39 protein-coding genes are annotated in these 41250 nt (G+C 68.6%); 24 read left to right on the top strand and 15 right to left on the bottom strand.

What is annotated here, in order from left to right; all coding sequences use genetic code 11:
* The 3 genes from FE811_RS13380 to FE811_RS13390 form a co-directional block, all read right to left on the bottom strand.
* The coding region (locus FE811_RS13380; RefSeq protein WP_140847853.1) for an acetyl-CoA C-acyltransferase at positions 1-899 on the bottom strand (899 nt) is incomplete at its 3' end.
* 148 nt (positions 900-1047) lie between these two features.
* The gene (locus FE811_RS13385) at positions 1048-1902 is read right to left on the bottom strand and encodes a PaaX family transcriptional regulator C-terminal domain-containing protein (protein ID WP_036754400.1); all 855 of its coding nucleotides are present in this window, start codon (positions 1900-1902) and stop codon (positions 1048-1050) included.
* Between the two features lie 115 nt (positions 1903-2017).
* A complete protein-coding gene (locus FE811_RS13390) occupies positions 2018-4390 on the bottom strand; it encodes a penicillin G acylase (RefSeq protein ID WP_140847856.1) in 2373 nt (790 codons plus the stop codon).
* A gap of 240 nt (positions 4391-4630) precedes the next feature.
* Between FE811_RS13390 and FE811_RS13395 the strand changes: the two genes are divergently transcribed.
* The 4 genes from FE811_RS13395 (at position 4631) to FE811_RS13410 (ending at position 6960) form a co-directional block, all read left to right on the top strand.
* Complete coding sequence (locus tag FE811_RS13395) at positions 4631-5017, top strand: DUF6152 family protein (RefSeq protein ID WP_072461243.1); 387 nt, start codon at positions 4631-4633, stop codon at positions 5015-5017.
* 3 nt (positions 5018-5020) lie between these two features.
* Positions 5021-5494, top strand: coding sequence for a DUF6644 family protein (locus FE811_RS13400; protein WP_140847858.1), 474 nt, complete (start codon positions 5021-5023; stop codon positions 5492-5494).
* 114 nt (positions 5495-5608) lie between these two features.
* A complete protein-coding gene (locus FE811_RS13405) occupies positions 5609-6376 on the top strand; it encodes an adenylyltransferase/cytidyltransferase family protein (protein WP_140847861.1) in 768 nt (255 codons plus the stop codon).
* Positions 6377-6405: 29 nt separating this feature from the next.
* The gene (locus tag FE811_RS13410; protein ID WP_140847863.1) at positions 6406-6960 is read left to right on the top strand and encodes a HutD family protein; all 555 of its coding nucleotides are present in this window, start codon (positions 6406-6408) and stop codon (positions 6958-6960) included.
* A gap of 13 nt (positions 6961-6973) precedes the next feature.
* On the opposite strand, the gene FE811_RS13415 is transcribed toward FE811_RS13410, so the two are convergent.
* The 7 genes from FE811_RS13415 to FE811_RS13445 form a co-directional block, all read right to left on the bottom strand.
* On the bottom strand, positions 6974-8143 hold the full coding sequence (locus FE811_RS13415; protein ID WP_084197026.1) for a LysR substrate-binding domain-containing protein: 1170 nt from the start codon (positions 8141-8143) through the stop codon (positions 6974-6976).
* Between the two features lie 96 nt (positions 8144-8239).
* On the bottom strand, positions 8240-9208 hold the full coding sequence (locus FE811_RS13420; RefSeq protein WP_114534756.1) for a LysR family transcriptional regulator: 969 nt from the start codon (positions 9206-9208) through the stop codon (positions 8240-8242).
* Between the two features lie 80 nt (positions 9209-9288).
* A complete protein-coding gene (argE, locus tag FE811_RS13425) occupies positions 9289-10461 on the bottom strand; it encodes an acetylornithine deacetylase (RefSeq protein WP_140847867.1) in 1173 nt (390 codons plus the stop codon).
* A gap of 56 nt (positions 10462-10517) precedes the next feature.
* A complete protein-coding gene (locus tag FE811_RS13430; RefSeq protein ID WP_072461236.1) occupies positions 10518-11195 on the bottom strand; it encodes a DUF1028 domain-containing protein in 678 nt (225 codons plus the stop codon).
* 7 nt (positions 11196-11202) lie between these two features.
* Complete coding sequence (locus tag FE811_RS13435) at positions 11203-11622, bottom strand: RidA family protein (protein ID WP_036754417.1); 420 nt, start codon at positions 11620-11622, stop codon at positions 11203-11205.
* An 18-nt stretch (positions 11623-11640) separates the two neighbouring features.
* Positions 11641-13095, bottom strand: coding sequence for a 4-hydroxyphenylacetate 3-hydroxylase family protein (locus FE811_RS13440; protein ID WP_140847870.1), 1455 nt, complete (start codon positions 13093-13095; stop codon positions 11641-11643).
* Positions 13096-13238: 143 nt separating this feature from the next.
* Positions 13239-14375: a branched-chain amino acid ABC transporter substrate-binding protein gene (locus FE811_RS13445; RefSeq protein ID WP_181180868.1), complete on the bottom strand. Its 1137-nt coding sequence runs from the start codon at positions 14373-14375 to the stop codon at positions 13239-13241.
* Positions 14376-14659: 284 nt separating this feature from the next.
* Here FE811_RS13445 and FE811_RS13450 point away from each other — a divergent pair, with 284 nt between their 5' ends.
* The 11 genes from FE811_RS13450 to FE811_RS13500 all read left to right on the top strand — a co-directional run bounded on the left by FE811_RS13450 (position 14660) and on the right by FE811_RS13500 (position 24379).
* Complete coding sequence (locus tag FE811_RS13450; protein WP_036754426.1) at positions 14660-15577, top strand: branched-chain amino acid ABC transporter permease; 918 nt, start codon at positions 14660-14662, stop codon at positions 15575-15577.
* 4 nt (positions 15578-15581) lie between these two features.
* Positions 15582-16760 (top strand): branched-chain amino acid ABC transporter permease, encoded by a 1179-nt coding sequence (locus FE811_RS13455; RefSeq protein ID WP_114534761.1) that lies wholly within the window; start codon positions 15582-15584, stop codon positions 16758-16760.
* Positions 16757-17548: an ABC transporter ATP-binding protein gene (locus tag FE811_RS13460; protein ID WP_114534762.1), complete on the top strand. Its 792-nt coding sequence runs from the start codon at positions 16757-16759 to the stop codon at positions 17546-17548. The genes FE811_RS13455 and FE811_RS13460 overlap by 4 nt, the downstream gene beginning before the upstream one ends.
* Positions 17541-18239, top strand: a complete 699-nt coding sequence (locus tag FE811_RS13465) for an ABC transporter ATP-binding protein (RefSeq protein WP_140847875.1) — start codon at positions 17541-17543, stop codon at positions 18237-18239. Before FE811_RS13460 ends, FE811_RS13465 begins: the two co-directional genes overlap by 8 nt.
* Before the next feature lie 337 nt (positions 18240-18576).
* A complete protein-coding gene (locus FE811_RS13470) occupies positions 18577-19842 on the top strand; it encodes an ABC transporter substrate-binding protein (protein WP_140847878.1) in 1266 nt (421 codons plus the stop codon).
* Positions 19842-20561 (top strand): ABC transporter ATP-binding protein, encoded by a 720-nt coding sequence (locus FE811_RS13475; protein ID WP_140847920.1) that lies wholly within the window; start codon positions 19842-19844, stop codon positions 20559-20561. Before FE811_RS13470 ends, FE811_RS13475 begins: the two co-directional genes overlap by 1 nt.
* Positions 20558-21271: an ABC transporter ATP-binding protein gene (locus FE811_RS13480; RefSeq protein ID WP_072461230.1), complete on the top strand. Its 714-nt coding sequence runs from the start codon at positions 20558-20560 to the stop codon at positions 21269-21271. The genes FE811_RS13475 and FE811_RS13480 overlap by 4 nt, the downstream gene beginning before the upstream one ends.
* Positions 21271-22134, top strand: coding sequence for a branched-chain amino acid ABC transporter permease (locus FE811_RS13485; RefSeq protein WP_140847881.1), 864 nt, complete (start codon positions 21271-21273; stop codon positions 22132-22134). Before FE811_RS13480 ends, FE811_RS13485 begins: the two co-directional genes overlap by 1 nt.
* 9 nt (positions 22135-22143) lie before the next feature.
* Positions 22144-23184, top strand: a complete 1041-nt coding sequence (locus FE811_RS13490) for a branched-chain amino acid ABC transporter permease (RefSeq protein ID WP_140847883.1) — start codon at positions 22144-22146, stop codon at positions 23182-23184.
* A gap of 21 nt (positions 23185-23205) precedes the next feature.
* Positions 23206-24039 (top strand): intradiol ring-cleavage dioxygenase, encoded by an 834-nt coding sequence (locus FE811_RS13495; protein WP_219848884.1) that lies wholly within the window; start codon positions 23206-23208, stop codon positions 24037-24039.
* 7 nt (positions 24040-24046) lie between these two features.
* A complete protein-coding gene (locus FE811_RS13500) occupies positions 24047-24379 on the top strand; it encodes a hypothetical protein (protein ID WP_140847888.1) in 333 nt (110 codons plus the stop codon).
* A gap of 4 nt (positions 24380-24383) precedes the next feature.
* Here the strand turns inward: FE811_RS13500 and FE811_RS13505 are convergent, their stop codons facing one another.
* A complete protein-coding gene (locus FE811_RS13505) occupies positions 24384-25334 on the bottom strand; it encodes a LysR family transcriptional regulator (protein WP_036754453.1) in 951 nt (316 codons plus the stop codon).
* Positions 25335-25427: 93 nt separating this feature from the next.
* On the opposite strand from FE811_RS13505, the gene FE811_RS13510 reads away from it, so the two are divergent.
* The 4 genes from FE811_RS13510 (at position 25428) to FE811_RS13525 (ending at position 31239) form a co-directional block, all read left to right on the top strand.
* On the top strand, positions 25428-26501 hold the full coding sequence (locus FE811_RS13510) for a maleylacetate reductase (protein ID WP_140847891.1): 1074 nt from the start codon (positions 25428-25430) through the stop codon (positions 26499-26501).
* A gap of 57 nt (positions 26502-26558) precedes the next feature.
* Complete coding sequence (locus FE811_RS13515; RefSeq protein WP_140847893.1) at positions 26559-28316, top strand: FAD-dependent monooxygenase; 1758 nt, start codon at positions 26559-26561, stop codon at positions 28314-28316.
* 257 nt (positions 28317-28573) lie between these two features.
* Positions 28574-30292 carry an arylsulfatase gene (locus tag FE811_RS13520; RefSeq protein ID WP_140847896.1) on the top strand — a complete coding sequence of 573 codons (1719 nt, stop codon included), beginning with the start codon at positions 28574-28576 and terminating at the stop codon, positions 30290-30292.
* A 59-nt stretch (positions 30293-30351) separates the two neighbouring features.
* Positions 30352-31239 carry a formylglycine-generating enzyme family protein gene (locus tag FE811_RS13525; protein ID WP_140847899.1) on the top strand — a complete coding sequence of 296 codons (888 nt, stop codon included), beginning with the start codon at positions 30352-30354 and terminating at the stop codon, positions 31237-31239.
* Between the two features lie 204 nt (positions 31240-31443).
* On the opposite strand, the gene pcaF is transcribed toward FE811_RS13525, so the two are convergent.
* The 3 genes from pcaF to FE811_RS13540 are packed head-to-tail and all read right to left on the bottom strand — an operon-like array spanning position 31444 to position 34062.
* The gene (gene pcaF / locus FE811_RS13530; protein WP_140847902.1) at positions 31444-32643 is read right to left on the bottom strand and encodes a 3-oxoadipyl-CoA thiolase; all 1200 of its coding nucleotides are present in this window, start codon (positions 32641-32643) and stop codon (positions 31444-31446) included.
* Between the two features lies 1 nt (position 32644).
* The gene (locus tag FE811_RS13535; RefSeq protein WP_140847905.1) at positions 32645-33316 is read right to left on the bottom strand and encodes a 3-oxoacid CoA-transferase subunit B; all 672 of its coding nucleotides are present in this window, start codon (positions 33314-33316) and stop codon (positions 32645-32647) included.
* Positions 33313-34062 (bottom strand): 3-oxoacid CoA-transferase subunit A, encoded by a 750-nt coding sequence (locus FE811_RS13540; RefSeq protein ID WP_140847908.1) that lies wholly within the window; start codon positions 34060-34062, stop codon positions 33313-33315. The genes FE811_RS13535 and FE811_RS13540 overlap by 4 nt, the downstream gene beginning before the upstream one ends.
* A gap of 108 nt (positions 34063-34170) precedes the next feature.
* Here FE811_RS13540 and FE811_RS13545 point away from each other — a divergent pair, with 108 nt between their 5' ends.
* Positions 34171-34929 carry an IclR family transcriptional regulator C-terminal domain-containing protein gene (locus FE811_RS13545; RefSeq protein WP_036754469.1) on the top strand — a complete coding sequence of 253 codons (759 nt, stop codon included), beginning with the start codon at positions 34171-34173 and terminating at the stop codon, positions 34927-34929.
* Here the strand turns inward: FE811_RS13545 and FE811_RS13550 are convergent.
* Positions 34926-35564 carry a TetR/AcrR family transcriptional regulator gene (locus FE811_RS13550; protein ID WP_114534776.1) on the bottom strand — a complete coding sequence of 213 codons (639 nt, stop codon included), beginning with the start codon at positions 35562-35564 and terminating at the stop codon, positions 34926-34928. The two genes, FE811_RS13545 and FE811_RS13550, sit on opposite strands and share 4 nt — an antisense overlap.
* Before the next feature lie 276 nt (positions 35565-35840).
* On the opposite strand from FE811_RS13550, the gene FE811_RS13555 reads away from it, so the two are divergent.
* The 4 genes from FE811_RS13555 to FE811_RS13570 form a co-directional block, all read left to right on the top strand.
* Positions 35841-37481 (top strand): bifunctional 3-(3-hydroxy-phenyl)propionate/3-hydroxycinnamic acid hydroxylase, encoded by a 1641-nt coding sequence (locus FE811_RS13555; RefSeq protein WP_140847911.1) that lies wholly within the window; start codon positions 35841-35843, stop codon positions 37479-37481.
* A gap of 341 nt (positions 37482-37822) precedes the next feature.
* Positions 37823-39700 (top strand): TRAP transporter large permease subunit, encoded by a 1878-nt coding sequence (locus FE811_RS13560; RefSeq protein ID WP_140847914.1) that lies wholly within the window; start codon positions 37823-37825, stop codon positions 39698-39700.
* A gap of 29 nt (positions 39701-39729) precedes the next feature.
* Positions 39730-40746: a TRAP transporter substrate-binding protein gene (locus FE811_RS13565; protein ID WP_036754479.1), complete on the top strand. Its 1017-nt coding sequence runs from the start codon at positions 39730-39732 to the stop codon at positions 40744-40746.
* The coding region (locus tag FE811_RS13570) for a helix-turn-helix domain-containing protein (RefSeq protein ID WP_140847917.1) at positions 40746-41250 on the top strand (505 nt) is incomplete at its 3' end. The genes FE811_RS13565 and FE811_RS13570, both read left to right, overlap by 1 nt.

The following is a 41250-nucleotide window of genomic DNA, read 5'->3' on the forward strand; positions in this document are numbered from 1 at the left end:
GCCGGGCCGATGCCCATGATGCGCGGCTCGACCCCCGCCGCCGCCATGGCGACGATGCGCGCCTTGGGCGTCAGGCCGTGCCGTTCCGCCGCCTCGCCGGACAGGATCGCCAGCGCCGCGGCGCCGTCGTTCACGCCCGAGGCATTGCCCGCCGTCACCGACAGATCGGGGCCGTTCACGCCCTTGAGCCGGGCCAGCGTCTCGGCCGTGGTGCCGGGGCGCGGATGCTCGTCGGTGTCGAAGACCACCGGCTCGCCCTTTTTCTGCGGGATGGTGACGGGCACGATCTCGTCGGCAAAGACGCCGGCCTGCTGCGCCGCTTCCCAGCGGGCCTGGCTGCGCGCGGCAAAGGCGTCCTGGTCGGCGCGGCTGACGGCGAAATCGGCGGCGACGTTGTCGGCGGTCTGCGGCATCGAGTCGATGCCGAACCGCGCCTTCATCGCCGGGTTGACGAAGCGCCAGCCGATGGTGGTGTCATAGACCGCATTGGCGCGGGAAAAGGCGCTTTCCGCCTTGGGCATCACGAAGGGGGCGCGGGTCATGCTTTCGACGCCGCCGGCGATGACGAAATCGCAATCGCCCGCCTTGATCGCGCGGGCCGCCATGCCGACCGCATCCATCCCCGAGCCGCAAAGCCGGTTCACCGTGGTCCCCGGCACCGCAACGGGCATGCCCGCCAGCAGCACCGCCATGCGGCCCACGTTGCGGTTGTCCTCGCCCGCCTGGTTGGCGCAGCCATAGATCAGGTCGTCGACCGCAGCCCAGTCCACGCCGGGGTTGCGCTCCATCAGCGCCTTCAGCGGCACTGCCGCCAGGTCGTCCGCCCGGACCGAGGCCAGCGCCCCGCCATAGCGGCCAATCGGCGTGCGCACCGCGTCACAGATGAAGGCGTCCTGCATGCTCTCTCCCATTTTCAAGACGAAAGACCGGCGATTCTCCAATTCGCCGACCGATTGGTCAGTTTATACATGGCCAAACATCACAAAGAAAGAAAATTCTTCGCACGTCGTGTAATGTCTGGCGGCATGCGAAAAAGATAATTTTAATTCAGCCGGTTATCCTGCACAGATCGGCCAGTCTCTCTTCGCTCTGGGCGGTTTTCTCGGGCAGGAAGCCGTCGCCGCCCTCGAAATGCGCCCCGATCCAGCGTTCCGCCGCCGGGGAAAGCTGGCAATAGAGGCGGCGGAACAGCGCCCGCGCCTCGTGCCCCTGCCAGTCTGGCGGCAGGGCGGCCTGCGGCAGGCGCGGGTCGCGCAGCAGCACGCCGCGATAGTCATGCACCAAAAGCAGCCGGGCGATCAGCGCCATCTCGTCGGACAGCGCCGCGCCCGCCTCGGCCAGGGGCGCAAACCGTGCCAGCATGTCGAGATAACGCTGATGCAGCGCCGAGAGATCCCAGAACTGCCCGATCCGGCCAAGCGCCGGCGGGTCCGGGGCGTGAAAGACCAGCGCGCCTTCCGGCACCGGCTGGCCGCGGTCGGGCCGGATGAAGACCGCCCCGCCCATATGGCCCATGCGCTGGTGGCGGGCCTCGTCCTCGGTCAGCTCCGGGGCGTGCAGGATCTGCCAGCCCCGCGCCGGCACCTCGGCCTTGTAGAGCAGCCCCGCCGCCTGGTCGAATTCCCGCTGGGCCGAGGCGTCCAGCCGGTAATAGCTGTGCCGCCCCAGCCGCTCGCCGCGCAGCCGATGCGCCGCGACCAGGCGCGAGACGGCGGTGCGCACCAGCGATTCGCTGATGCCGACCCGCTCGCAGACCTCGATCAGCGTGCCGGTCCACAGTACGCCGCCGCGCGGCACCACCACGTCGCCATAGACGGTGACGATGAACGCGGCCGAACGCAGCGCCATTCCCTGCAATATTCCGTCGATCAGCCCGCGCTCGGCCATTCCGCCCCGCCGCATGTTTCCCCGCTGCCTGCAACCGCCGCCATAGAAGCCCGGAAAGCGGTCATGTGCAACGCGGCTTGCCCCTCGGGCGCGGAGATGCCGGCCACCTGTCGCGATGGCCGGCGGGTTCTCAGCGCGGAACGGCGATGGTTTCGCGCGACACGGCGGCCGCCTCGACCTCGTCGCGGGTCAGCGCCTGCGGGCGGCAGTCGAAGCCCTCGTAAAGCGCCAGCTGGTCCTCGTAATGCGGCGAGGCCTCGCCCGAGGGGCTGATGAACCCGCTCTGGCCCGGAGGGGTCACGGCGCAGAACTCGGCCCTGCCGTCGCGGAAGGTGATCCGGTTGTTCTCGGTGCCGCGGTTCATCGCGGTGCCAATGGCGCGGACCTCGTCCTCGCCGGCCTGCGGGATACCCAGGTAGTTGCTGGTCTCGAACACATGCTGCTTGATCTCGATGCGCCAGTCCGCGGGCTCCTGGCTGCCGAACCTGTCGGCCAGCTGCGCAGCCGCCTTGTCGAGCGAGGCGAGGATGATCTCGTTGCGGCCGGCCTCGTCGGCGCCGTTGAAGAAATCATGGGTCTGCGGCACGCCGGCCCGCTCGGCCAGCAGCGCGTTGTGCAGCATCTGCGCGGCGCGCGAGATGCGGTTGTAAAGGATCGCCGGCGGGATCGCCGGGCTGTCGTCGCGCAGCACGTCCTCGACCATCACGTCCAGCCAGGTCTGGAACAGCCCCACCGCCGGGGTGGCGGCGCGGCCGTCCTCGGCCCGGATCTGCTGCCCGTCCCAGTTGCGCAGGATCTCGACCAGTTCGGCGCGCTGGCTTTGCGGGTCGATGCCCTCGGCCGCATCGAGGATGAAGGGCAGGAAATAACGGGCATTGATGTCGAGGAAGCTGATCTCGCGGTTGATGTTCCAGATTTCCTCGGGGGTCAGCTTGTCCTTGGCGTCGAGCCGCGCGGTGATCTCGACCACCCGGTCGGCGCTGCCCCAGGGCGTGGCCTCGAAATTCGCGGCGTCCCCCTTGGCCGAGCGGTTGTTCCAGTTCGCGATCCAGCCCTGGCTGGGGTTATAGGCCTTGGGCGCATCGGCAAAGGGCCGCAGGCCCTGCCAGTCGTCCTTGCCCGGCTGGGCCGGCAGGCGCTGGTCGTGGCCTTCGGCGCGGACCGGGACATGGCCGGGCGAGACATAGCCGATATTCCCGTCCCGGTCGGCGTAATACCAGTTGATCGTGGTCGCGACCCTTTCCGCCTGGTCCAGCCATTCCTGGTAATTCTGCGCCTTGGTCGAGTTCACCCAGGCCATGAGCGTCGAGATCTCCTGCCCCTTCCAGGCGCGGTTGAAGGCATAGGCGGTCGCCGTCTCGGGGTCGATCTGGCCGACCACGCCGTAATCGCTTTCCCAGACCGTGGTCTCGACCTCGGGCTGGCCCTTGACGCGGAAGGTCTCGCGGCGCGCCGTCATCTCCTTCCAGCCGTCGCCGGCGCGGTATTGCCGCGGGTTCTCGGGGTTCAGCTCCAGCCGGTAGTAGTCGTTCACGTCGCGCGGCCCGGCCGTAGCGCCCCAGGCGATGGTGCCATTGGTGCCGAAGAGGACATTGGGAACCGCAAAGGGCGTGTTGCCGGTCAGGTCGAACCCGGCGCCATGCAAGCCGATGCTGAAGACATAGGACGGATTGAAATTGCCGAATTGCGGGCCGTTGATCAGGATGGTGCTGCCGTCGGTGGTCTTTTGCGGCCCGGCGATCCACAGGTTGCTGGCGCGCGGGCGCCCATCGTCGCCGGGCAGGTCCGGCGCGTTCAGCAGCGCGGCAAAGCGGCTGGCCGAAGGCGGGGTCAGCGCGGCCTTGCGCTGGTATTGCTCGCCCTCGGGCACGGTGGTCGGGGCCAGCGGGTCTTCGTCCCAGAACATCTGGTCGAAAAGCGCGCGTGCCTGTTCGGCGCCGAATTGCGCCTCCAGCTCGGCCAGCGTCCTGGCATTGGCCAGTTCGGAGCTGTAGCCCGAAAAGCGGCCGGCCATGGTCCCGACATAGATCATCGCCACGTCGAATTCGGTCCAGCGGCGGGGCTTGAAGCCGAAATCGTTGAACTGCTTGGGCATCAGCCCGGCCGGTTCGGCCAGAACCCGGTCCACCCACAGGTTGAAGCCCGCCGCATAGCCACGCAGGATGTCGCGCTCTTCCGGCGCCAGCGCCTCGATCTGGCGGCGGATCTCGGCATGGTCGAACATGGCGCGGGTCTGGATGTCGAAGGGCAGCCGCTCGATGCCCAGCACCTCGGCCACCTCGCCCAGGACCGAGCGCCGCGCCATCTCCATCTGGAACAGCCGGTCCTGCGCCACGCTGTAGCCGAAGCCCGCGTAAAGCCCATGCACGTCGTCGGCATAGACATGCGGCACGCCCCAGCTGTCGCGGATGATCTCGACCTTGGTGTCGGCCAGCGCCGGGCAGGCCAGAAGGGCAGAAAGGCCAGCCGACAGCAGCAGGCGGCCAAGCGAAGACCTGAGCATGTGATTCTCCTCCGGGTGCAAGCGCCTCCTCCGGCGCATCGCCATGGTTATATTTAACCGTTCGGTCGGTCAATTATTGAAGGCACCCATCCGCCGGCGGCCGCCCTGCGCCGGCGGATGGGCCGAGGATCGCCGCGTTCACGCGATTGTCAGCCCCAACGGGCGCGGGCTGGCCGATCATAGTGGGGCGGCCCCATCCGCCGCGACGCAGTCCCGACCCACATCCCAAGGAGGTCCGACATGCAGATCCGAGCCCGCACCCTTTCCTCCGCCATGCTTGCCGCCGCGCTGGCGCTAGGCACCATGCCCGCGCTGGCGCATCACGGCTGGTCCTGGGCCGAGGGGGAACAGACGACGCTCGAGGGAACCGTCGAGAGCGTCTCGATGAACCCGCCCCATCCCACGCTTCAGGTCCGCGACGCCCAGGGCACCGTCTGGCAGGTCGACCTGGGCAATCCCAACCAGACCGCCCGCTCGGGCTTTACCGCCGACACGGCAGAGCCGGGCGATGCGATCACGGTGATCGGCAATCGCAACCAGGATCAAAGCGCGCATATGAAGGCCGTCCGCATCGTGATCGACGGGCAGAACTACGACATGTATCCCGAGCGCATCCAGGCGGACTGAGCCGTGCAGGAACTCGCGGCCTGGGCCGAGGGCACCGCGCTTGCCGCGGTGCTGCGCCGGTCGGGCCATCTCTACATGGTGGTGAACGCCACGCATATCCTGGGCATCGCGCTGCTGCTGGGCGCGATCGTTCCGCTGGACCTGCGCCTTGTCGGGATCGTCCGCGGCGGGGCGCTGCGGGTGCTGGCGCCCTTCCTGTCCCGCGCGGCGGGGGCCGGGCTTGCCATCGCCCTTGCGACCGGCCCGGTGCTGTGGTCGGTCTCGGCCCGCGACTATCTGGCCAATGCCGCCTTTCGCTGGAAGATCGCGCTGATCGGCCTTGGCCTTGCGGTCGTCGCCCTGCAACATGCCGGCAAGGGCTGGCAACAGGCGGTCGAGACCGGGGTGCCCGGCCCGGATGCGCGCATCCTGGCGGCGCTTTCGCTGGCGATCTGGCTGTCGGTGCTGCTGGCGGGGCGCTGGATCGGCTTTCTGTGACGCCCCGCGCACCGCTGCATCGGAAATCCTGAGACGCTGGCAAGGGAATGGCGATTTTTTGCGGCGCCGCGGCGTCGCTAGTCTTGGGCAAACGGCCAGGACGACGAGCTGCCCATGACCCAGATCCCCTCCTCCCATCCGTTCCGCCCGGAACTGGCGATCCTGCGCAGCGGCATCGCGGCGGGATCGGCGCTGCGGCGGGGCGTCGTCGTGCTGGGAAATTTCGACGGCTTCCACCGCGGCCACCAGTTCCTGATCCGCTCGGCCCGCCGGATCGCGGCGGATGGCCGCGCGGTCGGCGTCATGTCGGTCGAGCCCCATCCGCGCCAGGTGTTTTCCCCCGAGGCCGCGCCCTTTCGCCTGGCCCTGCCCGAGCAGAAGCACCGGACGGCGCGGCGCATCGGGCTGGACTACCTGTTCGAGCCGGTCTTCGACCGCGCCTTTGCCGGCATGACGCCCTGCGCGTTCATCGACGAGGTGCTGTGCCGGCGGCTGGGGGTTTCGCATGTCGTGGTCGGCGCGGATTTCCATTTCGGCGCGAAACGCGCCGGCACCACCCGGACCCTGGCGCAGGAATGCACCGCGCGCGGCATCGGCGTCACGGTGCTGCCGTTGCAGGGCGGCTTTTCCTCGACCGCGGCGCGCCAGGCGATCCTGGCCGGCGACATGCGGCAGGCACGGCGCTGCCTCGGCCGCCCGTGGGAAGGCGTGCTGGATGCCGGCCGGCTTGCACCCGACCAGATCCGCCCGCCGGCGGGGCGCTATCTGGTCCGAACCCAGCGGTCCGCGCAGGCAGGGCCGGTCCGGCTGGACGCGGACGGCCGCATCCTGTCCCCCGAAAGCCTGCCGCGCCGGATCGAATTCCTGGATCGGCACGACTGATCCGCCTTGCCCGAAAAAAAAGGAGCCCCATGGACCTGCCCCTGCACCTGCCGGCCAGCACCTATCGCACCATGCCGTGGAAGAACGGCACCGGCGCCACCGACGAGATCTGGCTCTGGCCGCCCCGCAGCGACCGCGACGCCTTTTCGATCCGCATCTCGCGCGCGCCGATCCTGGCGGATGGCGGCTTTTCCGCCTTTGCCGGCGCCGACCGGGTCATCACGCTGATCGAGGGCGCGGGGCTGGTGCTGGATTTCGGCCATCGCCGCGAACATCTGGCGCCGCTCGCCCCGTTCCGCTTCGACACCGGCCTGGCGCCCCAGGGGCGGCCGGTCGGCGGTCCGGTCCGGGTCTTCAACGTCATGGCCGATCGCAACGACTGGACCATCCCCGATGCCGCGGTGCTTGAGAAGGGAACGGCGGAGGCGACCGGCCTGACCGTCCTCTTCGCGCTGGAAGCCCAGCAGGCCAGGACCGGCGGCCGCCTGCACGACTTGGCCTGTCAGGATACGCTGATCTGCGGGCCGGGGCCGCTGCGGCGCGGCGGGCGGGCGCTGGTCGTCACCCTGGCGCCTGCGGGCTGACGCGTGGCGGCCGTCAGGCCCGCGCAAATTTCTCGCGGCATTTCTGGGCGAAACGCTGGGCGGCGCTGGACAGCGCATGCCCCTTGCGCCAAGCCAGCACGATCTGCGACAGCGCATGATCGCCCGCCAGCGGCAGCGCCACCAGCGGCAGCCCGTCATAGCTCATGCTCGATGCGGGCTTGGTGCAAAGCAGCGTATAGCCCAGCCCATGCGCGACCATGCCCCGCACCATCTCGAACGAGGCCGAGCGATGCGCGATCAGCGGCTCGACCCCCTGCGCCTCGAGGATGCCGGTGAAATAGGCGCTGGAGGGCGGCGCATCCAGAAGCACCATCGGCTCGGCCGCCAGCTCGGTCGGCAGGATCTCGGCCTGCCGGGCCATGGGATGATCCTCGGCCATCAGCACATAGGGCTTCAGCACGCTCAGCGCCTGCCAGTCGAAACGCTCGTCCAGGTCGTTGTCGTAGATCACCGCGATCTCGGTCTCGCCCGAGACCAGGCTTTCGGTCAGCCGGCGCTGGTCCCCTTCCAGCAGCTCGATGTCGAGCCCGCCCAGCTGCCGGATCAGCGAGGGCATCAGGAACGGCCCGAAGGTGTGGAAGCAGCCGACCTTCAGCTTGATCCCTTCGCCGTTCAGCACGCCCCGCATGCTGCGCGGCGCCTCGATCCGGCGCGACGAGCCATAGGAGCGGTTGGCATAGATCAGCGGCGAGCCGAGCCGCGCGCTATGCGTGTCCTCGACGCCGCACAGCAGGACGTGATGCGTGCCCACCCGCTCGGCCGACAGCACCCGGCATTCGAAGGCGACCAGCGGGTCGGCGACGCGGGGCGTGCCATTGGCCAGCACCACCCAGTCGGTGCATTCGAACTTGTCGCCCAGCTCGTCCTTGAAGCGGCCGGCGAAGGCTTCCGAGATATAGGACTGGTCCTCGCGCAGCACGTTCACGCAAAGAACGCCGTTCTCGATGATCTTCGGCGCCGCCGGGCTGAGGTGATGCACGCAGATTAGCAGCGTCGGCGCCTCGCCATCGGCCGAGACCGAGGCCATGGCCGAAACCGTGACGCCCGCCCTGCCCGCCGGCCCGTCGGTGGTCACGACATTCACCGTGCAGGCGGCATGGCTCATCCCGGCGACGAAACGGTCGCGCAGCGGGATCTGGGGCATCTGCGGGTCGGCATTCATGGCTGCTTTCCTTGCGTGGGGTTCGTTCCGATTGTCCTGAATGCAGATTGCCGGCTTTTGCCGTCGGGCCAAAATCGTGTTTTCCGCAGCTCTGCCTCAGGAAGATTGATGGGCCGGATGATCGGGGCCGCATTCGGTCTGCCCGGCCGGCAGCATGCCCGGCAGGGCGCCGTCGCGGATCACCTCGCGGCAATAGTCGACAAAGGCCTCGGCCGCGCGCGACCGGCGCAGCTCGGTCAGGGAGGCGATGCCGAAGGCGATGGATTGCGAGACGTCCTCGATCGGCAGATAGACCAGCGGCAGCCCGTTCTCGGCGTGGCGGTTGGCAGGCCGGACGGTCATCATGCTGTAGCCGATGCCCGCCGCGACATAGGAACGCAGCGAGGCGGTGGACGAGGTCTCCATCACGATCCGGGGGGTGCCGCCGATCTTGCGGAACATGCCCAGGAAGTAGTCGCGCGTCAGCGGCGGGTCCAGCAGGACGAAGGGGTCGTCGATCAGCTCGGCCAGCCGGATCGACCGGCGCCCCGCCATGCGATGCCCGGCCCCGACGATGACATAGGTCCTGAGCCGCGCCAGCTCGATGAACGAGACATCCGGCGGCAGGTTCAGGTCATAGGTCAGCGCCAGGTCGATCCGCGCCAGCCGCAGCTTTTCCAAGAGATCGACCTCGCTGCCCTCGGTCATGGTCATCTGCACCGCCTCGTAGCGGCCCGAGAAGCCGGTCCAGAGTTCCGGCGCGATCAGCGGCGCGAAGGTGAAGAAGGTGCCGACATTCAGCGTCCCCGCGACATGGTCGTTCACGTCGCTGGCCACGTCGTAAAGCTCCGAGGCGGCGCGCAGCGATTCCTTGGCCGCGCGCAGCAGCCGGGTGCCCGCGGGGGTCAGCGACAGGCCCTGCGCGTGATGGCGCACGAAAAGCTGCACGTTCAGCTCGGTCTCCAGATGCGCGATGGCGGCCGAGATCGAGGGCTGCGAGATATTGACCTGCTCGGCGGCCTTCGTGACCGACAGCGTCTCGCCCGCCGCGATGAAATAGCTGAGTTGCCTGAGCGTGAATCGCATCGTCTTCGTCCCCTGTCATGCGCGCAAAGTGGCAACATTCTTTCCGCGCTGACCCGCCGAAAGGGAAGCTAGTTCTTGGGTCAGGCCGCCGGCCCCTCCAGCGCGTCGAGCAGGCGCGACAGCATCCGGTCGCAGGCCGACAGCTGTTCGGCGGCAATGAATTCGTCGGGCTTGTGGCCCTGTTCCATGAAGCCCGGCCCGCAGATCGCCGTGGACATGCCCAGGCCCTGATGGAACAGCCCGCCCTCGGTCCCGAAGGCGACCTTGATCGCCGGCCCGTCCTGGCCGGTGATGCGGCGCAGCAGCCGGACCGCGGCGGCATCCTCGGGTGCATCAAGGCCCGGATAGGCCGAGACCGTCTCGATCTCGATCCGTGCCTCGGGGAAACGGGCGCGATGCGGGGCGGCAATGGCCTCGGCATCGCCGGCGATGGCGGCCAGGATCGCGGCGGGGTCGTCGGCGACGATGTTGCGGATCTCGAAGTCGATCTCGCAGCGGTTCGGCACGATGTTCAGCGCCGTGCCGCCCTGCATGAGGCCGGCATGGATGGTGGAAAAGGGAATGTCATAGGCCGGGTCGCGGGCGCCGGCTCGGACCAGTTCCTGCTGCCGGGCCTGAAGGCTGGCGATGAAGGCCGCGCCCAGGTGCAAGGCGTTCAGCGCGTTCGGGGCCAGCGCCGAGTGGCCCTCGCGGCCATGGCAGCAGGCGCGGCAGGCGAGCTTGCCCTTGTGGCCGGTGGCGATGCGCATGCCGGTCGGCTCGCCCACGATGCAAAGCGCCGGGCGGTCGGGACGCGCGGCCAGCGCCTCGATCATGCCGCGCACGCCCATGCAGCCGATCTCCTCGTCATAGGACAGCGCCAGGTGCAGCGGCCTGCGCAGCTCGCGCCGGGCGGCGCGGATCGCGGCTTGGATGGCGGCGGCGACGAAGCCCTTCATGTCCGCCGTGCCGCGCCCGTAATAGCGCCCGTCCCGCTCGGTCAGGGCAAAGGGATCGACGCTCCAGTCCTGGCCGGCCACCGGCACCACGTCGGTATGGCCCGACAGCACCACGCCCCCCGGCCCCTCGGGACCGATGGTCGCCCAGAGATTGGCGCGGCTGCCATCGGCATGGGCGAAGCGTTCGACGCGCACGCCCGCCGGCACCAGCAGCCCCTCGACATAATCCAGCAGGTCGAGGTTCGGGCGGCGGGACAGCGTCTCATAGGCAACCAGCCGGCGCAGGATGTCGACGGTCGAGGGGATCGCGGTCATGGAAATCCTTGTCGCAAGGACGGGGGGCGGAACGGGCCGCCCCCGCGTCGGGGGGATCATTCGTCGCCGGGCACGCCATAGCTCGGCGCGGCGTCGGGGTTCAGCGCACGGGTCACATAGGCGTCCATCTCAAGCCGCCAGCGTTCCCACAGGGCGGCGCAATCCTCGATGGGATCGCCCTCGCTCCAGTCGATGCGCAGGTCGGCGATGGGCCAGCTGACCTTGTCCACGATCAGCATGCCCATGGAATGCACCGGCCCCTCTTCGCCGCCGGCGGCGACCGAGGCGCGCATGCCCGCCAGCAGCCGGTCGCCCAGGTGCCGGCCCCTGGCCGCCATGAAGGCATCGACCATCTTCTGCGGGATCCCGGCCGAGCAAAGCAGGTTGCCCGCCGCCGCCACGCCCTCGCCATGGGCGATGCCATGCGTGCCCAGCGTCCGGGCGCCGGAACGCCCGGCGGTGCGGCCCGCCGCATCGACCAGCGCCAGCTGGCGGTATTCGACATGCGGCGCCCCGGCCACCAGCCGCTCCAGCGCCTCGGCCGCCGAAAGCCCCTGCGCCATCAGGTCCAGCCCCTTGGGCCCCAGGCTCGGGTCGGTGACGTTCTGGGTCGCGACCACCCCCACGCCCGCCCGCGCATGGGCGCAACGCGCCGCCACGCAGGGCGAGGAGGAGGAGACGGCGATGCCGAACATGCCGGTCTCGGGGCAGCGGGCGGAGATCGAGAAGGTCATGCCGGCCTCATGCGTCCGGGATGACGGCGGTGGCCTCGATCTCGACCACCCATTCGGGCCGGGCCAGCGCCGGGACCACGATCCCGGTCGAGCAGGGATGCACGCCCTGCAGGTGCCGGCCCATTTCCTGATAGACCGCCTCGCGATAGCGGATGTCGGTCACATAGACGACGATGCGGCAGATATGCTCCATCCGCGATCCCGCTTCTTCCAGCAGCATCCGGATGTTTTCCATGGTCTTGCGGGTCTGCATCGCCGGGTCGCCGACATGCAGGCATTCGCGGGTCTCCAGGTCCTGCGAAACCTGGCCGCGCAGGAAGACCATGGTGCCGCGGGCGACGACGCCCTGGCTCAGGTCGTTGTCCAGCTTCTGCTCGGGATAGGTCTCCCTGGTGTTGAAGGGGCGGATGCGGTGATGGATGGTCATGGTTTCTGCTCCGGTCGGTCAGTGTTTCGTGCCCCAGACCTGATCGGACAGGCCCGCGGATTTGTGGGTGAAGCGCAGCGCCTCGTTCCAGTCGAAGTTGCGATAGACCGCAGCCAGATGGGCGAAGGGCGGGGATTGCGCGAAAAGCTGGAAGGTCAGCCGGTGGCCGGCATAGTCCGAGTTCAGCAGGTCGCGCGCATAGGCCAGCAGCTTGCGGCGATCCTCGCTGCCCCAGTTCTCGTTCAGGGTGTAGAACTTGTCGAGCCAGGGCGCGGTCTCGGGGTCGTCGAAGCAGGCGGCGTCCGGGGTGATGCAGATCTGGCCGCCGCAAAGCTCGCGCGCCAGGTGCATCATGTGATGCAGCTGCGAACAGGCCAGCACGCGGCCGGTCATCAGCAGCGACTGGTTCGGCATCAAGAGCCCGCCGGGGCTTTCCTCGGCCTCGGCGATGGCCGCGGTCAGGTGGGCGTTGATCCCCTCGCGATAGCAGGCCAGCGTCGCCAGCTTTTCCTGCACGGCCGGCTGATGCTCCAGCCCGGTCTGGCGCACGTTCCACAGCGCCGCACCGATCAGCAGGTCGGCAAGCTTCAGGTTGCGCTGCACGAAGGCGAAGGCGGAATAGCGGTGCAGCGTCGCGCGGATGAAGGTCGCGGCCTTGGTATGCTGGTAGAACAGCACGTTTTCCCACGGGATCAGCACGTCGTCGTAGATCACCAGCGTCTCGACCTCGTCGAAGCGGTTCGACAGCGGATAGTCCCTGGCCGGCGCGCGGCCGGCAAAGCCGGTGCGGGCGATGAAGCGCAGGTTGGGCGAGGAAAAGTCGCACACGAAGCCCACCGCGTAATCCGACATCGCCTCGTTGCCCCAGTTGGCGATGGTCGGCTTGGTGAAGGCCTGGTTGGCATAGGCGGCGGCGGTCTCGTATTTCGCGCCGCGCACGACGATGCCGGCGTCGGTTTCCCTGACCACATGCAGCAGCATGTCAGGATCCTGGTCCTGCGGCCGCTTGGAGCGGTCCCCCTTGGGGTCAGTATTGGCCGAGACGTGGAAGGGGTCGGTCATGATGACGCGGTGGATGTGGTTGCGGATGTTCTCCGAAAAGCGCGGGTCCACCTCGTTCAGGATGTCCTGGCCGTCGAAGAGCGACCACATCTCGCCCGCCGTCTCGTCGCCGACGCGGGTGACGATGCCGCCGACCTCTTCCAGCACCGCATTGGTGGCGGCGCGCTTGGCGTGCCAGTCCTCGCGGGTGAAGGGCAGCTTGAGACCGACCGAGAAACGCTCGCCGTTCTCCTCGTAGCTCATCAGGTCGCGCGTGGCCTCGGCATGGGCCATGTCGTAGATATGCGCGCGGATGTCGACCAGCGGCTTGAACATCGGGTGCCGGGTGATGTCCTGCACGCGCTCGCCATTGATCCAGACGCGGCGGCCGTCGCGGATGGAGTCGCGATACTGTTCTCCGGTTCTTAGCATGATTTCCTCGGGATTGGCCTTTCGGCGGATGGGATTGGGCCGGGCGCGCGGGCCCTCGGCGGATCGGGCAGACCTCTCCCGTCCCTTGCGAGCGGGCGCGCAGGGGCGGGATCGGCCGGCGGGGATGGGTCGGTCAGCGGGCGTCAGGACTTGGCATAGGTGGTCCAGGCGCCGTCCTTGACGGTCTTGAGCTCGATGGCGATCGGGGTCTGGGTCTGGCCATTGGCGTCGAAGGTGATCTGGCCGGTGGCGCCGTCATGCTGGATGGCGCGGATCGCCTCGGCCAGCCCGGCCTTGTCCTCGACCCCGGCCTCGTTGATCGCCTGGATGATGATGTTCGCGGCGTCGAAGGCGTATTTCGTATAGGGGCTCATCGGCTCGGCAAAGCCCCTGGCCTGGTAGTCGGCCTCCATCCTGGCCAGCTTCGGCGTCTGCGAGGCCACCGGATAGGAGACGATGGTGTTCGCGGCCGCGTCGCCCGCCACCGCGATGAATTCCGGGTCGTAGAAGCCCGAGATGCCCAGCATCGGCTTGTCGAGCCCCACCTCCTTCATCTGCCGGGCCAGGATGCCGGCCTCGGTGATGACGCCGCCGAAATAGACCGCATCGACCTGCTTGCCCCTCAGCGAGGTCAGGACGGTGCGGAAATCGGTCGAGCCCACCGGCAGCAGGTCGGTCGAGACCACCTCGCCGCCCGCCGCGGGGACGAATTCGGCAATCGCCTCGGCGTTCGACTTGCCGTAGTCCGAGGTGTCGGCGATGACGGCGATGCGCTTGGCGCCCAGTTCCCTGACCATCCATTCCGCAAGCGGCTGGTTCTCGGTCAGAAGCGTCGGGGTGACGCGCGTCACCTCGGGCAGGTTCTGTTCGGTGATCGCCGGCGAGATCGCGCCCCAGATCACCAGCGGCGTCTGGAAGCGGGCAAAGACCGGCATGGTCGCCAGCGCCACGGGCGAGTTCCAGTGCCCGGTCGCGGCCACCAGGTCGGGATCGTTCACCAGCTTCATCGCCGCGCCGACGCCGGTCTGCGGGTCCGAGGCGTCGTCCAGCACCACCGGCTCGATCTCATACTTGCCGGCGGGGTCGGCATTTGCCTGCTCGATGGCCAGCAGGAAGCCGTTCCGGGCGCCCAGGCCCTGCTGGGCGTTGCCGCCCGACAGCGGGCCCATGAAGCCGATCTTGATCTTGGCCTTCTCGGCGAAGGCGGGGGCGGCGAAGACCGCCGTCGAAAGCACGAGACCGGCCAGAACGGCGCGGCGGGTGGTGGGGATGAAAGCCATGGACCTCTCCTGTCGAAGCGGAAGTTTCCGCGGTCGCGTTTGCGTTGGGATCTGCCGCGTTGCCCGGCCGGGCGCCCTTGCCGGGCGCTGGTCTGCCGGCCTCGCGGCTTGTTGTCGCACCCCGAACATCGACCGATTTCCGCCCGGCTGAGAAGTCGCATTAACTGAACCAGTGCCTCAAAAAATACGAAGCATCCGGCCCAGCATTTCATTTGCCTGACGGGCGATCCCGCCGTCATCTTCGTCGGAAAAACCAATCCAACGCATCAACACGGGAGGACGACATGGAAAGTCTGATCCTCCAGCACCTGCTTAACTGGCTGGTTCTGGGAAGTATTTACGCGCTGGTGGCGCTGGGGTTCAGCCTGCTCTTCGGGCTGCTCAACGTCATCCATTTCTCGCATGGCGACGTGTCGATGATCGCCCCCTTCGTGGCGCTTGGCAGCCTGCAGGCGATCTTCGGCATCACCGGAGGCGCCATGGGCGTCCTGCCCATCCTGGCGGCGCTGGCCATCGCAATCCTGGTCACGGGGCTGATCGGCATCGGCGCGGACAAGCTGGTGATCTCGCGCTTTCGCCGCTCGCCGGCGATGATGGCGCTGGTGGCCACCGTGGCCCTGGGCACGGTGATCCGCGAGCTGATCCGAGGCTTCTATCCGCAGGGCTCGAACCCCAAGGCGTTCCCGGCCATCGCCCAGGGCTTCCTGGAGATCGGCCCGCTGCGCCTGCCCGCCCAGCCGGTGCTGATCGTCGGCACGACCGTGCTGGTCGTGGCGCTGATGTATGGGTTGATGCAGAAGACGCCCATCGGCACCCGCATCCGCGCCGTGGCCGAGGATGCGGCGACCGCGCGGCTGATGGGGATCACGCCCTCGCGCATCTTCGCCTTCACCTTCTTCCTCGCCTCGGCGGCGGGGGCGCTGGGGGCGCTGTTCTTTGCCAGCCATGCCGGGGTGGTGCGATTCGACTTCGGCGTGCAGCTGGGGCTGATCGGCTTTTCCGCCGCGGTGATCGGCGGGCTGGGTTCGATGACCGGGGCGATCCTCGGCGCGCTGGCAATCGCCGGGATCGAAAGCATCGTGCAGGCCAACATCGCCGACGGCGCCTCATACCGCCTCGTCTTCGCCTTCCTGCTCGTCATCCTGATGCTGTGCCTGCGGCCTTCGGGCCTGCTGGGCAAGCCCGTCTTCGAAAAGGTCTGAGCCGATGTCCACGACCCTGACCAATATCCACAGCCGCACGGCCCTGCCCGCCAGCCTGATCGTCGCCGCGACCGAGATCGGCGGCGCGATCCTGCTGGGCGCCTTTCTGCTGGCGGAATCGACGCCGCTGGTGGTGGCGCTGCTGGCGGTGATGGGCGCGCTGTTCGCGGCCCTGCAGTATCGCCCGCAGATCGAGGAGGTGATCGTCGCCGCCTTCCACGACGCGCGCGGGCTGGCCACGGCGCTGGCCGTCGCCATCGTGCTGATCTACCCGTTCTTCCTGGGCGGCAACACCTATGCGCTGCACCTGCTGATCGTCTCGCTGCTTTATTCGGTGCTGGCCCTGGCGCTGAACTTCCAGCTCGGCTCGGCCAATATCCCGAACTTCGCCACCGGCGCGACCTATGGCATCGGCGCCTATACCTCGGCGCTGCTGGCGATCCATCTCGGCTGGAGCTTCTGGGCGACGCTGCCCGCCGCCGCCATCGTCGCCACCGTCTTCGGCTTCCTGCTGGGCATCCCGTCGATGCGCACGCGCGACAGCTACCTGGCGCTGGTGACGATCGCCTTCGGCATCGTCATCCACCAGATGCTGAACAACCTCAGCTGGACCGGCGGCCCGAACGGCCTGGTCGGCATCCCGGCGCCCAGCCTGCTGGGCCATTCCTTCATGCGGCCCATCGAGCTTTTCGGCTTCCGGCTGCCGTCGCAGGCGAATTTCTACTATCTCTCGGCGGCGCTGCTGGGGCTGGCGATCCTGTCGGCCAAGCGGCTGCACGAAAGCCGCGTGGGCCTGGCCTGGAACGCGATTCGCGCCGACGAGCTGGCGGCGAAATGCCAGGGCATCAACGTGGTCTGGTACAAGATCCTGGCCTTCGGCGTGGACGCCTTCCTGGCCGCCTTCGCCGGCACGATCTATGCCTTCTACATCTCGTATATCTCGCCCGACAACTTCACCTTCCTGGTCTCGGTCACGATCATGACCATGGTGATCGTCGGCGGCATGGACAACACGCTGGGGGTGATCCTGGGCGCCTTCCTGCTGACCATGCTGCCCGAAAAGCTGCGGGTGTTTTCCGACTACCGCCTGCTGTTCGTCTCGGTCGTGGTGATCCTGTTCCTGATCCTGCGCCCCAAGGGGCTGTTCCCGCAACGCCAGCGCCATTACGGAGGCCAGCGATGACCACGCCGCTGCTGAAACTGAGCGGGCTCGGCATCCGCTTCGGCGGCCTCGTCGCCGTCGATGCCGTCGACCTGACCGTCGCCCCCTCGACCATCACCTGCATCATCGGCCCGAACGGGGCGGGGAAATCCACGCTGTTCAACCTGATTACCGGGATCTACCGCCCGACCTCGGGCACCGTGGCCTTGCAGGGCGACCCGATCACCGGCCTGCCCGCCCACAGGATCGCCGCGCGCGGCATCGCCCGCACCTTCCAGTCCTCGCGCCTGTTCGAGGACCTGTCGATCCTCGACAACGTCATCATCGGCATGCATGGCCGCACCCGCACCGGCGTGCTGACCGCGCTGCTGCGCCCGGCGAAGTCCCGGCGCGAGCTGGAGGCCTGCGCCGCCGAGGCCGAGACGATCCTGCGCGGCATCTCGGACGAGCTTTTCGCCCGCCGCTACCAGCCCGCCGGCATCCTGCCGCAGGCCGACCGGCGCCGGCTGGAGATCGCCAGGGCGCTGGCCTCGCATCCGAAGCTGATCCTGCTGGACGAGCCCTCGTCCGGCATGGACGACCGCGACACGGCGGCGCTGATGGCCGATATTCGCCGCGTCATGGCCGACAATCCCGGCCTGTCCTTCCTGATCATCGAGCACGACATGCGGCTGGTCGCCGAATTGCCCGACAATGTCGTGGTGATCGACTATGGCAAGAAGATCGCCGAGGGAGATTTCGCCACCGTGCGCCAGCTTCCCCGCGTGCAGCAAGCCTATCTCGGACAGAAGGCGGTCGAACATGCTTGAACTCAGCAACGTCAGCACCTCCTATGGTCCCGTCGCCATGCTGCGCGGGGTCAGCATGACCATCGGCAAGGGCGAACTGGTCTGCCTGCTCGGCCCGAACGGCGCCGGCAAGTCCACCACATTCAAGGCGCTGACCGGGCTTTTGCCGCTGGACGGCGGCGCGGTGCGGATGATGGGCCGCGACATCGCCCGGCTGGGCACCGAAAAGCTGGCCGCGCTCGGCGTCGGCTTCGTCCCCGAGGGGCGGCGGCTGTTCCCCTCGCTGACCGTGCGCGAAAACCTGAAGCTCGGCTACGACGCCTCGGGCTGCGCCATCCCCTTCGAGACCCGGCTGGAGCTGATCCACGACATGTTCCCGCGCATCCGCGAGCGGATGAACCAGCAGGCCAACACCATGTCCGGGGGCGAACAGGCCATGGTGGCGCTGGCGCGGGCGCTGATCGGCGATCCCGAGATGCTGGTGATGGACGAGCCCTCGCTGGGCCTGTCGCCCAAGCTGATCGACGAATATTTCGAGACCGTGGTCCGCATCCATGCCGAGGGCAAGACCGTGCTGCTGATCGAGCAGAATGCCGAGACCGCGCTGTCGATCTCGGACCGCGGCTATCTGCTGGTGCGCGGCCGGATCGCGGTCAGCGGCACCCGCGCCGAGATGCTGCGGGACGATACGATCCGGCACATGTACCTGTGACCGCCGGGACGGTTCGCCCCCCGCCGACCCTTCCCATGCAGGCCCCGGCCAAGGTGAATGCCTTGCAGCGCCGTCCCCCGGCGGGGCGGCGCTTCTTGCCGCGTCGCGGAAAGGCCGGGCCGGATCTTCGCCGCAGTAATCGGCGGGATCGGTGCCGCTCCGCGCGCGGATGCAACCCGCATGGATATAACCCAAGGGTATATTTCTGCGCGACCATGCGATGATATGGCCGCCTTCCCCAAGATAGAGTGCTGCCTCAGGACGCTTGCCGCAGGCGCCGGCCAGAGGAGGGCCGCGCCACCGCGACGGGATGCGGCGGATCATGGGAGGTTAGGCAATGCTCAACAGACGGACATTCATCGCCTCGGGCGCGGCGCTGGCGGGGCTGGGGCTGGCGCGCCCGGCGCTGGCGCAGCGCAAGGCGATCAGGATCGGCTATGTCAGCCCGCAGACCGGGCCGCTTTCGGCCTTTTCGGCCTCGGACGCCTTCACCGTCAGGCAGTTCCTGGCCGCCGCGCCCGGCCTTGGCCTGGACGTCGAGGTCATCGTCAAGGACAGCCAGTCCAACCCCAACCGCGCCGCCGAGGTGGCGCGCGAACTGATCAGCCGCGACGAGGTGAACCTGATCCTGGTGGCATCCACCCCCGAGACCACCAACCCGGTGTGCAGCGTGGCGGAATCCGAGGAGATCCCGGTGATCTCGACCGTGGCGCCCTGGCAGCCCTGGTTCATCGGCCAGCAGGGCAACCCGGCCGACCCGGAAAGCTGGCAGGAATTCGACTATGTCTATCACTTCTTCTGGGGGCTCGAGGACAATGTCCGCGTCTTCATGAACATGTGGGACGCCGTTCAGACCAACAAATCGGTCGGCGCGCTCTGGCCCAACGACAGCGACGGCAATGCCTGGTCCTCGGACGTGGGCATGCCGCCCGCGCTGGCCGAGGCCGGCTATCGGCTGACCGATCCGGGCCGCTACCAGAACCTGACCGACGATTTCAGCGCCCAGATCAACGCCTTTAAGCAGGCACAGGCCGAGATCCTGGTCGGCATCCCGATCCCGCCGGATTTCACCACCTTCTGGACCCAGGCCCGCCAGCAGGGCTACCGGCCCAAGCTGGTCTCGGTCGCCAAGGCGCTGCTGTTTCCCGAAAGCATCGCCGCGCTTGGCGAGCTGGGCGACAACCTGACCTGCGAGGTCTGGTGGTCGCCGCAGCACCCGTTCCGCTCGTCCCTGACCGGGCAAAGCGCGGGCGAGCTGGCCGCCGATTTCGAAACCGCGGCCAAGCGGCAATGGACCCAGCCCGCCGGCTTCGTCCATGCGCTGTTCGAGGTCGCCGCGGACGCCATCCGCCGCACGGACGACCCGACCGACGGCGATGCGCTGGCCGAATCCATCGCCGCCACCGACCTGCAGACCGTGGTCGGCCGCGTCGCCTGGGGGCAGCAGAACGTGCCCGAATTCGCCCGCAGGAACGTCGCCAAGACGCCGCTGGTCGGCGGGCAATGGCGCCGCAAGCAGGACGGCGGCTTCGATCTGGTGATCGTCGAGAACGCGCTGGCGCCCGAGATCCCGCTGGGCGACAGCATTCGGACCTTGGCGTGATGGCGCTGCTTTCGCTGCAATCCGTGTCGAAAAGCTTCGGCGCGCTGAAAGTCACCGACGATGTCAGCTTCGACCTGCAACCGGGCGAGGCGCTTGGCATCATCGGCCCCAACGGCGCCGGGAAATCGACGCTGTTCAACCTGATCACCGGCAACCTGCGGCCGGATTCCGGGCAGATCCTGCTGGACGGGCGCGATGTCAGCGGCGATTCGGTCATGGCGCGCTGCGCGGCGGGCATCGGCCGTTCGTTCCAGATCCCGCAGCCCTTCGGCCACCTGTCGGTCTATGAAAACCTGCTGGTCGCGGCGCGCTTCGGCGGCGGGCTTGCGGCGGCCGAGGCGCCGGGGTTCTGCATGGAGATCCTGCGCCGCACCGGGCTGGCCGGCGTGGCCGACAGTCCCGCCGGCGGCCTGCCGCTGCTCAGCCGCAAGCGGCTGGAGCTGGCGCGCGCCATGGCGACGCGGCCGCGGGTGCTGCTGCTCGACGAGATTGCCGGCGGGCTGACCGATGCCGAATGCGTCGAGCTGGTCGCCACCATCCGCGCCATCCATGCCGAGGGCACCGCCATCGTCTGGATCGAGCATGTGCTGCATGCGCTGAACAGCGTGGTCGGCCGGCTGATCGTGCTGAATTTCGGCCGGCTGCTGATGGTCGGCGACGTCAAAACGGTGATGAACTCGGCCGAGGTGCGCGAGATCTACCTGGGGGCCGAGGTATGAGCGAACCCATCCTGTCGGTTTCCGGCCTGACTGCGCATTACGGCGATTTCCAGGCGCTGTTCGGCGTCGACGTGGCGCTGGAGCAGGGCGAGGTCGTGGCCATCATCGGCGCCAACGGCGCCGGCAAGACCACCCTGATGCGGGCGATCACCGGCATCGCCCGCATCAGCGCCGGCCGCGTCCGGCTGGACGGGCGCGACATCACCGGCACCCCGGCGCCCGACATCCTGATGGCCGGCATTGCCATGGTTCCCGAGGGGCGGCGGCTCTTCCCCTCGCTCAGCGTCGAGGAAAACCTGCTGATCGGCGCCCATGCGCGCCGCATCCAGGGGCACTGGAACCTGGAAAGCGTCTATCGCCTGTTCCCCGTCCTGCGCGAGCGGCGCGACCATCCCGGCACGGCGCTGTCGGGCGGCCAGCAGCAGATGGTCGCCATCGGCCGGGCGCTGATGTCCAATCCGCGCGTGCTGCTGTGCGACGAGCTGAGCCTCGGCCTCGCCCCGGTGGTGATCCGCGAGATCTATGCCGCCTTCCCCGAGATCCGCGCCAGCGGCGCCTCGATCGTGGTGATCGAGCAGGACGTGAGCCAGGCGCTGAAGGTGGCCGATTACGTGCATTGCATGATGGAGGGCCGCATCACCCTGTCCGGCCGGCCGGCCGAGCTGTCGCGCGACGCGATCCACGACGCCTATTTCGGAGCGACCCACTGATGTTTTCGCTGGATACAATCGTGCAGGGCCTGCTGCTGGGCGGGCTATACGCGCTTTTCGCCGCCGGGCTCAGCCTGGTCTTCGGCATCATGCGGCTGGTGAACCTGGCGCATGGCGACCTGATCGTGCTGGGCGCCTATCTGATCCTCGGCCTGGGCACGGTGACGGGCATGAACCCCTTTGTCGCGGCGCTGATCGCCATGCCGCTGATGTTAGGCCTGGGATGGCTCTTGCAGACCCGCCTGCTGAATCGCGTGCTGGGCGAGGACATCCTGCCGCCGCTGCTGGTCACTTTCGGGCTTTCGGTGGTGATCCAGAACGGGCTGCTTGTCGCCTTTACCGCCGACAGCCGCAAGCTGGCGGCGGGGCCGGTCGAATCCGCCTCGGTCACGGTCGGGCAGGTGCATATGGGCGTGATGCCGGTGATGACGCTGGCCACGGCGGTCGCGGTGATCCTGGGGCTGAACCTGCTGTTCTACCGCACCGCGCTGGGACGCGCCTTCCGCGCCACCTCGGACGATGCGGTGACGGCGCAGCTGATGGGCATCCGGCCGCAGCGCATCTTCGCCATGGCCACCGGCATCGCCCTGGTCGTCGCCGCCATCGCCGCGCTCTACCTGGGCACGCGGGCGAATTTCGACCCGTCCATCGGGCCGGCGCGATTGCTCTATGCCTTCGAGGCGGTGATCATCGGCGGGCTGGGCAGCCTCTGGGGCACGCTGGCCGGAGGCGTGGTGATCGGCCTTGCCCAGACCATGGGCGCGGCGGTCAACCCGGAATGGCAGATCCTGGCCGGGCATGTCGCCTTCGTGCTGATCCTGATGGTCCGCCCGCGCGGGCTGTTCCCCCGAGCCATCGACTGAAAGGGCGCCATGATGAAAACCACCTTTCCCGCATATCGCCCCCTGGCGCTCGCCGTCCTTGCCGCAGCCGCCCTGGCGCTGGTGCCGCTGATCGGCCCGCGCGCCGTGGTGCAGGACCTGTTCGGCATCCTCTGCCTGCTGGTGCTGGCGCTGAACTGGAACATGCTGGCGGGCTTTGCCGGGCTGGTCTCGGTCGGGCAGCAGGCCTTCGTCGGCATCGGCGCCTATACCATGTTCGCCGCCGTCATCCTGTTCGGGCTGGACCCGCTGGCCGGCGTGCTGCTGGGCGGGCTGGTCGCCATGGCGCTGGCCGTGCCGGTGGCCTGTTTCGTCTTTCGCCTGAACGGCGCCTATTTCGCCATCGGCACCTGGGTCGCGGCCGAGATCGCCCGGCTGGGCCTGAGCCAGTGGAAGGCGCTTGGCGGCGGCACCGGCACCTCGCTGCCCAAGGGCACGACGCGCGACATGCTGGGCGTCGGGCCGGTCAAGGAATGGCTGGGCGTCTCCAGCGCGGCGGCCAGCGACATCGTGCTTTACTGGCTGGCCTTGGGGCTGGTGCTGGTGACGCTGGGCATGTCCTGGGCCTTCCTGCGCTCGCGCATGGGGCTGGGATTGCAGGCGATCCGCGACAATGCCATGGCCGCGCGTTCGGTGGGCGTCGATCCGGTGCGGCTCAAGGCGCTGGTCTTTCTGCTGACCGCCTTCGGCACCGGCCTTTGCGGCGGGCTGCTGTTCATCCAGATCACCCGCATCACCCCGGACGCGGCCTTCTCGCTCGTGGACTGGACCGCCTTCGTGCTGTTCGTGGTGGTGATCGGCGGCATCGGCACCCTGCCCGGCCCCATCGTCGGCGTGGTGGTGTTCTATGCGCTGGAGCGGCTGCTGTCGGATTACGGCAGCGCCTATCTGATCGTGCTGGGCCTGTTCGGCATCGCGGTCATGCTGTTCGCCCGGCGCGGCATCTGGGGCAGCCTGTCCGGGCGCACCGGGCTGGAGCTTCTGCCGCTGGGCCACCGCGCCCCCGACCCTGCACCGGCCCTCCGGCCCTGAGATTCAAGAAAGGAAAGCATCATGTCCTATTTCACCGAAGCAGGCTCGGTCGAGGCGGTGAACGCCCGCATGGCCGAGGCCATCGACCCGCGGCTGCGGCAGGTGATGGCCTGCCTGGTCAAGCACCTGCACGCCTTCGCCAAGGAAATCGCCCTGACCCAGGAGGAATGGGAGATCGGCATCGACTTCCTGACCCGCACCGGCCAGATCTGCTCGGGCGAACGGCAGGAGTTCATCCTGCTCTCGGACGTGCTGGGCTTTTCCATGCTGGTCGATGCGATCAACAACCGCCGCCCCGAGGGCGCGACGGAAAACACCGTCTTCGGCCCCTTCCATGTCGAGGGCGCGCCGATCCGCGAGATGGGCGCATGCATCAGCCTGGACGGCAAGGGCGAAAGCTGCCTGTTCGAGGGCCGGGTGCTGGACCTGGACGGCAATCCCGTCGAGGGCGCGACCGTCGATGTCTGGTCCGACAATGCCGACGGCTTCTATGACGTGCAGCAGCCGGGCATCCAGCCGAAATGGAACAATCGCGGCCGCTTCGTCACCGGGCCGGACGGGCGCTACAGCTTTATCGGCATCAAGCCGGTCAGCTATCCGATCCCCGACGACGGGCCGGTCGGGCAGATGCTGGGCAAGCTGGGCCGCCATCCCTATCGGCCGGCGCATATGCATTACATGGTGACGGCGCCGGGCTATCAGCGCGTCGTCACCCATACCTTCGTCGCCAAGGACGACTATATCGCCGACGATACCGTCTTCGGCGTCAAGGAGACCCTGATCGCCCCCTTCCAGCGTATCGACGGCGACACCCTCTGGCGCTCGCCCTTCGACTTCATCCTTGTCCCTGCCTGAGCCGATCATGCCCAACGTCAAGATCTATATCGACGAAACCCGCCTCGCCGCCTGCCGCGACGCCATCGAGGACGCGCTGCCCCGCCTGCGCGACCTGCTGTGCGACGGGCTGGCGGTCGAGGCCAGCGCCTGCCAGATCGCCGCGCTGCCGGTGGTGGGCCTGCCCGACCAGCCGCAGGTGAATGCCGAGCTGCTGATCCTGCCGCGCAGCGAGCGCACGCCGGAACGGATCCGCGCCGTCGCCGGGACCATGCGGCAGATGCTGGAACAGGCCAGCGGCCTCGACGTCGCGGTGCGGGTGGGCATGCTGGACCCCGAGACCTATCTGGCGCTGAAATAGACCCTCAGCCGCGCCTCCGCGTCACCTGCTGGTCGTGTTCCATCCGCGCGGTCAGCCGGGCGAATTCCTCGGTCAGGAAGGCGATCAGCTGGCGCATGGCCGGCGGGCCGGGGCGGTTCTCGGGCATCAGCAGGCCCAGCTGCCGCTCGGGGTGGTCGATGCGCAGCGGCAGCGCCTCCATCGGCACGCTGCGGCGCGACAGGAACACCACCGAATAGGGCAGCACGGTCAGCGCGTCGGAACCCGCCATCACCGACTGGATCGAGGCCAGCGTGCCGCCCGAGAAGCTGACGTTGAAATCCTCTTGCCCGATGGATTTCAGCGCCCGCTCCAGGTCGCGGTAAAGCGGGCTGTTCGCCGGCGGCGCGATCCAGGTATAGGGCGCCAGGTCGGCCTGGGCGATGGCCTTGCGCCGGGTCAGCGGATGGCCTGCGCGGGCAGCGACCACGTTGCGGCTGGGCAGGACCGGGGTGAAGCTCAGCCCCGGCGGCACCTGGCTGGGATGCAGGGGCAGGATCGCCATGTCCAGCGCGCCATTGCGCAAGGACGCCTCCAGCGTGTCGACATAGCCATAGGACTGGTCGATCTGCACCTCGGGGTGGCGCATCTGGAAATCCGCGATCATGGTCGAGACCACCCCGTCCATGAAGATCGGCGAGCCGCCGACCCGCAGCCGCCCGGCATGGCCCTTGCGGAAGCGCTGGACCAGCAGGCTGGCCTCCTGGTTGGCAGCGCGGATGCGGGCGCCGAACCGCGCCAGGCTCAGCCCCAGCTCGGTCGGGCGCAGCGGCCGGCGGCCGGGCTGGAACAGCGGCATGCCGATGCGCTTTTCCAGCAGCGCCATGCTGCGCGAGACCGAGGGCTGCGACTTGCCAAGCGCCTCGGCCCCCTCGGTCAGCCCGCCCTTCTCGACGATCACCGCCAGGATTTCCAGATGTTCGCTGTCAATTTTCATAACTCATTATCATATTATGTTCCGTTCATCCGATCAATATCTGTCTTTGGCCGGTGTAGCTTGCCCAGGACCAGGATCGAGGGAGGAAAACCAGTGTCCTTTTTCCGCGAGGAATTCACCGCGCAAAGCCCGGCCGTCCGCGTGCGGTTCGGCAGCGGCCTGCGCAACAGCATCGCCGACGAGATCGACGCGCTCGGCGCCCGCCGCGCGCTGATCCTGACGACGCAGCAGCAGGCCGGGATGGCCGATGAGTTCGCCGCGCTTTGCGGCGACCGCGCGGCCGGCCGGTTCACCGGCGCGATCATGCACACCCCGGTCGAGGTCTCGGAACAGGCGACCGAACATGCCCGCAGCATCGGCGCCGACGTGCTGGTCGCGGTGGGCGGCGGCTCGACCACCGGCCTCGGCAAGGCCATCGCGCTGCGCACCGGCCTGCCGCAGATCGTCGTGCCCACCACCTATGCCGGCAGCGAGGCGACGCCGATCCTGGGCCAGACCGAAAACGGGCTGAAGACCACCATCACCGACCGCCGCGTGCAGCCCGAGGTCATCCTCTACGATGCCGAACTGGTCGCCACCCTGCCGGTGGCCATGACCGTGACCAGCGCGTTCAACGCCATGGCCCATGCCGCCGAGGGGCTTTACGCCCGCGACCGCTCGCCCCTGACCTCGCTGATGGCGGTCGAGGGGCTGCGCGCCTTTCGCGACGCCCTGCCCCGCGTCATCGCCGCGCCCGGCGACCTGGCCGCGCGGGGCGAGACGCTTTATGGCGCCTGGCTTTGCGGCTCGGTGCTGGGTCAGGTCGGCATGGCGCTGCACCACAAGCTTTGCCACACGCTGGGCGGCAGCTTCGACCTGCCCCATGCCGAAACCCATGCCGTGATCCTGCCCCATGCCATCGCCTATAACGCGCAGGCGGTGCCCGAGCTGCTGGCGCCGGTGGCCGAGATCTTCGGCGATGCCGATCCCGGCCAGGCGCTGCACCGCTTCGCCCGCGAAAGCGGCGCGCCGCTGGCGCTGCGCGACCTGGGCCTGAAGGAGGCGGACCTGGACCGCGCCGCCGAGATCGCCACCCGCAACCCCTATTGGAACCCGCGCCCGGTCGAGCGCGACGCCCTGCGCCGGCTGCTGGCCGCCGCCTGGGCGGGCGAGGCGCCGGGCCGCTGAGCCGCCGCCCGCGCGACCACCCGTTTCGACGAAAACCTCTGGGAGGAGAGACCCCGAATGACTGATATCATCACCGATGTGCTGATCATCGGCACCGGCCCGGCCGGCTCGGCCACCGCCGCGCTGCTGTCCAGCTACGGCATCGCCAACATGGCGGTGAACCGCTATCGCTGGCTGGCCAACACGCCCCGCGCCCATATCACCAACCAGCGCACCATGGAGGTGCTGCGCGACCTTGGCCGCGACGTCGAGGACGAGGCCTATATGTTCGCCACCCATCAGGAACTGATGGGCGAGAACATCTTCTGCGAAAGCCTGGCGGGGGAAGAGATCGGCCGGCTGAAGGCCTGGGGCAACCATCCGCTGTCCAAGGCCGAACACCTGATGTCCTCGCCCACCCGGATGAACGACCTGCCGCAGACCTATATGGAGCCCCTGCTGTTCAAGACCGCCTGTTCGCGCGGCACGCAGGGGCGGCTTTCCACCGAATACCTGCGCCACGAGCAGGACGAGACCGGCGTCACCACCACCTGCCGCGACCGGCTGACCGGGCAGGAGATCACCATCCGCTCGAAATACCTGGTCGGCGCCGATGGCGGCAAGTCGCTGGTCGCCGAACATGCCGGCCTGCCCTTCGAGGGCAGGATGGGCGTGGGCGGCTCGATGAACATCCTGTTCCGGGCCGACCTGTCGAAATACGTCGCGCACCGCCCCTCGGTGCTTTACTGGGTGATGCAGCCCGGCGCCGATGTCGGCGGCATCGGCATGGGTCTGGTGCGCATGGTGCGGCCCTGGAACGAATGGCTGATCGTCTGGGGCTATGACATCAACAGCCCCGAACCGGAAGTGACCGAGGAATTCGCCACCGGCGTCGCCCGCCAGCTGGTCGGCGATCCCGAGCTGAAGATCGAGCTTTTGTCCGCCAACACCTGGACGGTGAACAACTTCTACGCCACCCGGACCTCGAACGGGCGGGTGTTCTGCATGGGCGACGCGATCCACCGGCATCCGCCGTCGAACGGGCTGGGCTCGAACACCTCGATCCAGGATGCGTTCAACCTGGCCTGGAAACTGGCCCTGGTGCTGAAGGGCCAGGCGGGCGAGCGGCTGCTGGACAGCTATGACGCCGAACGCGCGCCGGTGGCCAGGCAGATCGTGACCCGCGCCAACCAGTCCATCACCGAGACCGGCCCGATCTTTGCCGCGCTCGGCATGGCCGAGGGGGTGGACCCGGTGCAGATGCAGAAGAACCTGCAAGCCCGCACCGACGGCACGCCCGCGGCCGAGTTGCAGCGCGAGGCGATCCGCAAGGCCATCGCCTTCAAGAAATACGAATTCGACGCGCATGGCGTCGAGATGAACCAGCGCTACCGCTCGGACGCCATCGTGACCGACGACCAGCTGGAGCCGGACTTCCAGCTCGACCCCGAGCTGCATTACCAGCCGACGACCTGGCCGGGCGCCCGCCTGCCGCATGCCTGGCTGTATCGCCACGACGACGGGGCCGAGGTCTCGACCCTGGACCTGTGCGGCCATGGCCGCTTCACCCTGCTGACCGGGCTGGGCGGCGAAGCCTGGGCCGAGGCGGCCGGCAAGGTGGCGCGCGACCTGGGCATCGACCTGGTCGCCCATGTCATCGGCCCGCGCCAGACCTATGTCGACCACAGCGGCGACTGGGCCCGCGCCTCGGAAATCAAGGATAACGGCTGCCTGCTGGTGCGCCCCGACCACCATGTCTGCTGGCGTGCGACCGGCCTGGTCGCGCAGCCCGAGGCGGAACTGGCCCGCGTGCTGCGCCAGGTGCTGGCGCGCTGAGCCCCGGCGGCCGGGCGCGTTCCGCAAGCACGCGCCCGGCGGCATGCCGCAACCCGCCCCGGCAGGGGGGGCGCCGCGGGCCGGCGCGCGGGGCCCGATATAACATCGCGGCATATTACCCGCCGATCATGTCATGCTGTGCCCCGCCCGCCTTTGCTAACCCTGCCGAGGGGGGAGGAGACCCGGAAAGACAGGCCGGCAGCAGCGGCGCCGCCCTGCCGGGTCGCTCCTTCGCGAACAGGAGGAGGAGGAAGAACATGACGAAGCCGAAAAGACTGGCCACCTTGCCGCGCCTTGCGCTGAGCGTGGCGACGCTGGCCATCGCCCATCCGGCGCTGGCGCAGGACGCCCGCCCCAACATCGTGCTGATCGTCGTCGACGACATGGGCTATTCGGATATGGGCGCCTTCGGCGGCGAAATCCCGACGCCGAACCTGGATGCGCTGGTCGGGGACGGCGTGCAGCTGACCAATTTCCACGTCGCGCCGACCTGCTCGCCGACGCGGTCCATGCTGATGTCGGGCACCGACAACCATGTCGCGGGCCTGGGCAGCATGGCCGAGGAAATCCTTGACGAGCAGCGCGGCCATCCCGGCTACGAGGGCTATCTGAACGAGCGGGTCGTCAGCTTCCCCGAGGTGCTGCGCGACAGCGGCTATCACACCTATATCTCGGGCAAATGGCATCTGGGCGGCAAGGAGGGCCAGCGCCCGAACGCCCGCGGCTTTGAGCGCTCCTTCGCCATGATGAACGGCGGCGCGCATCATTTCGACCAGACCGGCATGATCGAGGCGCTGCCCAAGGCGAACTATACCGCCGACGACCAGCCGATCGAGCTGGGCGAGGATTTCACCTATTCGACGGATTACTTCACCGCGCAGTTGATCGACCAGATCGATTCGGCCGCCGACGACGCGCCCTTCTTCGGCTATCTGGCCTATACCGCGCCACATTGGCCCTTGCAGGCCCCGGACGCATCCATCGCGCTGTTCAAGGGCAAATACGATGCCGGCTATGACGCGATCCGCGACGCACGGCTGGCGCGGATGCGCGAGCTGGGCCTGATCGGCCCGGACGTGCAGCCGAACACCACCCCCGACCTGTGGCCGCATTGGAGCGAGCTCGACGCGGCGCAGCGCGCCACCGAGGCCCGCAAGATGGAGGTCTATGCCGCCATGATCCACGAGATCGACCAGAGCGTCGGCCGCCTTGTCGATCACCTGAAGCAGAAGGGCGAATACGACGACACCATCTTCATCTTCTTCTCGGACAACGGCGCCGAGGGCCAGCTGCCCGAAAACATCATGGGCGGGCTGAACCGGGAATGGATCGACCGCGCCTTCGACAATTCGCTCGAGAACCTGGGCAGGCAGGGCTCGTATTTCGGCTATGGCCCCAGCTGGGCCTCGGTCAGCCAGACGCCGTTCCGCATGGTCAAGGGCTATACCTACGAGGGCGGCACCCGCTCGCCCGCCTTCATCTCCTATCCCGGCTGGAAGAATGGCGCGCGGCTGGACCAGTTCGTGCATGTCACCGACATCGCGCCCACGCTCTTGGACCTGGCCGGCGCCACGCCGCCCGCGCAGCGCGACGGCATCGCGCTGGCGCAGATGACCGGCCATTCGCTGCGGCCCTGGCTGGAGGGCCGGGCCGAGACGGCGCGCCCGCAGGACGAGCCGGTCTGCACCGAGCTGTTCGGCCGCGTCTCGGTCTGGAAGGACGGCTGGAAGATGGTGCATAGCAACAAGCCCTGGGGCACCGGCGATTTCGAGCTGTTCGACATCAAGGCCGACCCGGCCGAGAATCGCGACCTGGCGGCGGATCAGCCTGAAAGGCTGGCAGGGCTGAAGGCCGACTGGCAGGATTGCCAGGAGCGCTTCGGCATCTACTGGAACGAGGGGCTGGCACCGCAGATGGTCTATTCCAACGAGGCCGAATACCTGTTCCCGCGCCCGCATCCGGCCGGCGCCCGCTGAGGCCATGCAATCCGGCCCAGGGGCATCGCCGCCCCTGGGCCTTATCGAAAGGACCGGCCATGACCCTGGCCCGCCAGCACGACCCCGGCGACATGGTGCCCATCCCAGGCGGCCGCTTCCTGATGGGCTCGGACCGCTTCTATCCCGAGGAGCGGCCCGTCCGCCCGGCCGAGGTCGGGGCCTTCCTCATCGACCGCCACCCGATCACCAATGCCGCATTCGCCCGCTTCGTCGCCGCGACCGGTCATGTCACCCAGGCCGAGCGGCCGCAGCCGCACCCCTCGATCCCCGGCCGCATGGTCGAGCCCTGCTCGGCGGTCTTCACCCCGCCGCTGCCCGGCACGGTGCCGAAAGGCCCGGCCAGCTGGTGGCGGCTGGTGCCCGGCGCCTGCTGGAAGCATCCGGCCGGCCCGGCCAGCGACCTTGCGGGGCTTGGGGATCACCCGGTGGTGCATGTCGCCCTGGCCGACGCGCTGGCCTATGCCGAATGGGCCGGCAAGGCGCTGCCGACCGAGGCGGAATGGGAATGCGCCGCGCGCGGCGGGCTCGCGGGCGCGGAATATGCCTGGGGCGACAGCCTGACGCCGGACGGCCGGCACATGGCGAACACCTGGCAGGGCGCCTTTCCCTTCGTCAACGACCTCGAGGACGGCTTCGCCCGCACCTCTCCGGTCGGCAGTTTCCCGGCCAATGGCTACGGGCTTTTCGACATGATCGGCAATGTCTGGGAATGGACGCTGGACGACTATGCCGCGCCCCGCGCCGAGCCCGCGCGCAGCTGCTGCCGCAAGCCGCAGGCCAGCGGCGCCGCGACCAAGGTCATCAAGGGCGGCTCCTATCTCTGCGCGCCGAACTATTGCCAGCGCTACCGCCCGGCCGCCCGCCATCCGCAGCAGACGGACATGACCACCGGGCACCTGGGCTTTCGCTGCATCCGGCGGCTCTAGCCGCGCGGCGGAAGCACTAGCAGGCTGCTGAAAAAGGATTTTGAGAGGGCGACGCAGCGGAAATCGTTCTGGATCCAGCTGATATCGGCCCGAAAATGGGGTGTTTTCGGCAAATTTGAGGCGGATTTCCCGGTTCCCCGCCCGCGCTGTCCTGTCGCAAGGACTTTTTCAGCAGCCTGCTAGGCCCCCGCCGCCGCCAGCGGCCTAGACCCGCTCCAGCGCCACGGCGATGCCCTGGCCGACGCCGATGCACATGGTCGAAAGCGAGCGCCGCCCGCCGGTCCGCGCCAGTTCCAGCGCCGCCGTGCCGGTGATGCGGGCGCCGGACATGCCCAGCGGATGCCCCAGCGCGATGGCGCCGCCGTTCGGGTTCACCCGCGGGTCGTCGTCGGCAATGCCCAGCTGGCGCAGCGTGGCGAGGCCCTGGGCCGCGAAAGCCTCGTTCAGCTCGATCACGTCGAAATCCGCCGGGGTCAGCCCCAGCCGCGCCATCAGCTTCTGCGACGCCGGCGCCGGGCCGATGCCCATGATGCGCGGCGGCACGCCCGCCGTCGCTCCGCCCAGCACCCGAGCGATTGGCGTCAGGCCATGCCGCTTCGCCGCCGCCTCCGAGGCCAATATCAGCGCCGCCGCCCCGTCGTTCACCCCCGAGGCATTGCCCGCCGTGACCGAGCCGTTCGGGAACAGCGGGCGCAGCTTGGCCAGCGCCTCGGCCGTGGTGGCGCGGGGGTGTTCGTCGGTATCGACCACCACCGGCGCGCCCTTGCGCTGCGGGATCGTCACCGGCGCGATCTCGGCCGCCAGCCGCCCACTGGCGATGGCCGCCGCGGCCTTCTGTTGCGAGGCCAGCGCCATGGCGTCCTGCGCCTCGCGCGAGATGCCGTAGTCGTCGGCGACGTTCTGGCCGGTCTGCGGCATCGAGTCGGTGCCATGGGCCGCCTGCATCGCCGGGTTCACGAAGCGCCAGCCGATGGTGGTGTCGTGGATCTCGGCATGGCGGCTGAAGGCGCTCTCGGCCTTGGGCAGCACGAAGGGCGCGCGCGACATCGACTCGACGCCGCCGGCGATCATCAGCCCGGCCTCGCCCGCAGCGATCTGGCGCGCGGCGACCAGCACCGCGTCCATGCCCGAGCCGCAGAGCCGGTTGACCGTCGTGCCCGGCACCTCGACCGGCAGGCCCGCCAGCAGCAAGGACATGCGGGCGACGTTGCGGTTGTCCTCGCCGGCCTGGTTGGCGCAGCCGTAGATCACGTCGTCCACCGCCTGCCAGTCGAGACCGGCATGGCGTGCCATCAGCGCCCGCAAGGGAATGGCGCCCAGGTCGTCGGCGCGGACCGAGGCCAGCGCGCCGCCGAAACGGCCGATGGGGGTGCGGATGTAATCGCAAATAAAGACTTCGGTCATGTCACAGCTCCGGCACGACCAGGTCGCCGACCGCACCGTCCAGGTGCAGCCGCGCGCCGGTCACGGCTTGCAGGTCGTCAAGGGAAATCGCCGGCAGCTTCTCGCGCAGCACGAAACGGCCGTCCTGCACGTCCACCACGGCGAGCGAGGTATAGACGCGGGTCACGCAACCCACCCCAGTCAGTGGCAGGGTGCAGGCTTCCAGCAGCTTGGGCTTGCCGTCCTTGGTAACATGATCGGTGATGACCGCGACGCGCTTGGCGCCATGCACCAGGTCCATCGCGCCGCCGACCGCCGGCACGCCCTTGGGTCCGGTGGACCAGTTCGCCAGGTCGCCGTTCTGCGCCACCTGGTAGGCGCCCAGGATCGCCACGTCCAAGTGCCCGCCGCGCACCATGGCGAAGCTGTCGGCATGGTGGAAGAAGGCCGCGCCGGGCTTCAGCGTGATCGCCTTCTTGCCGGCGTTGATCAGATCCCAGTCCTCCTGGCCCGCGGGCGGGGCCTCGCCAAAGCCCAGGACGCCGTTCTCGGTATGGAACACCGCCTGGCGGCCGGGGGGCTGGAACTTGGCCACCATCTCGGGAAAGCCGATGCCAAGGTTCACATAGGCGCCGTCGGCGATGTCCTGCGCCGCGCGCCAGGCGATCTGGGCGTTGGTCAGTTTCCGGGTCATGCCTGCACCTCCTGGGGACGGACGGGGGGATAGGCCGCATCGGCGCGGTTCAGCGCCTCTTCCTGCGCCGGGTTCGCAACCTCGACGATGCCAGAGACGAAGATGCCCGGCGTCACCACGTGCTCGGGGTCGATGCCGCCCGGCGCGACCGCCCGCGTCACCTGCGCGATGGTGCGCGCCGCCGCCATCGCCATCAGGGGCGAGAAATTCCGCGCCGCCATGCGATAGGTCAGGTTGCCGTAATGGTCGCCCAGCTCGGCCTTGATCAGCGCCACATCGGCCTTGAGCCAGCGTTCCTGCACATAGGGCCGGCCGTCGAACTCGGCCACCGGCTTGCCGCGGGCCAGGTCGGTGCCATAGCTGGTGGGCGTGTAGAAGGCGGGGATGCCCGCGCCGCCGGCACGGATGCGCTCGGCCAGCGTGCCCTGCGGCACCAGGTCCAACTCGATCTCTCCGGCCAGGTATTTCTCGGTAAAGACCCGCGGATCGGCCGAGCGCGGGAAGGAACAGACCATCTTGCGGACCATGCCCTGCTCGATCATCGCCGCGATGCCGACATGGCCGTTGCCGGCATTGTTGTTGATGACGGTCAGGTCCCTGGGGCTGCCGGTGGCCAGATAGCGGTCGATCAGCGCGTGGATCAGCTCGATCGGCGCGCCCGAGCCGCCGAAGCCGCCGATCATCACCGTGGCGCCGTCCGGGATGCCGGCGACCGCCTCGACCAGGTTGGGGATGCGTTTGTCCATGAACTCCTCCTGCGGGTTCCGGGGATGTCATGCGCGCCTGGCCGCCGCGAGGCCAGAGGTTTCGTGCGTATGTTGACATTTGTTCAAACTGCGTAAAAACCTGTGCGCATGGTGAACAAGACCGACTTCATCGCCTCGCTTGCCAAGGGGCTTGGCGTGATCGAGGCGTTCCGGGCCGAACGCCCGCGCCTTTCCATCGCCGAGGTGGCCGAGGCGACGGGGCTGGACCGGGCGACGGCACGGCGCTGCCTGCTGACCCTGCACGAGTTGGGCTATGCCGATTACGACGGCAAGTTCTTCACCCTGACGCCGCGCATCCTGCGGCTGGGCATGGGGGCCCTGGCGGCGATGCCGCTGGCGCAGCTGGTGCAGCCCTGGCTGGACCAGCTGTCCGAGCAGATCGGGCAATCGACCTCGGTCTCGATCCTGGACGGGACCGAGATCGTCTATCTGGCGCGGGCGGCGCAGCGGCGGGTGATGTCCATCGGGCTGATGCCGGGCTCGCGGCTGCCGGCGCATTGCACCTCGATGGGCCGGGTGCTGCTGGCCGCCCTGCCCGAGCCCGAGGCGCGCGCCATCGTCGAGCGCTCGGACCTGACCCCGCGCACCCGCCACAGCCTGACCGCGCCGGACGAGATCATGGCGCGCATCCGCCAGGCCCGCGCCGACGGCCATGCGGTGATCGACCAGGAGGTCGAGCTGGGCCTGCGCTCGCTTGCCGTGCCGCTTTGGAATGCGCATGGCCGGGTGGTGGCGGCGCTGAATACCGGGGTGGCGGCGGTGCAATCCTCGGCCGAGGAGCTGGTCACGCTCTACCTGCCGGCGCTGCTCCGGGTACAGGAGGGGCTGCGCCGGGTGCTGCGCTAGCGGCCGGGCAGCGGCGGGCGCGGCCGGCCGGCCAGCTCGGTGGCGCTGGCCAGGTCCAGGCCGGCCATGCAGAGCAGGCGGGCCACGATCCGCTCGCTTTCCGCGGGCGAAAGCTGGCCCTCGGTGATCGCCAGGCTGGCGCCGATCAGCGCGTGGCAGGTCAGCCGCCAGGTCAGTTCGGCCGCCTCGGCCTCGAACCGGCCGGCCGCCGAGGCCTGGCGCAGGTCGCGGATGGCAAAGGGGCCCATCATGCGGAACAGCGCATCCGCGATCACCTCGGAACGGTGCAGCATCTGCCGCCAGCGCGGATCGCCGGTCGCGGTGTCCAGCACGGTGCGGATGCCGAAGGCATAGACCTGCGCCGGATCCTCGAACCTGTCGGTAACGGCCTGGATGCTGAGCCCCAGGTCGTGCATCAGCCCTTCGAGCACGGCGATGGCCAGTTCGTCCTTGGACCGGAAATAGTTGTAGATCGTCCCGGCACCGACATCGGCGCGCTCGGCGATCTCCAGCATGGTGGCGGCTTCGGCGCCCTTTTCGGTCATGATCTCGCGCGCGGCCTTGATCAGCGCCGCCCGGTTGCGCCGCTGGCGCCGCGCCACGCGGCCTTCGCCCTGGATCCCTGCCTCGGCCATGTCCTGCTCCGTATTCGGACATGAACCATATTCGGAAACGAATCGGATCTCAAGCCGAGGGGCGGGCTTGCGCCGCCGGCGCGACAAGAAGCCGCGGGTAGTGCGGGAGTTTTTGGCGTCCAGCCAATGGTTTGCAAGCTCTTGGCCAGTCTGAATTATAATCAAAGTTGACGATCATTCATTTTTAGAACAAATTCACCGCCGACCGATCCGCCCGCAAGGGGAGCGCGGGCGATCGGGCCGGAACCCCGGCAATCGTTTCAGGGAGGAGCAAGGATGACCCCATCAACCCAAGCCAGCGACACCGATGTCGCCATCGTCGGCGCCGGCCCGGTCGGCACGCTGCTGGCGATCCTGCTGGGCAAGCGCGGCAAGCGCGTGACACTGATCGAGCGCTGGAGCACGCATTACGATCTGCCGCGCGCCGTGACCTTCGACCACGAGATCGCGCGCATCCTGGCCACGCTGGGCATCGACGCCGAGAGCGACCCCTCGATCAACCATCACGACGAGCTTTATTACTGGCGCAACGCCAGGGGCGAGAACCTGCAGGTGGTGGACTGGCAGAGCCAGTCGGCCAGCGGCTGGCGCGTGCGCTACTGGTTCAACCAGCCGCTACTGGAAAAGCGCCTGCTAAAGCTGGCAGGCGGCATGCCGGAAATCACCATGATGCGCGGCTGGAATGCCGTCGCGCTGGACCAGGATGCCGAGGGCGTCACCCTGGCGCTGCAACAGAACCCCGAGGAAGTCGGCCCGGACGGCGAGCGCCGGACGATCCGGGCGAAATTCGTCGCCGGCACCGACGGCGCCAACAGCTTCGTGCGCCATGCGCTTGGCATCGAGAACGAGGACAAGGGCTATTTCTTCGACTGGCTGATCCTCGACATGCTGCCGAAATTCGACTACCGCGCCTCGCGCCCGGATGAGCCGGCGCAATGGCAGCTTTGCGACCCCAGGCGCCCGACCACCATCGTCCCCGGCGGGCCCGCGCCGCAGCCCGGCCAGCCCGACCGCCGCCGCTGGGAGTTCATGGTCCTGCCCGGCGAATCGGCGGCCGAGATGCAGAGCCCGGAAAGGGCGTGGGAACTGCTGCAACCCTGGGGCCTGACCTCCGAGAGTGCCGAGCTGGAGCGCGCCGCCGTCTATCGCTTCCAGGCCCGCTGGGCGAAGCAATGGCACAAGGGCCGCTGCCTGATCGGCGGCGACGCCGCGCATCTGATGCCGCCCTTTGCCGGCGAGGGCATGTGCGCCGGCGTCCGCGACGCGGTGGCCATGGCCTGGCGGCTGAACCTGATCCTCGAAGGCAAGGCGGGCCTCGGCCTGCTGGACAGCTATACCAGCGAGCGCAAGGACCACGCCTGCCATTACATCGACTTCAGCCAGGAGCTGGGCAGCATCATCTGCATCGCCGACGAGGCCGAGGCCGCCGCGCGCGACGCCCGCATGATCGCCGAGCTTCAGGCCCGCGGCCAGCGGCCGGTGCCGACCGACATCTGCCATCTCGGCCCCGGCGCCTGGTGCCCGGCCAGCGCCCATGCGGGCGAGCTGTCGGTGCAGGGCGTGGTCGAGCACAAGGGCCGGCGCGACCGCTTCGACCAGGCGGTGGGCCGGGGCTGGGTGGTGATCGGCTACGAGGCCGATCCGCTGGCGGCGCTGACGCCCGGACAGCGGGCGCAGCTCGACCTGCTGGAGGGGTTCGGCGTGCAGGTCTGCGCCCCCGGCGGCGGCTGCGCGGTGATCGACACCGAAGGCACCTACAAGCGCTGGCTCGACGAGATCGACGCGAAATACGTGCTGATCCGGCCGGATTTCTATGTCGCGGCCACGGCGAACAGCGCCGAGGCTTTCCGGCAGCGCGTCGATGCGGTGATGCAGGCGCTGGACCTGGCCGACAGCCCGGCGCTGGCGGCCGAGTAAGGGGCGGGCCTCCGATCCGGGCAAATGGCCTGATCGGTGCCTTCCAGCGCATCGACGGCAAGACCACCATTCGATGGACGCGGTGCGCAAGCCCGCTGACAGAAACGGCCGCGCCGGCCTGGCGCGGCCGTTGTCGTTTGCCGCCCGGAGAAGATATTCCATTACATGGAATGACATATCTGCAGAAAATGGCCAGAGAGGGCCGAAAGCCCGGCTCCCAGCAATTTTTACTTGCACTTTGCCGAGAATCGCCCAGAAATTCCCGAAAACGCGGCAGCTGTCATGTCCATATCATGGATCGCCAGCAGGGAGGGGAGGCCCGCCGCCATGGGAGGGATGCGATGCAACTGACCGACACCCAGCCAGAGGGCGAGCTGGCCCTGGGCGGCATCGAGGCCTTGGCCGAGCCCAAGCGCGCCGAACGCTGGATGCGCCCGGTCGAGATCCTGGCCGCCGGCCTTCTGGCGGTGATGATCGTCACCGTGCTGGCGAACGTGTTCTTCCGCTATGTGCTGGCCAAGCCACTGATCTGGGGCGACGAGGTCGCATCCATCAGCTTCATCTGGATGGCGATGCTGGGCGCGGCGCTGGCGGTGGACCGGCACGAGCATATGCGCCTGACCGTGTTCCTGCCGCTGCTGCCCGAGCGGCTGGCGCGGGTGGCCGAGGTGGCGGGGCAGGTGCTGGTCTGCGTCCTGCTGCTGCGGCTTTTGCCGGTCGCGGTGGAATATGCCTATGAGGAAAGCTTCGTCAGGTCGCCGGCGCTGGGGCTGCCGATGTCCTGGCGCGCCTCGGCCCTGCCGGCGGGGATCGGGCTGATGGCGGTGCTGGCGGTGATTGCGGTCCTGCGGTCGCGCGAATGGCGCATCATCGCCGCGACCCTGGCCGTCACGGCGGCGGCGGTGGCGCTGATGTGGTTCGCGCGGCCGGCGCTTCTGTCCATCGGCAACTGGAACCTGCCGATCTGGCTGGGCCTGCTGGTCGCGGTGCTGCTTTGCATCGGCGTGCCCATCGCCTTCTGCTTTGCGCTGGGGACGCTGGCCTATCTGACCTTCGCCAGCCATGCGCCGATCTTCGTGATGATGGGCCGCATCGACGAAGGGATGTCCTCGCTGATCCTGCTGTCGGTCCCGGTCTTCGTGCTGCTGGGCTGCATCCTCGACGCCACCGGCATGGGCAAGGCCATCGTCAATTTCCTCGCCTCGCTCCTCGGCCACGTCAAGGCGGGGATGAGCTATGTGCTGCTGGGCTCGATGTTCCTTGTCTCGGGGATTTCCGGCTCCAAGGTCTCGGACATGGCGACGGTGGCCCCGGCGCTGTTCCCCGAGATGCGCAGGCGGGGCCATTCCGCGCCCGAGATGACGGCGCTGCTCGCGACGGGCGCGGCCATGGCCGATACCGTGCCGCCCTCGATCGTGCTGATCGTCCTGGGCTCGGTCGCCGGGGTGTCGATCGCCGGGCTCTTCACCTCGGGCTTCGTGATCGCCATGGTGCTGCTGGTCGTGCTGGCGGTGCTGGCGCGCTGGAAGGCGCGGGCCGAGGACATGTCGGGGGTGCGCGCCGCCACCCTGCCGCTGATCGGCAAGACCGCGCTGATCGCCGCGCCGGCGCTGGTGCTGCCCTTCATGATCCGCAGCCTGGTCGGCGGCGGCGTGGCGACGGCAACCGAGGTCTCGACCATCGCCGTGGTCTATGCCTTCGTCATCGGCGTCGTGCTGTATGGCGGCATCCCGGTCCGCAGGCTGGGCACCATGCTGGTCGAGACCGCGGCCATGTCGGGCGCGATCCTGCTAATCCTGGGCGCGGCCTCGGCCATGGCCTGGGCGCTGACACAATCCGGCTTTGCCCGCGACCTGATGGCCGTCGTCACCGGCCTGCCGGGCGGCTGGATGGTGTTCATGCTGGCCTCGATCCTGATCTTCCTGATCCTCGGCTGCGTGCTCGAGGGGCTGCCGGCCATCGTGCTCTTGGCGCCGATCATGTTCCCCATCGCCCGCGGCCTGGGCATCCACGACATCCATTACGCCATGGTCATCGTCACCGCGATGAACATCGGGCTGATGGCGCCGCCCATCGGCATCGGCTTCTACATCGCCTGCAAGATCGCCAACGTGCCCGCCGACCAGGTCATGCGCCGGATCTGGCCCTATCTGGCGGCGCTGCTGGTCGGCCTGCTGGCCATCGCCGCAGTGCCGGCGTTCTCGACCGCCTTGCTTTGACGTCAACAACCCTCGGGGAGGAGGAAACCATGACCATCACCCGCCGCAGCATCCTGATGGGTGCCGCCGCAGGCGCGCTTGCCGCGCCCTTCATCCGGCCGGGCGCCGCCCGCGCCGCCGAGTTCAGCTACAAGATCGCCAACAACCAGCCCTTGGAGCATCCCAGCAACGTGCGGCTGGCCGAGGCGGTCAAGGCGATCCTCGAGGAAACCTCGGGCGCGGTGGACATCCAGATCTTCCCCTCGAACCAGCTGGGCGCCGATACCGACGTGCTGGGCCAGCTGCGCTCGGGCGGGGTCGAGTTCTTCCAGCTTTCGCCGGTGATCCTGTCGACGCTGGTGCCGAACGCCTCGATCAACGGCGTGGGCTTCGCCTTCCCCGACTACGACACCGTGTGGAAGGCGATGGACGGCGAGCTGGGCGCCTATGCCCGCGGCCAGATCGAGAATGCCGGCCTGGTGGTGATGGACAAGATCTGGGACAACGGCTTCCGGCAAACCACCACCTCGACCAAGCCGATCCAGACGCCCGAGGATTTCCAGGGCTTCAAGATCCGCGTGCCGGTCAGCCCGCTCTGGACCTCGCTGTTCTCGGCCTTCGGCGCGGCGCCCGCCTCGATCAACTTTGCCGAGGTCTATACCGCGCTGCAGACCGGCATCGTCGACGGGCAGGAAAACCCGCTGGCGATCATGAAGGTCGCGAAGCTGTGGGAGGTGCAGAAATACCTGTCCATGACCAACCACATGTGGGACGGGTTCTGGCTGCTGGGCAACCGCCGCGCCTGGGGCGCCCTGCCCGAGGACGCGCAGCAGGTCGTCGCCAAGCATTTCAACGCCGGCGCGGAACGCCAGCGCGAGGATGTCATGGCGCTGAACGCCACCCTGCGCGGCGACCTGGAAAGCCAGGGCTTCGTCTTCAACGACGTGGACCCGCAGCCCTTCGAGGACAAGCTGCGCGAAGCCGGCTTCTATGCCGAGTGGAAAAAGACCTATGGCGACGAGGCATGGGAGATCCTGGAAGCCGCCGTCGGCCGGAAGCTGGCCTGATGACGGACGCGCCCGCCCCTGAAGCGACCGGCGGCGCGCAGGCGGTGGCGCGCGCGCTGTCGCTGCTGTCGCTGGTCGGCAGGGGCGGCGACGCGGGGCTGGCGCTGGGGCAATTGGCCGCCGCCTCGGGGCTGACAAGGCCCACGGTGCGGCGGCTGCTGCTGGCCCTGGCCGCAGCGCGCATGGTCGAGCAGGACCGCCGCAGCCGGCGCTATCACCTGGGCCCCGAGGCCTATCTGCTGGGCACGTTCGCCGCCGAGCGCCACGGCATCCTGCATCACGCCCGCGATTCGATGCAGCGGCTGGCACGCCAGACCGGCGACACACTGCTGCTGACCGTGCCGCAGGGCGACCATACCCTGTGCCTTGAGCGGATCGAGGGCGATTTCCCGATCCGCACCCACGCCCTGATGCGCGGCGACCGCAAGCCGGCCGGCGTCGGCGCGGGCGCGCTGGCGATCCTGGCCGCCCTGCCCGCGCCCGAGGGCGACGCGCTGCTGCGCC

It is taken from the genome of Paracoccus sp. FO-3 (genome assembly GCF_006386455.1).
GTDB lineage: Bacteria > Pseudomonadota > Alphaproteobacteria > Rhodobacterales > Rhodobacteraceae > Paracoccus > Paracoccus versutus.

Coding starts and splice junctions, on each gene's coding strand:
- FE811_RS13385 (WP_036754400.1), bottom strand. CDS start 1,902: ATGCGGCGGGGCGGAATGGCCGAGCGCGGGCTGATCGACGGAATATTG.
- FE811_RS13390 (WP_140847856.1), bottom strand. CDS start 4,390: ATGCTCAGGTCTTCGCTTGGCCGCCTGCTGCTGTCGGCTGGCCTTTCT.
- FE811_RS13395 (WP_072461243.1), top strand. CDS start 4,631: ATGCAGATCCGAGCCCGCACCCTTTCCTCCGCCATGCTTGCCGCCGCG.
- FE811_RS13405 (WP_140847861.1), top strand. CDS start 5,609: ATGACCCAGATCCCCTCCTCCCATCCGTTCCGCCCGGAACTGGCGATC.
- FE811_RS13410 (WP_140847863.1), top strand. CDS start 6,406: ATGGACCTGCCCCTGCACCTGCCGGCCAGCACCTATCGCACCATGCCG.
- FE811_RS13415 (WP_084197026.1), bottom strand. CDS start 8,143: ATGAATGCCGACCCGCAGATGCCCCAGATCCCGCTGCGCGACCGTTTC.
- FE811_RS13420 (WP_114534756.1), bottom strand. CDS start 9,208: ATGCGATTCACGCTCAGGCAACTCAGCTATTTCATCGCGGCGGGCGAG.
- argE (WP_140847867.1), bottom strand. CDS start 10,461: ATGACCGCGATCCCCTCGACCGTCGACATCCTGCGCCGGCTGGTTGCC.
- FE811_RS13430 (WP_072461236.1), bottom strand. CDS start 11,195: ATGACCTTCTCGATCTCCGCCCGCTGCCCCGAGACCGGCATGTTCGGC.
- FE811_RS13435 (WP_036754417.1), bottom strand. CDS start 11,622: ATGACCATCCATCACCGCATCCGCCCCTTCAACACCAGGGAGACCTAT.
- FE811_RS13440 (WP_140847870.1), bottom strand. CDS start 13,095: ATGCTAAGAACCGGAGAACAGTATCGCGACTCCATCCGCGACGGCCGC.
- FE811_RS13445 (WP_181180868.1), bottom strand. CDS start 14,375: ATGGCTTTCATCCCCACCACCCGCCGCGCCGTTCTGGCCGGTCTCGTG.
- FE811_RS13450 (WP_036754426.1), top strand. CDS start 14,660: ATGGAAAGTCTGATCCTCCAGCACCTGCTTAACTGGCTGGTTCTGGGA.
- FE811_RS13455 (WP_114534761.1), top strand. CDS start 15,582: ATGTCCACGACCCTGACCAATATCCACAGCCGCACGGCCCTGCCCGCC.
- FE811_RS13460 (WP_114534762.1), top strand. CDS start 16,757: ATGACCACGCCGCTGCTGAAACTGAGCGGGCTCGGCATCCGCTTCGGC.
- FE811_RS13465 (WP_140847875.1), top strand. CDS start 17,541: ATGCTTGAACTCAGCAACGTCAGCACCTCCTATGGTCCCGTCGCCATG.
- FE811_RS13470 (WP_140847878.1), top strand. CDS start 18,577: ATGCTCAACAGACGGACATTCATCGCCTCGGGCGCGGCGCTGGCGGGG.
- FE811_RS13475 (WP_140847920.1), top strand. CDS start 19,842: ATGGCGCTGCTTTCGCTGCAATCCGTGTCGAAAAGCTTCGGCGCGCTG.
- FE811_RS13480 (WP_072461230.1), top strand. CDS start 20,558: ATGAGCGAACCCATCCTGTCGGTTTCCGGCCTGACTGCGCATTACGGC.
- FE811_RS13485 (WP_140847881.1), top strand. CDS start 21,271: ATGTTTTCGCTGGATACAATCGTGCAGGGCCTGCTGCTGGGCGGGCTA.
- FE811_RS13490 (WP_140847883.1), top strand. CDS start 22,144: ATGATGAAAACCACCTTTCCCGCATATCGCCCCCTGGCGCTCGCCGTC.
- FE811_RS13495 (WP_219848884.1), top strand. CDS start 23,206: ATGTCCTATTTCACCGAAGCAGGCTCGGTCGAGGCGGTGAACGCCCGC.
- FE811_RS13500 (WP_140847888.1), top strand. CDS start 24,047: ATGCCCAACGTCAAGATCTATATCGACGAAACCCGCCTCGCCGCCTGC.
- FE811_RS13505 (WP_036754453.1), bottom strand. CDS start 25,334: ATGAAAATTGACAGCGAACATCTGGAAATCCTGGCGGTGATCGTCGAG.
- FE811_RS13515 (WP_140847893.1), top strand. CDS start 26,559: ATGACTGATATCATCACCGATGTGCTGATCATCGGCACCGGCCCGGCC.
- FE811_RS13520 (WP_140847896.1), top strand. CDS start 28,574: ATGACGAAGCCGAAAAGACTGGCCACCTTGCCGCGCCTTGCGCTGAGC.
- FE811_RS13525 (WP_140847899.1), top strand. CDS start 30,352: ATGACCCTGGCCCGCCAGCACGACCCCGGCGACATGGTGCCCATCCCA.
- pcaF (WP_140847902.1), bottom strand. CDS start 32,643: ATGACCGAAGTCTTTATTTGCGATTACATCCGCACCCCCATCGGCCGT.
- FE811_RS13535 (WP_140847905.1), bottom strand. CDS start 33,316: ATGACCCGGAAACTGACCAACGCCCAGATCGCCTGGCGCGCGGCGCAG.
- FE811_RS13540 (WP_140847908.1), bottom strand. CDS start 34,062: ATGGACAAACGCATCCCCAACCTGGTCGAGGCGGTCGCCGGCATCCCG.
- FE811_RS13545 (WP_036754469.1), top strand. CDS start 34,171: ATGGTGAACAAGACCGACTTCATCGCCTCGCTTGCCAAGGGGCTTGGC.
- FE811_RS13550 (WP_114534776.1), bottom strand. CDS start 35,564: ATGGCCGAGGCAGGGATCCAGGGCGAAGGCCGCGTGGCGCGGCGCCAG.
- FE811_RS13555 (WP_140847911.1), top strand. CDS start 35,841: ATGACCCCATCAACCCAAGCCAGCGACACCGATGTCGCCATCGTCGGC.
- FE811_RS13560 (WP_140847914.1), top strand. CDS start 37,823: ATGCAACTGACCGACACCCAGCCAGAGGGCGAGCTGGCCCTGGGCGGC.
- FE811_RS13565 (WP_036754479.1), top strand. CDS start 39,730: ATGACCATCACCCGCCGCAGCATCCTGATGGGTGCCGCCGCAGGCGCG.